The organism is Ornithinibacillus massiliensis (assembly GCF_018310345.1).
GTDB classification, from domain to species: Bacteria; Bacillota; Bacilli; order Bacillales; family Amphibacillaceae; genus Ornithinibacillus; species Ornithinibacillus massiliensis.
The window spans coordinates 1-57,165 of the sequence record NZ_JAGXBY010000010.1; the positions used below are offsets into that span (position 1 = coordinate 1).

Below are 57,165 nucleotides of genomic sequence, written 5' to 3' on the forward strand. Positions count from 1 at the left end.
GTAACCCTGTCTGGTAATGATGGCGAGAAGGTCACACCTGTTCCCATACCGAACACAGAAGTTAAGCTTCTCAGCGCCGATGGTAGTTGGGGCATTGCCCCTGCGAGAGTAGGACGTTGCCAGGCAAGATTTAAGCCAAGAGATTGTATTGTCTCTTGGCTTTTTTGTAGTGTGCCAGGCATGCACACATTCTCTAGGGTTGAAGTCCTGAATCACGAAGGCAGTAGTAGTGATTAGCTTAAGACAAGGGTGTCTAGGGTGACCTAGAATCTGAAGGAAGTCAGCGGCAAATCTCCGCCTCGAGGAACACAAACTTCATATAAGGCTAGATGTTCTTGGATGAGACTGCTATACAAGTTGAAGTCCTTACTGCCAAAGGGAGCATAGAGTAAATGGAGCGAGGACATGGAGAGGAAGAATGTGTGCTTACCCTGGGAGGTCTGATAGAAATGCGGTACACCTGCCGTAACCGAACATGAGAATGTTCGCTGAACTATCAGAAGTCAGCCGAAGCCATAGTACCGAATGCTCCTAGGGTATTCGGGAAGGGCTGAATCATCTAAGGAGAATTGCCACTTTGCATACGCAACACTTGATGACGCAGAAACATAAGAACCTTCCTAATGGAGGAAACGATGAATCTCGTGGGGGACATTAGAAGGGCTGAAAGTAGTTGCCACATAAGAAGGACGGACAATTCGCGTAGGAGTTCGATATCATGTTGGAAAGAATACTATCACGGGAAAACTTAATACAAGCACTAAAACGTGTAGAAAGAAACAAAGGAAGTCATGGTGTGGATGATATGCCTGTACAAAACCTACGAGCACATATCATGAAACAGTGGACTACCATTCGGGAACAACTCGAAAAGGGAACCTACTACCCTCAACCTGTTCGTCGTGTCGAAATCCCGAAACCAAACGGTGGGAAGAGAAAGTTAGGTATCCCTACCGTGACAGACCGATTCCTCCAACAAGCAATCGCACAAGTCCTAACGGAAGTTTACGACCCTACATTTTCGCGATACAGTTATGGATTCCGTCCAAACAAGCGCGGACATGATGCGGTGAGACAAGCTAGAAATTATATCAAGCAGGGTTACCGTTGGGTAATCGATATGGATTTAGAGAAATTCTTCGATAAAGTAAATCATGACAGACTGATGCGAACATTAAGTAAAAGAATTCAAGACCCAATGGTCTTGAAATTAATCAGAAGATATTTACAGGCAGGAATTATGGAAGATGGGTTAGCTTGTCCTAATACAGAAGGTACTCCCCAAGGAGGCCCCCTAAGTCCACTACTTTCCAATATTGTCCTCGATGAACTGGATAAAGAACTGGAGAAAAGAGGACTTCACTTCGTCCGTTATGCAGACGACTGTAATATCTATGTTCGCTCCAAACGTGCGGGTTTACGAATCATGAATACTATCACTAAATTCATAGAAGAGAAACTGAAACTCAAAGTAAATGGAGACAAAAGTGCGGTAGACCGCCCATGGAGACGCAAATTCCTTGGATTTTCTTTTACCATCCAGAAGGAAACCCCGAAAATCCGGGTTTCAAAAGAAAGTGTAAAACGCTTTAAACAGCGAGTTCGTGAACTGACTTCTAGAAGGAAATCGGTGGCGATGGATAGAAGGATGGAGAAACTAAATCGATTCCTAATAGGTTGGTTAGGCTACTACCAACTGGCAGAAACGCCTTCTTTATTCAAGAAACTAGATGCCTGGATAAGAAGAAGGTTACGAATGATTCGTTGGAAGGAATGGAAGAAAGTCCAAACAAGGTACCATAACTTAATTCGATACGGAATTAAGAAAGGAAAAGCGTGGGAATGGGCTAACACAAGAAAGGGATACTGGCGAATAGCTAAAAGCCCAATCTTGCATAAAGCCCTTGACGACCAATATTGGTCAGGCCAAGGGCTAAAGAGTCTATTTAGTAGATATCAAACGTTACGTTGGACTTAGATGGAACCGCCGTATACGGAACCGTACGTACGGTGGTGTGAGAGGTCGGAGGTTAATCGCCTCCTCCTACTCGATTATAATATAATTCAATTATCATATTTTCAATTGGAATGACTAAACTGATAAGAGAGAAATAGTTAAGAGAAGGGGGAACTAACATGAATGCGGTCTTTGAAAACTTAATCGATGATAACTTCCTTCTAATAATAGCACGTGTACTAATTGCTTTAGTATTATCTGGTTTGATTGGTTTTGAGCGTGAATTGAAAAATCATTCAGCTGGCTTTCGTACTCATATTCTAGTTGGTGTTGGTGCTTGTTTAATGATGCTCCTATCTTTATTTGGCTTTGAGGCATATATTGAAAAATATAATAATGTTCAATTTGATCCAGCACGTATTCCCTCTTATGTAATTAGTGGGATTGGCTTTTTAGGAGCGGGAACAATTATGGTGTATGGAGGCACGATAAGAGGCTTAACTACTGCAGCTTCCATTTGGGCAGTAGCAGGTCTAGGCCTTGTTGTAGGAGCAGGAATGTATGCTGTCGCTGTATTTACCACCTTGATTATCTTGTTAAGCCTAGTTTTTCTTAATAACTTTGAAAAGCTATTCACTAGAGGCAAAACGTCCCTAGTATTAGAGATTATTTCGTATAGTGGGCTACCAATTAATAAAGTTGTTTCTGTGTTAGAGGATAGTGAGCTAAAAGTAAGACAGGTGGAAGTTATTAAAGTTGAAAATGATCTAAAAAGTATTTTTATAAAGGTTGAACGAAAGGCTAATCTAAATAAAATTGAGTTGTTTGAACGTTTATCTAGTATAGATGCTGTAAAAAGTGTTTCAGAAAGATAATAAGTAACTTTTTAGTCCCCTACACATCATGAACAGCTGTGTAGGTTTTTTTATATAATTATAAGGGTGGAAGATCTTCTTTAGATAAATGGTTTTGATTGTTATGAATTTGTCTACAATAGTTATTGTAAGATAGTTGCATCTGATAAAATTTGAAGTATAATAAAAGTAAAGTCAAAGATAGTCAAAGTCAATATGGTGGACGAACCTGAGATTACTCTGGAATCTAGGAGGGAACCAAATGAGCAATATTTCAGATGTAATTGAGCAATATTTAAAACAAGTCTTACAAGCAAAAGGGCAAGATGCTATTGAAATAAAACGTAGCGAGATTGCAGATCGATTTCAATGTGTTCCATCACAAATAAACTATGTGATTAATACTCGTTTTACTGTGGAAAAAGGATATATTGTTGAAAGTAAGCGTGGTGGAGGAGGATATATTCGAATAATTCGAATTAGACACCGCGATAAATCAGAATTAATTGATGAGATTATTGAGCTAATTAACCCTACGGTAACACAGCAAGCCGCTGTAAATGTATTAGAACGCCTTATGGAAGAGGGAATCTTAACGGAACGAGAAGCTAAGATAATGGCTAATGGAATCAGTAGGGAGACATTAGCATTTAAATTGCCTCTACGAGATGAGATTAGAGCAAGAATTTTAACCTCTATGCTCACAACATTAAAGTACTTATAAGTTAATCGGTTCAGATTTTAGATAAGGGGGAAACAAGGTGGAGTGTCAAGAATGTCATCAACGGCCAGCTACTTTGCATTATACACAGGTGATTAACGGACATAAGACTGAAATTCAAATTTGTGAGGTCTGTGCAAAAGAAAAAGGATATATGACGTATCCGGAAGATGGATATTCGCTTCACAATCTATTAACGGGACTATTTAACTTTGAGTCTGGAACCGTCGGGTCACCTGGAGCACACTTACAAAAGGAAAAAGATGTTCAATGTCCAAAATGTGGTTTGACCTTTACGGAATTTAAACAAATCGGTAAGTTTGGATGTGGGGAGTGTTACCATACCTTTTCTTCCAATCTAAATCCAATTTTCCGTCGTGTTCATAGTGGGAATACAGAACATAGGGGTAAGATACCGAAGCGAAAAGGTGGCAATTTACATCTTAAGAAACAGCTAGCAAATTATAAGACGGAGTTAAAAGAATTAATTATTAATGAAGAATTTGAACAAGCTGCTGTAATTCGAGATAAGATTAAGGAATTAGAAGCAAAGATTAATCGTAAGGAAACAGGTGATAGTAATGACACTTCAACATTTCATGAATGAAGCAATCAGTCCTTGGATGCGTGAACAAGGTCCAGATCATGATATTGTACTAAGTAGTCGCATTCGTTTGGCGCGTAACTTTGCAGACATGCCATTTCCTATTATTGCCGATCAAAAAGACTTAGAGCAAATCCGTAAATTCTTTAAACAGGAATACGAGCATACGTCATTTGGAGAATATAAGAACTTTGAATTTATCTCGATCCGAGACATAACCGCAATTGAGAAAAGTGTATTAGTAGAGAAGCACCTAATTAGCCCATTACTTGCGAAAAGAGAAGGTGCAGCTGCTACGCTAATTTCACAAAACGAACAAGTCTCTGTCATGATAAATGAAGAGGATCATATTCGAATTCAACTATACTTTCCTGGTTTACAATTAACGAAGGCATTAAACAAAGCCTTGGAGTTTGATGATTGGATTGAAGAAAAGGTAAATTATGCTTTTGATGAAAAGCGTGGCTTCTTAACCAGTTGTCCGACTAATGTAGGGACAGGGATGAGAGCATCGGTAATGATGCATTTACCAGCGCTTGCTATGACGAAGCAAATCAATCGAATGATGCCAGCTATAAACCAGCTAGGACTAGTAGTAAGAGGGATTTATGGAGAAGGTAGCGAAGCATTAGGAAATATCTTTCAAATTTCTAATCAGATTACACTTGGAAAGACAGAAGAGCACATCATAGAAGATTTGGAGAGTGTTGTACAACAGTTAATTGAACATGAGCGAAAGGCTCGTACTAGAATTTTAGAACAATCCGGAATTGAACTAGAGAACCGTATTTTCCGTTCTTTAGGTGTTTTGGAATATAGTAGAATTATTGAATCAAAAGAGGCTGCAAGATGTTTATCAAATGTTAGACTGGGAATTGATTTAGGAATCATTAAAAATGTTTCTCGTAATATACTTAATGAACTGATGGTTTTAACACAACCAGGTTTCTTGCAGCATTATGCAAAAAAGACGCTAACCGCTTCAGAGAGAGATGTACTAAGAGCGTCTTTAATCCGGGAACGATTACAATTTGAGGAATAGGTAGGAGGAAATCTTATATGATGTTTGGACGTTTCACTGAGAGAGCACAGAAAGTTTTAGCCTTATCACAAGAAGAAGCCGTACGTCTTGGTCATAATAATATAGGTACAGAGCATATTCTTCTTGGATTAGTGCGTGAAGGGGAAGGTATAGCTGCGAAAGCATTAGAATCTCTTGGATTAGAAGTATCAAAAATTCAAGAAGAAGTGGAAAAGCTAATTGGAACTGGTAAGCAACCAATGCAAACCATTCACTATACACCTAGAGCAAAAAAGGTAGTTGAGCTATCCCAAGATGAGGCAAGAAAATTAGGTCATTCCTATGTAGGAACAGAACACATCCTATTAGGCTTAATCCGAGAAGGTGAGGGCGTTGCTGCTCGTGTTTTAAATAACCTTGGGGTTAGTTTAAATAAGGCAAGACAACAAGTGCTTCAATTATTAGGTAGTAATGAATCTCAAGCTGGTAGACAAGGGCGAGGCCAAGCTTCTAATGCTAATACACCGACATTGGATTCACTAGCGAGAGATTTAACACAAAGTGCAAAAGAGGGGAATATTGACCCGGTCATTGGAAGAAGTAAAGAAATAGAACGTGTTATCCAAGTGTTAAGTCGCCGTACGAAAAACAATCCAGTCCTGATCGGAGAGCCTGGTGTTGGTAAGACAGCTGTAGCAGAAGGATTAGCACAGCAAATCATTCAAAATGAAGTACCAGAAACATTACGAGATAAGCGTGTCATGACATTGGATATGGGTACTGTTGTAGCAGGTACGAAATATCGTGGGGAATTCGAGGACCGCTTGAAAAAGGTAATGGAGGAAATCCGCCAAGCAGGCAATATTATCTTATTTATTGATGAATTGCATACGTTAATTGGTGCTGGAGGTGCAGAAGGGGCAATTGATGCTTCCAATATTTTAAAGCCATCATTAGCGCGTGGAGAATTACAATGCATCGGTGCTACTACATTGGAAGAGTATCGTAAATATATTGAAAAGGATGCAGCTTTAGAGAGACGTTTCCAACCAATTCAAGTGGATGAGCCAACATTAGAAGAAACGATTCAGATTTTAAAAGGACTACGTGACCGCTATGAGGCGCATCACCGTGTAACGATTACCGATGAAGCGATAGAAGCGGCTGCTAAATTATCGGATCGATATATTACCGATCGTTTCTTGCCAGATAAAGCAATCGACTTAATTGATGAGGCCGGTTCTAAAGTAAGATTACGTTCCTACACTGTTCCACCAAATCTAAAGGACTTGGAGCAAAAGCTTGAAGAGGTACGGAAAGAAAAAGATGCTGCAGTACAGAGTCAAGAGTTTGAAAAAGCAGCTTCACTTAGAGATACAGAGCAGCGTTTACGTGAGCAACTAGAGATGACAAAGAATGAATGGAAAGAAAAACAAGGACAAGAGGATTCTCAAGTAACAGTTGAAGATATTGCTAGTATTGTGTCGATTTGGACTGGTGTACCGGTTTCTAAATTAACAAAAGATGAAAGTGAGCGTCTGCTACATTTAGAAGAGGTATTACACGATCGTGTTATCGGCCAAGAAGAAGCCGTTAAAGCTGTTGCAAAAGCAATAAGAAGAGCAAGAGCAGGACTTAAAGATCCGAAACGTCCAATTGGTTCCTTTATTTTCTTAGGACCAACGGGAGTAGGGAAAACAGAATTGGCTCGTGCACTTGCTGAAGCGATGTTTGCCGATGAGGATGCGATGATTCGTATTGATATGTCCGAATACATGGAAAAACATTCGACCTCACGACTTGTTGGATCTCCTCCGGGATATGTTGGATACGAGGAGGGTGGCCAACTAACTGAAAAAGTTCGTAGAAAACCATACTCTGTTGTATTATTAGATGAAATAGAAAAAGCACATCCTGAGGTGTTTAATATCCTTCTACAAGTGCTAGAAGATGGACGCCTAACTGATTCAAAAGGTCGTGTCGTAGACTTCCGTAATACGGTAGTAATCATGACATCAAATGTTGGAGCAAGTGAGCTGAAGCGTAACAAATATGTCGGATTTAACTTAGATGATGAAAACAAGGACTATGCGAATATGAAATCAAAAGTCATGGACGAATTGAAAAAAGCTTTCCGTCCAGAATTCTTGAATAGAATCGACGAAACGATTGTATTCCATTCCTTAGAGAAGAAACATATGAAATCAATTGTTACGTTAATGGTTAAAGACGTACAAAAGCGTTTAATCGAACAGGAAATTGATTTCACACTTACCGATAAAGCACTTGAAAAAATTGCTAATGAGGGCTTTGATCCTGAATATGGTGCAAGACCATTAAGAAGATCCATACAAAAGAATATTGAAGACCTATTATCAGAGGAGCTACTAAAAGGTTCGATTAAAATCGGAGAAAAGGTTAAAATTGGGTTAAATAATAAAGGTGAATTTATTATTTTACCGTAAAAAAACTTTTATTTTCTTGAAGAAAAAGCTAGGAGGATTTCACCTTCTAGCTTTTTTCTTCCTCAGAAAAGTATGGTACGATGCAAGTTATAATTGTAGGGCGTCTATAAATTGGCAGTTTTATAGCGGATATAGTATATAGAGCGATGTGTTCTGTTAGTAAAATAATGTTAATGAAACCCTAACTTATGAAGAATATGTGGCAAACTTAAGGAAAAATAATACTAAATTGATAGATTTTTGTAACCTTAATACCACGTAAAACGTATATAATAGAGGTATCCGAAAGGAATGATATGATTGGCAAAAAGAAAGACTAAATTTGTTTGCCAGGAATGTGGATATGAAACTGCAAAATGGTTGGGCAAATGCCCAGGTTGTAATAATTGGAATAGCTTTGTAGAGGAAACCGAAATTACAGGTAAACAATCAAGACATACATTTAGTGGCATTTCTAGCTCTGGTAGTAAACCAGAAAAAATAACATCCATTGAGTCACAGGATGAGCCACGAATTACAACAAACTTAAACGAGTTAAACCGTGTGCTTGGCGGGGGTGTTGTACCTGGATCATTAGTACTAATCGGTGGTGACCCGGGTATTGGGAAGTCAACGCTCCTATTACAAGTCTCATCACAGCTTGCCAAGAAGCAGCTACCAGTTTTATATATATCTGGTGAAGAATCTACTAGACAAACGAAACTTCGTGCAGATCGGTTAGGTGTAAGCTCAGACTTACTTTATGTACTCTCTGAAACGAATTTACTAACGATAACGAACCATATCGATCAATTAAAACCATCTCTCGTCATTATTGATTCAATACAAACCATCTATCGTGAAGAGGTAACTAGTGCACCTGGAAGTGTATCCCAGGTTAGAGAATGTACAAGTGAATTAATGCGAATTGCTAAAACGAGTGGTATACCTATTTTTATCGTAGGGCATGTAACGAAAGAAGGAGCAATTGCTGGTCCGAGGTTATTAGAGCATATGGTAGATACCGTGCTTTATTTTGAAGGAGAAAGACATCACACATACCGAATTTTACGTGGTGTAAAGAATCGCTTCGGTAGCACGAATGAAATGGGTATTTTTGAAATGAAGGAAGAGGGTTTACGAGAAGTGTTGAACCCTTCTGAGATATTCCTCGAGGAGCGGTCACAAGGTACTGCCGGTTCGACAGTTGTAGCGTCGATGGAAGGGACAAGACCTGTATTAGTGGAAATTCAGGCCTTAGTATCCCCATCTAGCTTCGGTAATCCAAGAAGAATGGCAACTGGTATCGATCACAATCGCGTATCATTACTAATGGCGGTTTTAGAGAAGCGAGTCGGATTAATGCTACAAAATCAGGATGCCTATATAAAGGTAGCGGGTGGAGTGAAGTTAGACGAACCAGCGATAGATTTGGCAACGGCGGTTAGTATTGCATCTAGTTTTAGAGATATTTCGACTAGGCCGGATGATATCTTCATAGGCGAAGTTGGATTAACTGGAGAAATTAGAAGGGTATCTAGAATAGAGCAACGCGTTCAAGAGGCAGCAAAGCTTGGTTTTAAACGTGTCATTTGTCCACAAAATAATCTAGAAGGATGGACTATTCCAAAGGATATTCAAGTTATTGGTGTCAGAACGATTCAAGAAGCGCTAGATCTAGGGGTACCAAGATAATAGATTTAAAAAATCAGTAGAATTTTGTCGAATTTTGATTGACTTGGTTAATTTAGTGTGATAAAATTTAATGTTTTGCCAATTTGATTGTTTTTTGAAGCTATGCTATTATGGTGAAGTACTACTCTAAATTGGTAGATGGTAATGTTTTGGATTTTTCCATATCCGTAACGAAATAATTCGTCTTAAATAACTAAAGAAAGCGAAGTTTATTAAAAATTAATGGTTATTATTTTAGGTTAATAGGTAATAATAATGGTTAGGAGGTGACGGTGGTGCTGAAAAAGATTGTTCATTTGTTCTTTATCATTTCAGGGGGTACCATTGGGTATTTATATATACCATATGTTATTAGGCTATTAGATTTTAACAGTTTAGCATGGTTGGAATCACCGTATTTAGGTGCTGTATTAGGCGCAATTATATTATTTGTTATTTCCTATCTGGTTACGGATTATATTGTAGATTTCTTAAGGTGGATTGAAGAGGGATTAGTAAAGATACCAATTGGTGATTTACTATTTGGTAGTCTTGGACTAATTATTGGTTTAGTAACGGCATTTTTAATCAATTTGCCAATTCAGGAAATCAACATTGAATTTGTATCGAAGGTCATCCCGTTATTTATTACCATACTTCTAGGTTATTTTGGATTTCAGGTCGGTTTCCGTAGACGTGATGAATTAATTAATCTGTTAAGTATTAATCGCAAGGATAAGAAGAAGGGTTCTACTGATCTAGATCAACTAGATAGTAATGAACCGAGACCGAAGATATTAGATACAAGTGTGATTATTGATGGGCGTATTGCAGATATTTGCCAAACAAGCTTTATCGAAGGGACAATTGTTATCCCACAATTTGTGTTAGGTGAACTGCAACATATTGCAGATTCTTCAGATGTCCTGAAAAGAAATCGCGGTCGAAGAGGCCTAGACGTCTTGAATCGTATTCAAAAGGAATTACCTATTAAAGTAGAAATCTACGAGGGTGATTTTGAAGAGATACAGGAAGTAGATAGTAAATTAATTAAATTAGCCAAAGTAATGGATGGTATTGTAGTTACCAATGATTTTAATCTAAATAAAGTATGTGATTTGCAAGGTGTATCGGTGTTGAATATTAATGACCTTGCGAACGCTGTAAAACCAGTCGTATTGCCTGGAGAAGAATTAATGGTTCAAGTGATTAAGGATGGTAAAGAGCAAAATCAAGGAATTGCATATTTAGACGACGGTACGATGATTGTTGTGGAAGAAGGTAGAAATTACATCGGTAAAACGATTGAAGTACTAATAACTAGTGTCTTACAAACCTCTGCCGGACGCATGATTTTTGCAAAGCCAAAATTACTTGAAAAAGCATTATAAAAAAGGTATAACTTATATTGAAGATTGACAATAAATTAAAAGTGATAACAGTCAGTGTTATCACTTTTTGTTATAATGTTATAGGAATGATTATTATATAAATATAGAAAAGAAGGTAGAGACTATTATGACAAAAGAAGTTCGTGTGCGTTATGCGCCAAGTCCAACTGGCCATTTACATATCGGAAATGCTCGTACAGCTTTATTTAACTATTTATATGCGAAGCATTTCGATGGGAAGTTTATCATTCGGATTGAGGATACCGATGAAAAGCGTAACGTAGAAGGTGGAGAAGAAAGCCAACTTAAATTCCTTAAGTGGTTAGGCGTGGAATGGGATGAAGGTGCGGATGTCGGTGGAAATTACGGACCTTACCGCCAAATGGAACGCCTTGATATTTATAATCAGTATGTTAATGAATTGCTAGAAAGAGGACTAGCATATAAATGCTACATGACAGAAGAAGAACTGGAGCAAGAACGTGAAGAGCAAATCGCCAATAGCCAAGCACCTAAATATGGCGGAAAGCATCGTAACTTAACACCAGAACAAATAGCTGCATATGAAGCAGAAGGTAGAAAACCAAGTATTCGTTTCCGAGTTCCTGATAATGTAACCTATACATTTGAGGACATGGTACGTGGTACAATTAAGTTTGAATCTAGTGATTTCGGTGACTGGGTTATCGTGAAGAAAAATGGTGTTCCAACGTATAACTTTGCAGTTGCAATTGATGACCACCTAATGAATATTACACATGTACTTCGTGGTGAAGAGCATATTTCGAACACACCAAAACAATTGATGATCTATCAGGCATTTGGTTGGGAAGCACCAACATTTGGTCATATGACATTAATTTTAAATGAGGACCGTAAGAAGTTAAGTAAACGTGATTCACATATTATTCAGTTCATTGAACAGTATAAAAATCTTGGTTACTTACCAGAAGCTTTGTTTAACTTTATTACACTATTAGGATGGTCTCCTGTTGGGGAAGAAGAGATTTTCGCAAAAGAAAAGCTTATTGAAATCTTTAATCCAGAAAGACTATCCACTTCTCCAGCTATCTTTGATGTACAAAAATTAAAGTGGATGAACAACGAATATATTAAAGCATCAGATCTAGATAAAGTAATTGAACTAGCCATGCCTCATTTGATTGAAGCGGGAAGACTTTCAGCTGATATGGATGAGGAAACAAAAGAATGGGCAGAAAAAGTGATTGGATTATACCGGGAACAATTGCGGTACGGTCAAGAAATCGTAGAACTTACAGAGATGTTCTTCAATAAAGAAATAGCTTACGATGAAGAAGCGAAGAATGTATTAGCAGAAGAACAAGTACCAGAAGTATTACAAGTGTTTACGGATAAACTAATCCATTTAGAAGAATTCAATAAAGATACAATTAAAGATCAAATTAAAGCAACGCAAAAAGAAACCGGACACCGTGGTAAAAAACTATTCATGCCAATCCGTGTTGCGACAACAGGACAAACCCATGGCCCAGAGCTACCGCTCGCAATTGAATTATTAGGTAAAGAATTAATCGTTGAACGCTTAGATAAATTGTTAAAAGATATAGGAGCTTAATGAACGGGGTTTGGATTATGTAGCTTAGGATGTCGGTACTTATTATTCTTATAGCTTCTGACCAGTTCTTATTAGAAGAGCTTGGTCCGCTTCCGAAGCTTTAGTCGTCGTAGCAAGAGGCGTGCACTAGCATACTTTAGAAAAGGAAGTATATTCGGGACCCGATGATCGTCATTCGCTTTTTCAAAATACTGGAGCGAAGTGATTCACATTTTTACTAATCTATAATATAGTATTAATACAATAAATAAAGAACGTTGATAAGGGAAAGTAATAGCTAGTAGATTACACAGAGAGAATCACCATGGCTGGGAGTGATTTTAATCGCTATCTATGAAGTGCTCCTTTGAGTCCGTTATGGAAGGAATTAGTACATAACGGCGGTACTCTACCGTTATAAGAGTATGAGTTGGGGGGGTATAAACAAACACCTCCAAACAGAGTGGAACCGCGCTAAAAGCGTCTCTGTGTTTTTACACAGGGACGCTTTTTATTTTGAAAAAACATGTATCCTTTTCAAGGGGGATTTTTTATGGGGTTATTTAGGCGAATGAAGGAAGATATGGATGTTGTATTCGAACAAGATCCAGCAGCTCGAACATATTTTGAAGTATTTTTAACTTATTCTGGTTTACATGCTGTTTGGTCCCATCGTATTGCACATGCGTTCTATAAACGAAAGCTATACTTTATTGCACGTACTATATCACAGATTAGTCGCTTTTTTACCGGGATAGAAATACATCCAGGGGCTAAAATTGGGCGCAGGCTTTTCATTGATCACGGAATGGGTGTTGTAATTGGAGAAACCTGTGAAATTGGCGACAATGTAACCATCTTTCAAGGTGTAACGTTAGGTGGTACAGGGAAAGAAAAAGGGAAGAGGCATCCAACGATTAAAGATAATGCATTAATTGCATCTGGGGCTAAGGTATTAGGGTCAATTACGATTGGAGAGAATGCCAAAATAGGCGCAGGGTCTGTTGTGCTCAAGGATGTTCCTGATAATTCAACGGTAGTAGGGATTCCGGGTAAAGTAGTCATTCAAGACGGGAAGAAGCTTAGGCGCTTAGACCATCATAAATTACCTGATCCGGTTGAGGAACAATGTTCAAGTCTTCAAAAGGAAATTGAATTATTAAAAGCCGAAATTGCTAAACTAAAGGAAGGGAAATAGGATATGTCAATTTCAATCTATAATACACTAACGCGTGAAAAACAAGAGTTTAAGCCAATAGAGGAAGGCAAGGTCCGTATGTATGTATGTGGACCTACTGTATACAACTACATTCATATTGGAAACGCAAGACCAGCAATTGTATTTGATACCGTAAGAAGATATTTCGAATATAAGGGCTATCATGTTGACTATGTTCTCAATTTTACCGATGTGGACGATAAGATTATTAAAAGGGCAAATGAGCTAGGGGACGATGTGTTTGCGGTTTCTAATAAGTATATCGATGCTTATTTAGAAGACGTAAGTAAATTAGGTGTTAAAAAGGCAACACATAATCCGAGGGTTACCGATACGATGCAAGAGATAATTGATTTTATTAAAGACCTAGTAGATAAAGGCTTTGCTTATGAAGCGGAGGGGGATGTTTATTTTAAACCGAGGGCTTTTGAAGGCTATGGGAAGCTTTCTCATCAATCAATCGATGAATTACGATCTGGAGCTAGGATCCAAATCGGTGAGAAAAAAGAGGACCCTCTTGACTTTGCTTTGTGGAAAGGTGCTAAGGAGGGGGAAATTTCTTGGGATTCTCCATGGGGCAAAGGCCGTCCAGGCTGGCATATTGAATGCTCAGCGATGGCAAAGAAATACCTTGGCGAGACGATTGATATTCATGCTGGAGGACAGGATCTAACATTCCCACACCACGAAAACGAAATTGCCCAATCAGAGGCAAATAACGGGAAAACATTTGCAAACTATTGGATGCATAATGGGTATATTAATATTAATAACGAGAAAATGTCTAAATCACTAGGTAACTTTGTATTAACAAGAGACTTATTAGAACAGCATGATGCTAATGTGATTCGTTTCTTTATGTTAAGTGTTCACTATAGAAATCCTATCAATTTCTCAAGTGAACTATTAGAATCAGCCAAAAATAGTTTGGAACGCGTTATCACCTCGTATCATAATTTGGAGCACCGGAAACCATCAAGTACTAATCTTGATACAAACCAGCAAGAATGGGTAGATAAAATCGCTGTTTTAACATCGCGGTTTGAAGCAGAGATGGATGATGACTTTAACACAGCAAATGCAATTTCTGTTCTATTTGATTTAACAAAAGAAGCAAATGTTTATTTAAATCAAGACCATACATCACCACATGTAATCGACCTATTTCAAGAGAGAATAAAAGCGTTCTTAGAAATTTTAGGAGTAACCGTTGAAAGTGAGACAGCTTTATTGGATGAGGAAATTGAAGCGCTGATTGAGGAGAGAAATGAAGCAAGAAAAACGCGTAATTTCGCTCGAGCAGATGAAATTCGTGATTTATTAAAAGAAAAAAATATTATTTTAGAAGATACACCACAAGGGGTTCGTTGGAAAAGGGGCTAGTGAATGGGAACTGACATTAAACAGATGAAAAGCTTAGCCCTTGCCTATATGGGCGATGCAATCTATGAAGTATTTGTTCGCGAGCATTTATTAGCAAAAGGAACCGTGAAGCCTAATCAACTACATCAGAAGGCCATTACCTTTGTATCGGCCAAAGCGCAAAGCTTTGTTTTACGGGATTGGTTAGAGCAAGGGATTTTAACGAGTGAGGAGGAGCGGATTGTTGCAAGAGGGAGAAATGCAAAATCCGGCTCCGTTCCTAAAAACACCGATGTTGTCACCTATCGTTATTCTACGGCGTTTGAGGCGTTAATTGGGTTTCATTACTTATCTAAAAATGAGACAAGGTTACAGGATTTAATAAATTTAGCGATTGAACAAATAGAAAGGAGGAATGGCTAAATGGATCAAGAAATGATTATTGGTAAAAACCCAGTAATAGAAGCACTAAATTCAGGAAGATCCGTGAATAAAGTGCTTATTTCAGATCAATTAAATGCTAATACACAAGGAAAGATTATTCAGCTCGGCAAACAAGCGGGGACTATTGTACAAAAGGTTCCCAAATCGAAGCTAGATCACATAACAGATGGAAACCACCAGGGGGTTGTCGCTTATGTAGCTTCCTATCAGTATGCATCACTGGATGAATTGTTTAGAAAGGCCAAGGAAAGAAACGAAGAGCCGTTTTTTATTATTTTAGATGAATTAGAAGACCCTCATAATTTAGGATCCATATTGCGAACAGCAGATGCTACTGGAGCACACGGTGTCATCATTCCGAAGCGACGGTCTGTTGGTTTAACCGCAACAGTAGCGAAGACAGCAGCAGGTGCTCTAGAGCATATCCCTGTAGTCCGTGTGACCAATATTGCGAACACAATTGAAGAATTGAAGCGAGAAAATGTGTGGGTTGTTGGTACAGAAGCGGAAGCAACGGAGGATTATCGAAAATTGGACGGGACGCTTCCGATTGCATTAGTGATAGGGAACGAAGGAAAAGGGATGAGTCGACTAGTACGTGAAAAGTGTGATTGGACAGTAAGTCTCCCGATGAAGGGAAACGTTTCTTCTCTTAATGCTTCTGTCGCGTGTAGCTTATTGTTATATGAGGTGTACCGTAAAAGGTATCCTGTCGGTGAGTAGTTCATGGTTGTATTAATAGTAGACGGCTATAACATTATCGGTGATTGGGATGAGCTAAAGCAGTTAAAACAGAAAGACCTAAGCCAAGCTCGAGATCGGTTAATTGAGTTAATGGCAGAATACCAAGCTTATTCTGGATCCCGTGTGATTATTGTATTTGATGCCTACTATGTTCGTGGAATTGAGAGTAAGCTTAAGCAATACAAGGTAGAAATCATTTATACAAAAGAGAAGGAAACAGCTGACGAATGTATCGAGCGGTTAGTTAAAAAAGTAAAAAATGTAAGAACACAAATCTATGTTGCAACATCTGATTATGAGGAACAGCGAATGATTTTCGGACAAGGTGCACTTAGGAAATCAGCTAGAGAATTAAAGGTAGAGCTCGAGAATATGAATCGGGAAATCTCGCATAGTGTGTCAGAGCATATGAAGGCAAGACCAAAGTCGAAGATCCCATTAAATGATGACATATTAGAGAAGTTTGAAAAATGGAGAAGAGGGAAAATGTAACTGTGCATTTCCCTCTTTTTCGTTATAAGAGAGTAGTAAGTAAACGAAGCGGTTCTAGCTATTGGGATAGGATTGTTTAATCGAGGGGTTAGCTATATTTTTCATTTGTCGCATAACTAATCGGAGCAAACATTAAAGCGGTAAAACGTTTGAAAATTATAGCTATTGAGTTATTAAATCGCTTACTGTATAATATTTTTAATGATTGACAATTTGTCAAGGGGGCTTTCCGGATGAACATCAAGCAATTAATCAAAGACAACGACAAATTAGTTACGCTTGATGATGATGAAATTTTAGAGTTAATTCATCAAGGAGACAATCAGGCATTAGATTATTTAATACATAAATATAAGAACTTTGTCCGGGCAAAAGCTAGAACGTATTTTCTAATTGGAGCGGATAAAGAGGATATTATCCAAGAAGGGATGATTGGCCTTTATAAAGCAATTCGCGATTATAATGAGGATAAATTAACGTCATTTAAAGCGTTTGCTGAATTGTGTATTACTAGGCAAATAATTACCGCGATCAAAACAGCCACTCGACAAAAGCATATTCCACTTAATTCATATGTGTCATTGGACAAGCCTATATACGATGAAGAGTCGGACAGGACATTACTTGATGTAATAGCAGGATCAACGGCGATAGACCCACAGGAGTTACTCGTTAACCAAGAGAAGTTTGGTGATATGGAAGTAAAGCTTTCCGAATTACTTAGTGAATTTGAGAGAGGGGTTCTTCAATTGTACTTGGAAGGACGGACCTATCAGGAAATATCAGCCGATCTTAACCGACATGTTAAATCAATTGATAATGCACTACAACGAGTTAAGCGTAAACTGGAGCAGCTGATGGAAGCAAACGAAGTGGGTCAATAGGGCGACGTTGACACAGCCTGTCAACCATGCTACATTTAAGTGAGGAAATATCCCGAAATACGGGGTGAAATCATGACGAAAAAAATTACTTTAGCGTGTGCAATTTGTTCTAGCAGAAACTATACTACTAGTAAGAATGTATCCACACAAGCTTCACGCATGGAAGTGCGCAAATATTGTAAAACATGTGGGCAACATACATTGCATCGCGAAACAAAATAAATTTATAAATTCATTTTTACGCATCTTCAAGGCCTAAGTTTGGGGAGGGTACAAGCATGTTTAAGTTTCTAGGTAACGTATCTAAAGAAATGAAAAAGGTTAGTTGGCCAAAAGGTAAGGAATTAACAAGCTATACGATCGTTGTTATCACTACGGTTATCTTTATGGCACTATTCTTTGGTGTTGTTGATTTAGGTATTTCACAAGTATTGAACTTATTTTTTGAATAATTTTCCTACAAATATGCTATAATGAAAAATAGATTAAGGAAGTTTCTAAAAAAACCCGAAATTTGCGGGTTTTTTTAATATGTTGTTTTTTGATATAAATTCACCTATAAAGGGAGGGAAGGGCAACGTAATTGTCCTAAATAAATGGAGAAAAATTGGTATGTTGTTCATACGTACTCAGGATATGAAAACAAAGTAAAGGCTAACTTAGAAAAGCGTGTCGAAACGATGGGAATGGAAGATAAAATCTTTCGTGTCATTGTTCCAGAAGAGGAAGAAACGGAAATAAAAAATGGCAAAAAGAAAGTCTTGAAAAAGAAGGTATTTCCAGGTTATGTATTAGCTGAAATGATAATGACGGATGATTCTTGGTATGTGGTACGTAACACGCCAGGTGTGACAGGCTTTATCGGATCAAGTGGTGGAGGTACGAAGCCAACCCCACTCATGCCAGGAGAAGCAGAAGCAATTCTAAAAAGAATGGGCATGGCAGAGCCGGTTGTTCAAGTTGACTTTGAGCTGAAAGAAAACGTTCGCGTAACAGATGGACCGTTCTCGAACTTCACTGGTTCTATTGAACACATCGACATGGACAAGCAAAAAATAAAAGTACATGTTAACATGTTCGGAAGAGAAACCCCGGTTGAGCTAGATTTCTCGCAAATTGAGAAAATATAAGTTTTATATAGAAACGTAATAGAAATCGCAAAAAAAATAGTAATAAATACTTGCGGTATATGGTGTGTATCAGGAATTTTACCTGTCTATAGATCGTGGTCATGGTCATGATTCGAACCAAAGGAATATGCTAAACTTTTCAGAAGGCACTTGCATTTTTTCGGAATACATGCTAAAATTCTTTTGTTATTCATGCCCTAGGAGGGAATGAAAACCTGAGTGGGAGGGGAAAATCCCCAATTACCACATCACGGACTTTAAGGAGGTGTGTCTCGTGGCTAAAAAAGTAATCAAATTAGTTAAATTGCAAATTCCAGCTGGTAAAGCGAATCCAGCTCCACCGGTGGGACCTGCACTAGGTCAAGCTGGTGTAAATATCATGGGATTCTGTAAGGAATTCAACGCACGTACGCAAGATCAAGCTGGTTTAATTATTCCGGTTGAAATCACTGTATTTGAAGACCGTTCATTTACATTTATTACGAAAACTCCACCTGCTGCAGTATTACTTAAAAAAGCAGCTGGTTTAGAGTCAGGATCTGGTGAACCTAACAAAACAAAGGTCGCTACTTTAAAACGTGATAAAGTAAGAGAAATTGCAGAAACTAAAATGCCTGATTTAAACGCAGCTGACGTTGAAGCGGCTATGCGTATGGTTGAAGGAACTGCACGTAGCATGGGTATTGTAATCGAAGACTAATACTCTATAAATGTTACTACTAGAGGTTGCGGTAATGGTCTTCCGTTTCGCGCAACCCTTTTTCATGAAATCAATCTATAACTAATAGATTGTATCGCAAGCTTTATAGAAGCAAGCGCTGCTTCTATAAGTGGGAGGTACTACCGCTATTACCACATTAGAGGAGGAAATAAATAATGGCTAAAAGAGGTAAAAGATATCAAGAAGCTGCAAAGCTAATTGATCGTTCTAAATCTTATGATATAAACGAAGCTGTTGCTTTATTAAAAGAAACAGCAAAAGCTAAATTTGATGAAACTGTAGAAGTGGCTTTCCGTCTAGGGGTTGACCCTAAGAAAGCTGACCAACAAATCCGTGGTGCTATGGTGTTACCAAACGGTACTGGTAAAACACAACGTGTACTAGTATTCGCTAAAGGTGACAAAGTGAAAGAAGCAGAAGCGGCTGGAGCAGATTATGTTGGAGACCAAGATCTTATCAACAAAATCAACCAAGGTTGGTTTGAGTTTGATGTGATCGTTGCAACTCCAGACATGATGGCTGAAGTTGGTAAATTAGGTAGAGTTCTAGGACCTAAAGGCTTAATGCCAAACCCTAAAACTGGTACTGTTACTTTCGAAGTAGAAAAAGCAATCAAAGAAATTAAAGCTGGTAAGGTTGAATATCGTGTAGATAAGCAATCTAATATCCACGTTCCTATCGGAAAAATTTCTTTCGACAACCAAAAGCTTGTTGAAAACTTCGAGGCTCTTGTTGAAACAATTGTAAAAGTAAAACCTCAAGCTGCTAAAGGGGTTTACATGAAGAATGTTGCAATTACTTCAACAATGGGACCTGGAATCAGAGTAGACGTTTCCAACTACCGTTAATTGGTAATTGACTTTTATTCCTCGATTCGGTATACTGTAATTTGTGATGAATTGAATACGTTGTACCGTAGACAGTAGGTGCTGAATAGCTTAATATCCTGCCGAGGTGTTTGAAACAAGTTAAACTTTGTTTATTCGAGCCTCCATGTCTATATGGGGGCTCTTTTAATAGTGAAACCTAAAACGGTATGATGGACGAAACTAACGGGAGGTGGAACAATGTCAAAAGTAATGGAAAAGAAACAACAAATCGTACAAGAAATCGCTGATAAATTCCGTGAAAGCCAATCAACAGTTTTAGTTGATTATCGTGGTCTTGACGTTGCAGAGGTTACTGAACTTCGTAAGCAACTTCGTGATGCTGGTGTTGAGTTCAAAGTGTACAAAAACACAATGTCTCGTCGTGCAGCTGAAGCAGCTGAATTAGCTGAATTAAATGAAGTTTTAGTTGGACCAACTGCTATTGCTTTCAGTAAAGATGATGTAGTTGCTCCAGCGAAGATCCTTAGCAATTTTGCTAAAGAGCACGAAGCTTTAGAAATTAAAGCAGGTGTCTTAGATGGCAAAATCGTAACGCTTGATCAAATCAAGGAGCTTGCAGATCTACCGAACTACGAAGGTATGGTATCTATGCTACTCAGCGTACTACAAGCACCTATGCGCAACTTTGCTTATGTTACAAAAGCTGTTGCAGAACAAAAAGAAGAACAAGGCGCGTAAGTTGATTGTGAATCAACCAATTGTCTTAGGATATTAAAAAAACATTAAAAATCAGGAGGAAATAAAAATGACTAAAGAGCAAATTATCGATGCTATTAAAGAAATGTCTGTACTAGATCTTAACGATCTTGTAAAAGCTATTGAAGAAGAATTTGGAGTAACTGCTGCTGCACCTGTTGCTGTAGCTGGTGGAGCTGCTGCTGGTGGAGCTGCTGAAGAAAAAACTGAATTTGACGTAGTACTTGCTGATGCTGGTGCTTCTAAAATTAAAGTTGTTAAAGCGGTTCGTGAAATCACTGGTCTTGGCTTAAAAGATGCTAAAGATTTAGTAGATAACGCTCCTAAAGCTGTTAAAGAAGGCGTTTCTAAAGATGAAGCTGAAGAAGTTAAAGCTAAACTTGAAGAAGCAGGCGCTTCTGTAGAAGTTAAATAATTATAATTCAATGAACATGAGCTCGTCGTAACTATTCGACGGGCTCTACATTTACACAGAATCTTCCTTATATTACATAAAAGTAAAGTAGGTGCCCAAATGTCTGAGCATTACTTTTCACAAAAACCCCAATCAAAAAGTTCACCCAAACATTGGAATTACAGACTGAGAGGAAAAGAATATAAATTTACAAGTGATGTCGGTGTGTTTTCTAAGAATGAAGTAGATTTTGGATCGAGGTTATTAATAGAAACATTTACTCCTCCTGAAATTCCCGGGGATTTACTGGATTTAGGGTGTGGTTATGGGCCGATAGGGATTTCTATTGCAAACGAATTGCTAGAGCGTAAGGTTGTTATGGCCGATGTTAATGAACGCGCGTTAACATTAGCTGCATCCAATGCGGAGCAAAATGGAGTATCGAATGTAGAATTTGTTCTCAGTGATAGATTTTTGGGATTAGAGAATCGAAAGTTTGCTGCTATATTAACTAATCCACCTATTCGAGCCGGGAAATCGGTTGTCCATGGGATGTTTGAAGGTAGTAAAGAAAGTTTGCTTGAAGGTGGCGAACTTTGGGTTGTGATTCAGAAAAAGCAAGGTGCTCCTTCTGCTATACAAAAATTAGAATCTTTATTCGGAAATTGTGAAACGATAGCAAAGAGTAAAGGTTATTTTATTTTGCGGTCAATAAATGATTGACTTCGATAGAAGGACTATGATAATATAATAAAATGCTAATATGGGATTATTTTGTCAAGAGAATTTTTTTGAAAGAGGAAAGTGTATAATTCATCAAGTTTAGGAAACAATGATAGAATCGAATTATGAGCGTTCTATCTATTTTTCGCTTTTGTGGAATTGTTTCAGATGAATGTACAACTTATTATGCTTTTCTATTTTAAAATCATACCCCATATTTTTAGGGATGGCAAGTAATAGTTTTACCTTATAAGTAGAATCAACGTCCGCTGTTGATTCACTTTGGTTTGTTACTTGTACATAAATCCTATTAGTAGTTTTTTCCGTTTTTAAGCAATTGTTTCTCTAACTAAGAAAGCATTAACATGAAACAATTGTTTTCTAACAATATAGTTGTTATTTACATGTGAGCTCTGCTCGCAAATAAAATATGCATGATTTGAGAGGTGAAGCAGTTGACAGGTCAACTAGTTCAGTATGGACGGCACCGCCAACGTAGAAGTTATGCGCGCATCAGTGAAGTATTAGAATTGCCGAATCTAATCGAAATCCAAACCGCTTCATATCAATGGTTTATGGAAGAAGGTTTGAGAGAAATGTTCCAGGACATTTCTCCGATTGAGGATTTTACAGGTAACCTATCACTTGAGTTTGTTGATTATAGCTTAGGTGAGCCGAAATACCCTGTAGATGAATCAAAAGAAAGAGATGTTACTTATAATGCTCCACTTCGTGTAAAGGTTCGATTGATTAATAACGAAACCGGCGAAGTGAAAGAGCAAGAAGTCTTTATGGGAGACTTCCCTCTCATGACAGATACTGGTACGTTCATTATCAATGGAGCTGAACGTGTAATTGTTTCGCAGCTTGTACGTTCACCTAGTGTCTATTTTAATGAAAAAATCGATAAAAACGGTAAGCGTGGTGTTGCGGCAACTGTTATTCCAAACCGCGGTGCATGGTTAGAATTTGAAACAGATGCTAAAGACGTCGCTTATGTACGTATTGATCGTACACGTAAATTGCCAATTACCGTACTATTACGTGCGCTTGGTTTTGGTTCTGATCAAGAGATTATCGATTTAATCGGTGAAAACGAGTATCTGATCAATACGCTAGAAAAGGATAATACCGAAACGACTGAAAAAGCGCTATTAGAAATTTACGAGCGCCTGCGTCCGGGTGAACCACCTACTGTAGAAAATGCGAAAAGCTTATTAATTTCACGTTTCTTTGATCCTAAACGTTATGACCTTGCGCATGTTGGACGTTACAAGATCAACAAGAAACTTCATCTGAAAAATCGTTTATTCAATCAAGTATTGGCTGAGCCTATTGTTGATATGGATACTGGTGAAGTTCTTGCAGAAGCAGGAGATAAGGTCGAACGTAGATTGTTAGATAAAATTATTCCATATATCGAGAAAAAAGATGTTGTTCTTGGTGAACAAATTCTAGAGCCACATGATGGTGTATTAGAGGATCCGATTCGAATTCAATCTATTAAGATTGTTGATCCAACAGACCCAAGTGGTGAAAGAGTGCTTAATCTAATTGGTAATGCAAATATCGATACGAGTGTGAAACATATTACACCGGCTGATATATTAGCATCGATTAGCTATTTCTTTAACTTACTACACCAAGTTGGTGACACAGATGATATTGACCATTTAGGTAACCGTAGACTTCGTTCTGTTGGTGAATTACTACAAAACCAGTTCCGTATTGGTTTATCCCGTATGGAGCGTGTGGTTCGTGAACGTATGTCTATTCAAGATACATCTAGTGTAACACCACAACAATTAATCAACATCCGTCCGGTTATTGCGTCTATTAAAGAGTTCTTCGGAAGCTCACAGTTATCACAGTTTATGGATCAGACTAACCCGTTAGCTGAATTAACACATAAACGTCGTCTGTCAGCTCTAGGACCTGGTGGTTTAACTCGTGAACGTGCTGGTTTTGAAGTGCGTGACGTTCACTATTCCCATTATGGTCGTATGTGTCCGATTGAAACTCCAGAGGGGCCGAACATTGGGTTAATTAACTCATTATCTTCCTATGCGAAAGTGAATAAATTTGGATTTATTGAAACGCCATATCGTCGGGTTGATCCGGATACTGGTAGAGTTACAAGCCAAATTGATTATTTAACAGCAGATGAAGAGGATAATTATGTAGTTGCCCAAGCAAATGCTAGATTAAATGAAGATGGAACATTCGCTGATGAAGAAGTAGTAGCACGTTTCCGTGGTGAAAATACAGTTGTTGCTCGTGAAAAGATAGATTACATGGACGTTTCACCGAAGCAGGTAGTATCGGCTGCGACAGCATGTATTCCATTCTTAGAAAACGATGACTCCAACCGTGCACTAATGGGAGCGAACATGCAACGTCAGGCGGTTCCATTATTAAATCCAGAAGCTCCAATTGTAGGTACTGGAATGGAGTATGTATCTGGTAAAGACTCTGGAGCAGCAATCATCTGTAAGAATGATGGTATTGTAGAACGAGTAGAAGCAAAAGAAATTTTAGTACGTCGTGTATCTGTGGTGGATGGTAAAGAAGTAAAAGGTGATTTAGATCGCTATAAGCTTCAGAAGTTTATTCGTTCTAACCAAGGTACTTGTATAAATCAACGCCCGAATGTAACAGAGGGTGATCGTGTTACAAAAGGTGAGGTACTTGCGGATGGACCTTCCATGGAAAAAGGTGAGCTTGCACTTGGACGTAACGTATTAGTAGCGTTCATGACATGGGAAGGTTACAACTACGAGGATGCAATCATCATGAGTGAGCGTCTTGTAAAAGATGATGTATATACTTCGATCCATATTGAAGAGTATGAATCTGAAGCGCGTGACACGAAGCTAGGACCAGAAGAAATCACTCGCGATATCCCGAATGTAGGGGAAGAAGCACTGAAGAATCTTAACGAACAAGGAATTATCCGTATCGGTGCAGAGGTTTCAGACGGTGATATTCTAGTAGGTAAAGTAACGCCAAAAGGGGTTACTGAACTTTCAGCGGAAGAGCGTTTATTACACGCAATCTTCGGTGAAAAGGCTCGTGAAGTACGTGATACATCCTTACGTGTACCACATGGTGCTGGCGGTATTGTATTAGACGTCAAAGTCTTCAATCGTGAAGATGGTGATGAACTACCACCAGGCGTTAATGAATTAGTACGTGTTTACATCGTACAAAAACGTAAAATCCATGAAGGAGATAAAATGGCAGGACGTCACGGTAATAAAGGGGTTATTTCCCGTATTTTACCAGAAGAAGATATGCCATTCCTACCTGATGGTACACCGGTTGATATCATGCTTAACCCATTAGGGGTACCATCGCGTATGAATATCGGACAGGTGTTTGAATTACATCTAGGTATGGCAGCTAGACAGCTAGGTATCCATGTTGCTACACCAGTATTTGATGGGGCGACAGAGCAAGACGTTTGGGATACATTAGAAGAAGCTGGTATGCCACGTGATGCGAAAACGATTCTTTATGATGGAAGAACTGGGGTACCATTTGATAACCGTGTATCTGTTGGTGTCATGTATATGATTAAACTAGCGCACATGGTTGATGATAAATTACACGCTCGTTCAACTGGTCCATACTCACTTGTTACACAGCAGCCGCTTGGTGGTAAAGCACAGTTCGGTGGACAACGTTTCGGTGAGATGGAGGTATGGGCACTAGAAGCATATGGTGCTGCATACACGTTACAAGAAATTCTAACCGTGAAATCGGATGACGTTGTTGGACGTGTGAAAACGTATGAAGCAATCGTTAAAGGCGATAACGTACCTGAACCAGGAGTTCCAGAATCATTTAAAGTATTAATTAAAGAGCTACAGAGTCTTGGTTTAGACGTAAAAATCTTAGCTGGAGACGAATCTGAAATAGAAATGCGTGACTTAGAAGAAGAAGAAACACAAGCAGCTAGTAAGCTTAATTTAGAAGTTGAAGAAAATTAATGTTGGTGGGGAATTGACTTTATTGTCTTTCCCCCATAGCTCATTCGTAAGTAAATCCATTGGAAAACGGACATTAAAAAGGGAGGTATACCCTTGTTAGATGTAAATAATTTTGAATTTATGAAGATAGGTTTAGCTTCACCAGAAAAGATTCGTTCTTGGTCGTATGGTGAGGTTAAAAAGCCAGAGACAATTAACTACCGTACACTAAAGCCAGAAAAAGATGGTTTATTCTGTGAACGTATCTTTGGACCACAAAAGGACTGGGAATGTCATTGTGGAAAATATAAAAGAGTGCGTTACAAAGGTGTTGTATGTGATCGGTGTGGTGTTGAAGTAACCAAATCAAAAGTACGCCGTGAACGCATGGGGCATATTGAATTAGCAGCTCCTGTTTCACACATTTGGTATTTCAAAGGAATCCCTAGTCGTATGGGTCTTGTATTAGATATGTCACCACGTGCATTAGAAGAAGTAATTTATTTTGCTGCATATATTGTGACAGATCCAGGTAATACACCTTTAGAAAAGAAACAACTTCTTTCAGAAAAAGAGTTTCGTGCATATTACGAAAAATACGGTAGTGCCTTTAAAGCACAAATGGGCGCTGAAGCAATCCGTAAACTTCTTCAAGATATTGACCTTGATAAAGAAGTAGATGCGCTAAAAGAGGAACTAAAAACAGCTCAAGGTCAACGTAGAACGAGAGCAATTAAACGTTTAGAAGTGCTAGAGGCATTTCGTAATTCTGGTAATGAGACTTCTTGGATGATTTTAGATGTTCTTCCAGTTATCCCACCAGAAATTAGACCAATGGTACAGTTAGATGGTGGTCGTTTTGCTACATCTGACTTAAACGATTTATATCGTCGTGTAATTAACCGTAACAATCGTTTAAAACGTCTATTAGATTTAGGTGCGCCTAGCATTATCGTTCAAAACGAAAAGCGTATGTTACAAGAGGCAGTAGATGCTTTAATTGATAACGGTCGTCGTGGTCGTCCGGTTACAGGACCAGGAAACCGTCCATTGAAATCTCTATCACATATGCTTAAAGGTAAGCAAGGTCGTTTCCGTCAAAACTTACTAGGTAAACGTGTAGACTACTCGGGACGTTCTGTTATCGTAGTAGGTCCAAACTTAAAAATGTACCAATGTGGATTACCAAAAGAAATGGCTTTAGAGTTATTCAAGCCATTCATTATGAAGGAACTTGTTGAGCGTGGAATTGCGCATAACATCAAATCTGCAAAACGTAAAATTGAGCGCGTTCACCCAGATGTTTGGGGAGTTTTAGAAGATGTGATTAAGGAGCATCCGGTATTACTTAACCGTGCCCCTACACTTCACAGACTAGGTATTCAAGCATTCGAACCTACATTAGTAGAAGGTCGTGCTATCCGCCTACACCCATTAGTATGTACAGCATATAACGCTGATTTTGACGGGGACCAAATGGCTGTTCACGTACCGCTATCTGCAGAAGCACAAGCAGAAGCACGTCTTCTAATGCTAGCAGCGCAGAATATTCTTAACCCGAAAGATGGTAAACCAGTTGTAACACCATCACAGGATATGGTATTAGGTAACTATTATCTAACGTTAGAGCGTGAAGGTGCAGTTGGAGAAGGTACTGTATTTACGGGTGTAGATGAAGCTAGAATCGCATATCAAAATGGTTATGTTCATTTGCATACTCGTGTTGCTGTTCAAGCATCTAGTTTAAACAACAAAACATTTACAGAAGAACAAAATAACCAACTATTACTTACAACAGTAGGTAAGTTGATTTTCAACGAAATATTACCAGACTCGTTCCCGTATATTAATGAACCAACTAAGACAAATCTTGAGGAACGTACTCCGGAAATGTACTTTGTTGATAAAGGAACAAATATTAAAGAAGAGATTCAAAAACGCGAAATCATCAAGCCGTTTAAGAAAGGCTTCTTAGGTGATATTATTGCGGAAGTGTTCAAGCGATTTAAGATTACAGAAACATCTAAAATGCTTGACCGTATGAAGGATCTTGGATTTAGTATGTCTACCACTGCAGGTATGACAGTTGGTATTTCTGATATCGTCGTATTACCTGAAAAAGAAGAAATCTTAATTGAAGCGCAGAAGAAAGTAGATAACGTCATGAAGCAATTCCGTCGTGGTTTAATCACAGAAGAAGAGCGTTATGATCGTGTTATCGCTGTTTGGACGCAAGCAAAAGATACGATTCAAAATAAACTAATGCAGTCTCTAGATAATCGTAACCCGATCTTCATGATGAGTGACTCTGGTGCCCGTGGTAACGCATCTAACTTTACACAGTTAGCAGGTATGCGTGGACTAATGGCTAACCCAGCAGGACGAATCATCGAGTTACCAATCAAATCTAGTTTCCGTGAAGGTTTAACGGTATTAGAGTACTTTATTTCTACGCACGGTGCGCGTAAAGGTCTAGCCGATACAGCACTGAAGACAGCGGACTCTGGTTACCTAACACGTCGTCTTGTTGATGTGGCACAGGACGTTATCGTTCGTGAAACAGATTGTGGAACCGACCGTGGATTACCAGTAACAGCATTAATGGATGGAAATGAAGTAATCGAGCCATTATTTGACCGTTTAGTAGGACGTACTGCGTTCGAAGAAGTGGTTCATCCTGAAACAAAAGAAGTCATTGTGAAATACGATACAGTGATTTCTGAAGATCAGGCGAAACAAATCGTTGAAGCAGGAATTGAACAAGTAACAATCCGTACCGTGTTTACATGTAATACAAAACACGGCGTATGTAAGAAATGTTATGGTCGCAACTTAGCGACTGGTTCAGAAGTAGAAGTTGGCGAAGCAGTTGGTATTATTGCAGCACAATCTATTGGTGAGCCAGGAACACAGTTAACGATGCGTACTTTCCATACAGGTGGGGTAGCAGGAGACGATATCACTCAAGGTCTACCTCGTATCCAAGAGTTGTTTGAAGCGCGTAATCCGAAAGGGCAAGCGATCATCAGTGAAGTTCACGGTACTGTACTAGAAATTCACGAAGTGAAAGACAAACAAGAAATTGTGATACAAGGTGATGTGGAACAACGTTCTTATGCTGTACCATACAATGCGCGCTTAAAAGTATCTGTTGGAGACCAAGTGATTGCTGGTCAAGAACTAACAGAAGGTTCAGTGGATCCTAAAGAACTGATTCGTGTTCAAGGAGTAGCTGGCGTTCAAGACTACTTACTACGTGAAGTGCAGCGTGTATACCGTATGCAAGGTGTAGAAATTGGCGACAAGCACGTTGAGGTAATGGTACGTCAAATGCTACGTAAAGTTCGTGTACTTGATGCTGGAGATACTGATGTATTACCTGGATCGTTACTTGAGTTACATCAATTCAAAGAAGCGAACCGCAGAGTATTACTTGAAGGTAACCAGCCTGCTGTAGGTAGACCGGTATTACTAGGTATTACAAAAGCTTCCCTAGAAACGGATTCATTCTTATCAGCTGCATCATTCCAAGAAACAACTAGAGTACTTACTGACGCAGCAATTAAGGGTAAACGTGATGAATTACTAGGACTTAAAGAAAACGTCATTATCGGTAAGCTAGTACCGGCTGGAACAGGTATGCAACGCTATCGCAAAATTCAACTACCAGCAGTAGAACAAGAAGAAACAGAAGAAGAATTAGAACAACCAGTTCAATAACTTAATTGACTATGTAACTGTAAAAGTGCTAGTTATCAGTCAAATTAATTAGTCGCACTAAACGGTCCGAATTCATGGAATCTACTATGGGAATTCTCACAAGATAAAGCCACGTAGAAAGAAAGTGTATTCGGACCACAGGTGTGACTTCACATCTTATTTGATCTAATAAAGAAAAAAATATCAAGGAAGCAACAAAAAATATTAGAATTCTAGTTGACATTAAAAAACGAGAATGATACTATATTCAAGGTGCTTCCGATTTATACTTGTAACTTTGGAGGATATACCATGTCTTATGAAAAAGTACTGCAAGTAAAGTCACAAACGATTATTGGTGTGAAGCAAACACTTAAAGCTATGAAAAATGGCCAAGTGAAACAAGTGTATATAGCCGAAGATGCTGATCGGTTCGTTACACAAAAAGTAGAAGAATTAGCAAAAACACTAGACATTCCATGTCAACGTGTTGATTCCAAGAAAAAGCTAGGAACCGCATGTGGAATAGATGTCGGCGCATCAGCGATTGCAATTAAAAAGTAGAAAGTGGTTTTGGCAAGAGGCACTCTTGCGAAAGCTTTGTTTTTTACCTTAAGATGAACCGCCTGGATGTGTGGAATTACAAAACGGTATAAACTAGCTAATTACTAACCAAAGAAAAGAAGGGAGGACAACATAATGCCTACAATTAACCAACTTGTCCGCAAAGGTCGCGTAAGCAAACCTAAGAAATCTAACTCACCAGCACTTAACAAAGGGTACAACAGTTTCAAAAAGTCTCTAACTGATGAAAACTCTCCACAAAAACGTGGCGTATGTACTCGTGTTGGTACACTAACTCCTAAAAAACCGAACTCAGCTTTACGTAAATATGCTCGTGTTCGTTTATCAAACAACATGGAGGTAACTGCATACATTCCTGGTATTGGTCATAACCTACAGGAGCACAGTGTAGTTTTAATCCGTGGTGGACGTGTAAAAGACTTACCGGGGGTACGTTATCACATCGTTCGTGGAGCACTTGATACTGCTGGAGTAGACGGTCGTATGCAAGGTCGTTCTAAATACGGTACAAAACGCCCTAAAGAGAAAAAATAACTCTTTTTAACAACATGATACAGGAAAGGAGGGGGACATATGCCACGTAAAGGACCAGTACCTAAGCGCGATGTCTTGCCAGATCCAATTTATAATTCAAAACTAGTAACTCGTTTAATCAACCAAATCATGGAGGATGGAAAACGAGGCATTGCTCAAAAGATTCTTTATAACGCTTTTGAACTAGTTGAACAACGCAGCGGACAAAATCCGATGGAAGTGTTTGAGCAAGCTATGAAAAACGTTATGCCAGTACTTGAAGTACGTGCACGCCGTGTTGGTGGTTCTAACTACCAAGTACCGGTTGAAGTTCGTCCGGAACGCCGTCAAACTTTAGGTTTACGTTACATTGTTAACTACGCACGTTTACGCGGAGAAAAAACAATGGAAGAGCGTTTAGCGAATGAAATTCTAGATGCTTCAAATAATACAGGTGCATCTGTTAAAAAACGCGAAGATATGCACAAAATGGCAGAAGCAAACAAAGCGTTTGCTCACTATCGTTGGTAATATAAATAAAAATAAAGGTTTTAACAGGAAGGAGAAGAATACATGGCAAGAGAGTTCTCCTTGGAAAAGACGCGCAATATTGGTATTATGGCTCACATTGATGCAGGTAAAACCACTACAACTGAGCGTATTCTTTTCTATACAGGACGCATTCACAAGATTGGTGAAACACACGAAGGTGCTTCACAAATGGACTGGATGGAGCAAGAGCAAGAGCGCGGAATTACAATCACTTCTGCTGCTACAACTGCTCAATGGAAAGGTCACCGTATCAACATCATCGATACACCTGGGCACGTAGACTTCACAGTAGAAGTTGAACGTTCATTACGTGTACTTGATGGTGCGGTTACAGTACTTGATGCTCAATCAGGGGTTGAGCCTCAAACTGAAACAGTTTGGCGCCAAGCAACAACTTATGGAGTACCACGTATTGTATTTATCAACAAAATGGATAAAACAGGTGCAGATTTCCTATACTCTGTAGGTACATTAAAAGAACGTCTAGGTGCTAATGCACACCCAGTACAATTCCCAATCGGTGCAGAAGATGAATTCCAAGGAATCATCGACTTAATCGAAATGGAAGCTTACTTCTATGAGGATGATTTAGGAACTCGTTCTGAAGCACGTGAAATCCCAGCTGATTTAAAAGATCAAGCGGAGGAATTACGTACTAGCTTAGTAGAAGCTGTATCTGAATTAGACGAAGAGCTAATGATGAAATACCTTGATGGAGAAGAAATCTCTAATGAGGAATTAAAAGCAGTTATTCGTAAAGCTACAGTAAACGTTGAGTTCTATCCAGTATTCTGTGGATCAGCGTTCAAAAACAAAGGTGTTCAATTAATGCTAGATGGTGTTATTGATTACCTACCATCTCCAGTAGATGTACCAGCAATTGAAGGTACACTTCCTGGTTCAGATGAGAAAGTAACTCGTCCATCTTCTGATGACGAACCTTTCGCAGCGTTAGCTTTCAAAGTTATGACAGATCCTTTCGTGGGTAAATTAACATTCTTCCGTGTTTACTCAGGAACATTAGATTCTGGATCATATGTACGTAACTCTGTAAAAGATAAGCGTGAGCGTGTAGGTCGTATCCTGCAAATGCACGCAAACACTCGTGAAGAAATTTCTAGAGTATATGCAGGTGAAATCGCTGCAGCTGTAGGTCTGAAAGATACTTCAACAGGTGATACTCTATGTGACGAGAAGAATCTTGTAATCTTAGAGTCCATGGAATTCCCAGAACCAGTTATTGATGTTGCTATCGAACCAAAAACGAAAGCAGACCAAGATAAAATGGGTATTGCACTTGGTAAACTTGCAGAAGAAGATCCAACTTTCAGAACGGAAACAAATCCAGAAACTGGTCAAACAATCATCTCTGGTATGGGTGAGCTTCACCTAGACATCATTGTTGACCGTCTAAAACGTGAATTCAAAGTTGAAGCAAACGTTGGTGCACCACAGGTTGCATACCGTGAAACATTCCGTGCTGCTGCTGAAGTCGAAGGTAAATTCGTACGTCAGTCTGGTGGACGTGGACAATACGGTCACGTTTGGGTCAAATTTGAACCAAACGAAGAGGGCGCAGGATTTGAATTCCAAAACAACATCGTTGGTGGTGTAGTACCACGTGAATACATCCCTGCTGTTGAACAAGGTATTAAAGAAGCAATGGAAAACGGTGTATTAGCTGGGTTCCCTGTAATCGACATTAAAGCTTCTTTATTTGATGGTAGCTACCATGATGTCGACTCTAACGAAATGGCGTTTAAAGTTGCTGCATCAATGGCACTTAAAGCTGCTAAAAGTAAGTGTAACCCTGTAATTCTTGAACCAATGATGAAAGTGGAAGTTGTAATCCCTGAAGAATATCTTGGAGATATTATGGGTGACATCACTTCTCGTCGTGGACGTGTAGAAGGAATGGAAGCACGCGGTAACCAACAGGTTGTTAAAGCGTTTGTTCCTCTATCAGAAATGTTTGGATATGCAACAGCATTACGTTCAAACACTCAAGGACGTGGAACTTACACAATGCACTTCGATCATTATGAAGAAGTACCGAAGAGCATCTCTGAAGAAATTATTAAGAAAAATGCTGGAGAATAATTGATTTTTTTATCATTCTCAAGTATAACTTTTATTGTAAGCTAAGAAATAACACAAGCTGCTATTTCTTAGCTCCAACATATACTTACAATCTTTCATTTATTTAAGGAGGAAATATAAATGGCTAAAGAAAAATTCGACCGCTCTAAAAGTCACGTTAACATTGGAACAATTGGACACGTTGACCATGGTAAAACTACATTAACAGCTGCTATTACAACTGTAATGGCTAAGAAAAGTGGTAAAGGTACTGCGATGGCATATGACCAAATCGACGGTGCACCTGAAGAAAAAGAACGTGGAATCACTATCGCGACTTCTCACGTTGAGTATGAAACTGAAACTCGTCACTATGCACACGTAGACTGCCCAGGACACGCTGACTATGTTAAAAACATGATCACTGGTGCTGCACAAATGGACGGAGCTATCCTAGTAGTATCTGCTGCTGATGGTCCAATGCCACAAACTCGTGAGCACATCCTACTTTCTAAAAACGTTGGTGTACCTACAATCGTAGTATTCCTAAACAAAGTAGATATGGTTGACGATGAAGAATTATTAGAACTAGTTGAAATGGAAGTTCGTGATCTATTATCTGAATATGACTTCCCTGGTGATGATGTACCAGTAATCAAGGGTTCTGCTCTTAAAGCTCTTGAAGGAGACGCTCAATACGAAGAAGCAATCGTTGAATTAATGAACGCTGTAGATGAGTATGTTCCAACTCCAGAACGTGACACTGATAAGCCATTCATGATGCCAGTTGAGGACGTATTCTCAATCACTGGTCGTGGTACAGTTGCAACTGGTCGTGTAGAACGCGGTCAAGTTAAAGTTGGAGACGAAGTTGAAATCATCGGTCTTCAAGAAGAATCAAGCAAAACTACTGTAACTGGTGTTGAAATGTTCCGTAAGCTTCTTGATTATGCTGAAGCTGGAGATAACATTGGTGCACTTCTACGTGGTGTTTCTCGTGAAGATATCAACCGTGGTCAAGTACTTGCAAAACCAGGTACAATTACTCCACACACGAACTTCAAAGCTGAAGTTTACGTATTATCTAAAGAAGAAGGTGGACGTCATACTCCATTCTTCTCAAACTACCGTCCACAGTTCTACTTCCGTACAACTGACGTAACTGGTGTTATCAACTTACCAGAAGGAGTAGAAATGGTTATGCCTGGAGACAACATCGAAATGGATGTTGAACTAATTTCTCCAATCGCTATCGAAGAAGGAACTCGTTTCTCTATTCGTGAAGGTGGACGTACTGTAGGATCAGGCGTAGTATCTTCTATCCAAAAATAATTAAATGAATCATATATAAAGACAGCCGATTGTTCGGTTGTCTTTTTTGTATAAAGGATTAGTGCAATCATTTCAGGCATAAGGGATACAGTAAATAAGTGGCCGGGAGCTTAGAATGCTTCATGGTGTACTGAAATTTGTTTCGAAAAATAAGTCAGTAGGATTAGTAGCTTATAAGCTATCTGAAGGTATTGCTCTATTCTTTCGGCAAATTCTATCACTATCAATAATCTCACATAGAACGTCACCATAATGTCTTCGGAAAACATATAGTAATGGTGGAATGATGATAAGGGACGATGAATCGATTAACTTTATCGTTAAAACCAAACTTTCCCAACAAAAAACTCCCAAGAATCCTTGCAATCACTAAGATTACTAAGTATAATACATAGATGTGCAACAAATTAGTTTTATAACTAAAAAAGGGTTGCAATGACCAGGTATATTCTATATAATAAGAATGTTGGTCGTTTCAGGCGATGATGTGGAAGGTTGTTGGCACACCCGGCCCCTTTGCCATGGGCGGTGGTTAAGAAATTTTCACGGAGTATGTCTATAATAATATGGGCGATAAAGGAGGGAAAATAATGGCAAAAGATAAAATTAGAATTCGTTTAAAAGCATATGATCATCGTATTTTAGATCAGTCTGCTGAAAAAATCGTAGATACTGCGAAGCGTTCTGGTGCGAAAGTGTCTGGTCCGATTCCATTACCTACAGAGAAGGCTGTCTACACAATCTTACGTGCGGTTCATAAATACAAAGACTCACGTGAGCAATTCGAGATGCGTACACATAAACGTCTAATCGATATCGTAAACCCAACACCGCAAACAGTAGATTCGCTAATGCGTTTAGACTTACCATCTGGTGTTGATATTGAAATTAAACTATAAAATTTGTTTTTAAATAGGAGGTGTAACGGATGACGAAAGGAATCTTAGGTCGAAAAATCGGCATGACTCAATTGTTTAATGAAAACGGAGAATTAATCCCGGTAACAGTTGTTCAGGCTGAGCCTAACGTAGTATTACAAAAAAGAACTCTTGAAAACGATGGATACGAAGCGATTCAAATCGGTTTCCAAGATCTTAAGGAATCACGTACTAACAAAGCGGAGAAAGGTCATGCTGAAAAAGCAAACACAACCCCTAAGCGCTACGTTCGTGAAATCCGTAACGCTAATCTTGATGAATATGAAGTAGGTCAAGAAGTTAGCGTTGAAATTTTCCAAGCTGGTGAAAAAGTTGATGTAACTGGAACTTCTAAAGGTAAAGGTTTCCAGGGTTCAATTAAACGTCATGGTCAATCACGTGGACCTATGTCTCACGGTTCTCACTACCATAGAGCTCCAGGTTCAATGGGTGCAATTGATGCAATGCGCGTATTCCCAGGCAAAAACTTACCAGGTCACATGGGTCAAGAGCAAGTAACAATCCAAAACCTTGAAGTAGTAAGTGTTGACGTTGATCGCAACCTGCTATTAATCAAAGGTAATGTGCCAGGTGCTAAAAAATCATTCGTAAAAATCACGAGTGCAGTTAAGGCTAACTAATCATATATACGAAGGGAGGATATGTCATGCCTAAAGTAGCACTATTTAAACAAGATGGTTCACAAGCAGGTGAAATCGAATTAAACGCGTCTGTATTTGGTATTGAGCCTAATACACACGTTTTACACGAAGCGGTAGTTATGCAACGTGCGTCTATGCGTCAAGGTACACACGCTGTTAAAAATCGTTCTGATGTTCGCGGTGGTGGACGCAAACCATGGCGTCAAAAAGGTACAGGTCGCGCGCGTCAAGGTTCTATTCGCTCACCACAATGGGTAGGCGGTGGAGTTGTTTTCGGACCTACACCTCGTAGCTACAGCTACAAACTACCAAAGAAAGTTCGTCGTTTAGCTCTTAAATCAGCATTATCTTCTAAAGTACAAGAAGAAAACTTAGTTGTTTTAGAAAGTCTTGCACTAGATGCTCCTAAAACAAAAGAAGTTGTAAAAATGCTAGGTGCTTTAAACGTAAATGAAAAAGCTCTTATCGTTACTGCTGACACTGACGAGAACGTAGTACGTTCTGCTAATAACCTTCAAGGGGTTAAAGTTCTTACAGTTACAGAAGTAAACGTTCTTGATTTATTAATGCATGACAAGTTGATCTTAACGAAAGATGCAGCTGAAAAAGCAGGGGAGGTGCTTGCATAATGACTGATGCACGTGATATTATTAAGCGCCCTGTCATCACTGAACACTCTGCAGATCTAATGGCAGAGAAGAAATATACGTTCGAAGTTAGTACGAAAGCTAACAGAACACAAATCAAAGATGCTGTTGAAGAAATCTTTGGTGTGAAAGTTGAAAAAGTTAACACTATGAACTTAAAAGGTAAATTCAAGCGAATGGGTCGTTACGGTGGTTTCCGCCCAAATCGCAAAAAAGCTATCGTTCAGCTATCTGCTGACAGCAAAGATCTAGACTTCTTTGAAGGTTAAAAAGTAAATAAGTGAAGGAGGGAAAACAAGATGGCGATTAAAAAATTCAAACCTACCACTAATGGTAGACGTAACATGTCTGTATCTGATTTTGCAGAAATCACTACAGATCAACCGGAAAAATCCCTATTAGCACCTCTACCAAAACGTGGTGGACGTAACAACCAAGGGAAATTAACCGTTCGTCATCAAGGTGGCGGTCACAAGCGTCAATATCGTATCATCGATTTCAAACGTGACAAAGATGGTATTCCAGGTAAAGTTGCTACTATCGAATACGATCCAAACCGTACCGCTAACATTGCATTAATCAACTACGCTGATGGTGAGAAGCGTTATATTCTTGCACCAAAAGGCTTACAAGTAGGTCAAGTAATTGAATCTGGTGAAAGCGCGGATATTAAAGTGGGTAACGCTCTTCCGTTAGCAAATATTCCAGTAGGTACAGTAATCCACAATATCGAACTAAAACCAGGAAATGGCGGACAGTTAGCTCGTTCTGCGGGTGCTGAAGCTCAAATCCTTGGTCGTGAAGAAAAATACACATTAGTGCGTTTAGCTTCTGGTGAAGTTCGTTTAATTTTATCAACTTGCCGCGCAACAGTAGGTCAAGTAGGTAACTTAGAACATGAATTAATTCGTGTCGGTAAAGCAGGACGTTCTCGTTGGAAAGGTATTCGCCCAACTGTACGTGGATCTGTTATGAACCCGAACGATCACCCACACGGTGGTGGTGAAGGACGTGCACCTATCGGACGTAAATCACCAATGTCACCTTGGGGCAAACCAACTCTTGGTTATAAGACACGTAAACGTAATAAAGCTTCAGATAAGTATATTGTGCGTAAACGTAAAAAATAATCGTAATTTAAGGTGGGAATAACTCCCATCTTGGAACTTCGAAAGGAGGTTTATCCATGGGTCGTAGTTTAAAAAAGGGACCTTTTGCAGATGACCATCTATTGAAAAAAATTGATGAACTAAATGAATCTGACAAAAAACAAGTTATTAAAACTTGGTCACGTCGTTCTACTATTTTCCCGACATTCATCGGGCACACTATTGCTGTTTATGATGGACGTAAACATGTTCCTGTATTTGTTACAGAGGACATGGTTGGACATAAATTAGGTGAATTTGCTCCAACTCGTACGTACAAAGGACATGCAAGTGACGATAAGAAAACAAAACGCTAATGAGAGGAGGCGCTCTAAATGCAAGCTAAAGCCGTAGCTAAATCAGTTCGTATTGCTCCTCGTAAAGTGCGATTAGTCGTTGATTTAATTCGAGGAAAACAAGTTGGCGAAGCAATTGCTATTTTACGCCACACACAACGCGGTGCTTCTCCAGTTGTAGAGAAAGTGTTAAAATCTGCAATCGCAAACGCAGAACACAACTACGAAATGGATCCAGATAATCTAGTGATTTCTGAAGCATTCGTTAATGAAGGTGTTACTTTAAAACGTTTCCGTCCACGCGCTCAAGGACGTGCAAGCAAGATTAATAAGCGCACTAGCCACATTACAGTGGTTGTAACAGAAAAGAAGGAGGGATAGTTAGTGGGTCAAAAAGTGAATCCAACAGGTCTTCGCGTTGGTATCATTAAAGACTGGGAGTCTAAATGGTATGCTGGCAAAGACTATGCAGACTTACTACATGAAGATATTAAAATCAGAGAATATCTTGAAAACCGTCTAAAAACTGCAGCTGTTTCCCATGTTGAAATTGAACGTGCAGCTAATCGCGTAAACGTAACAATTCACACTGGTAAACCAGGTATGGTTATTGGTAAAGGCGGATCTGAAGTAGAAGCTCTACGTAACTCATTAAACAGTTTAACTGGCAAACGTGTTCACATCAATATTGTTGAAATCAAGAAAGTTGATGTTAATGCTAAGCTAGTTGCAGAAAATATTGCTCGTCAATTAGAAAATCGTATTTCATTCCGTCGTGCACAAAAGCAAGCTATCCAACGTGCTATGCGTGCTGGTGCAAAAGGAATTAAAACACAGGTATCTGGTCGTCTAGGTGGCGCAGATATTGCTCGTGCTGAACATTACAGTGAAGGAACTGTTCCACTACACACATTACGTGCTGATATCGACTATGCAACAGCAGAAGCTGATACTACGTACGGTAAACTTGGTATTAAAGTGTGGATCTATCGTGGTGAAGTCCTTCCAACTAAATCGAACAAATAAGGAAGGGGGCTATATACATGTTAATGCCTAAACGTGTTAAATATCGTAGACAACATCGTGGTAAAATGAGAGGCCAAGCAAAAGGTGGTACTCAAGTTACTTTTGGTGAATATGGAATACAAGCTCTTGAGGCTTCTTGGATTACAAGTCGTCAAATAGAAGCTGCTCGTATCGCTATGACTCGTTACATGAAACGTGGCGGTAAAGTATGGATCAAAATTTTCCCAGATAAGCCGTATACAGCGAAGCCTCTAGAAGTCCGAATGGGTTCTGGTAAAGGTGCTCCTGAAGGATGGGTTGCTGTAGTTAAGCCTGGAAAAGTTATGTTTGAAATTGCTGGAGTTTCTGAAGAGGTTGCTCGTGAAGCATTACGTCTTGCTTCTCATAAACTTCCAATCAAAACTAAATTCGTAAAACGTGAAGAAATTGGTGGTGAAATCAATGAAGGCTAATGATATCAGAGAACTAACCACTGCCGAAATTGAACAAAAACTTAAATCTTTAAAAGAAGAGTTATTTAATTTACGCTTCCAACTAGCAACTGGTCAACTTGAGAACACTGCACGTATCCGTGAAGTAAGAAAAACCATTGCTCGTATGAAAACTGTTGTCCGTCAACGCGAACTAAGCGTAAACAACTGATAATGAGAGGAGGTTAGCCTCAAAATGACTGAACGTAATAATCGTAAAGTATATACAGGCCGTGTAGTTTCAGATAAAATGGATAAAACAATCACAGTTTTAGTTGAAACTTACAAAAACCATAAATTATATGGTAAACGTGTTAAGTATTCTAAGAAATTTAAAGCACATGATGAGAACAATCAAGCAAAAACTGGTGATATCGTTCGTATTATGGAAACTCGTCCGTTATCATCAACTAAACGCTTCCGTCTAGTTGAAATCGTTGAAGAAGCGGTAATTATATAATAAAGTTTCGCTCGGAAGGTATCCGAAGGGAGGTTTAAAGCGTATGATTCAACAGGAAACACGCTTAAAAGTTGCAGATAACTCTGGTGCACGTGAGTTACTTACGATTAAAGTACTAGGTGGCTCAGGTCGCAAAACTGCTAATATCGGTGATGTTATTGTTTGTTCCGTAAAACAAGCAACACCAGGAGGCGTTGTCAAAAAGGGTGACGTTGTAAAAGCAGTAATTGTACGTACTAAATCTGGTGTACGTCGTAAAGACGGCTCATATATTCGTTTTGATGAAAATGCTGCAGTAATCATTCGTGATGACAAAAGTCCAAGAGGAACTCGTATCTTCGGACCAGTTGCACGTGAATTACGTGATGCACAATTCATGAAAATCGTATCTCTAGCTCCAGAAGTTCTATAAGAAGAGAATTACCTTGTAAGGAGGTGCGTAAAGCATGCATGTAAAAAAAGGTGATAAAGTAATTGTTATTTCCGGTAAAGACCGTGGTAAAACAGGCACAATTTTAGAAGCATATCCGAAAAAGGATCGCGTTCTTGTTGAAGGTGTTAACATGATCAAAAAACACGCTAAGCCTTCTCAAGAGAATCCACAAGGTGGAATTCTTAACCAAGAAGCTCCAATTCATGTTTCTAACGTGATGCCAGTAGATCCAAAGACCGGCAAACCGACACGTGTTGGTTACGAAGTGCGTGATGGAAAGAAAGTCCGCATCGCTAAAAGTTCCGGTGAAGCATTAGATAAATAGTATGTGCTGTGAAAGGAGGGCAACATGGTGAATCAATTAAGACAAAAATACCAAGATGAAATTGTACCATCTTTAATGAATAAATTTAATTACAAGTCTGTTATGGAAGTGCCTGGAATCGAAAAAATCGTTATCAACATGGGTGTTGGTGATGCAGTTCAAAACTCTAAGGCACTAGATAGCGCAGTTGAAGAACTAGCATTAATTTCTGGTCAAAAACCAATGATTACACGTGCTAAAAAATCAATCGCAGGATTCCGTTTACGTGAAGGAATGCCGATTGGTGCGAAAGTTACTCTTCGCGGTGAGCGCATGTATGAATTCCTACAAAAGCTAATCGCGGTATCTCTACCACGTGTACGTGACTTCCGTGGTATTTCTAAAAAAGCTTTTGATGGCCGTGGTAACTACACGCTAGGTGTTAAAGAACAATTAATTTTCCCAGAAATTAATTACGATAAAGTAAGTAAAGTGCGCGGTATGGATATTGTTATCGTAACAACATCTAATACTGATGAAGAAGCACGTGAACTTTTAGCTCAGCTTGGCATGCCTTTCCAAAAATAGACATGAGCTAATACAAGGAGGGAAAATTGTGGCTAAAAAATCAATGATTGCGAAACAAAAACGCACACAAAAGTATCAAGTACAAGAGTATACTCGTTGTGAACGTTGTGGACGTCCGCATTCAGTAATGCGTAAATTTAAACTTTGCCGTATTTGTTTCCGCGAACTTGCCTATAAAGGTCAAATTCCTGGTGTCAAAAAAGCAAGCTGGTAAACCCCGATTCGGGAAGGAGGTAATGATTAATGGTTATGACAGATCCAATCGCAGATATGCTAACTCGCATTCGTAATGCGAACATGGTTAAACATGAAAAGTTAGAACTTCCTGCTTCTAAAATTAAAACTGAAATTGCTGATATTCTAAAAAGAGAAGGCTTTGTACGTGATTATGAAGTTATTGAAGATAACAAACAAGGCGTTCTGCGTATTTTCCTTAAGTACGGTGTGAATGAGGAACGAGTAATTACAGGTATTAAACGTATTAGTAAGCCAGGATTACGTGTTTATGCTAAAGCTGGTGAAGTACCTCGTGTACTAAACGGTTTAGGTATTGCAATCGTATCAACATCTAAAGGTGTACTTTCTGATAAAGAAGCACGCGCTCAAGCTGTTGGTGGCGAAGTACTTGCATATGTTTGGTAATTAATTTTTTATGATGAGGAGGTGCATGGAATGTCTCGTATAGGACTTAAGCCAATTGAGATTCCGAGTGGTGTAGAAGTAAAACTTAATGAAAATACAGTAACAGTTAAGGGCCCTAAAGGTGAATTAACTAGAGAATTTCATCCTGATATGAAGATTGTTGTTGCAGATAACGTGATCACAGTGGAACGCCCTAGTGATCAAAAAACACATCGTTCATTACACGGAACAACTCGTAGCCTACTAGCTAACATGGTTGAAGGTGTATCGAAAGGTTTTGAAAAACATCTTCAAATTATCGGTGTTGGTTATCGTGCACAAAAGCAAGGTAATAAAATCGTAGTAAACGCTGGATATTCACATCCAGTTGAAATAGATCCAATCGACGGTATTGAAATCGATGTTCCAAACAACACTTCTGTGATTGTTAAAGGTATCGATAAAGAAAAAGTTGGCGCTGTTGCAGCTAACATTAGAGCTATTAGAAAACCAGAACCTTACAAAGGTAAAGGTATTCGTTACGTTGATGAATATGTACGTCGTAAAGAAGGTAAAACTGCTAAGTAAGGTTAGTTAGGCGAGAAAGGAGTGACCCAGATGATCACAAAACCTGACAAAAATGTTGCACGTAAAAGAAGACATAACCGTGTTCGTAAGAATCTTTTCGGAACACCTGAGCGTCCTCGTTTAAACGTGTATCGTTCAAATAAACACATTTATGCACAGTTAATTGATGATACTAACGGTGTAACATTAGTTAGCGCGTCTACTGTAGATAAAGAATTAAGCGTTGATTCAACTAGCAGTGTTGATGCTGCAACTAAAGTTGGAGAATTGATTGCAAAACGTGCCCAAGATAAAGGTCATAAATCAGTTGTATTTGATCGTGGAGGCTACCTTTATCATGGACGTGTAAAAGCATTAGCAGATGCTGCTCGTGAGGCAGGTCTTGAATTTTAATTGTAAAAGGAGGGACACAGATGAAAACAGTAATCGATCCTAATAAATTAGATCTTGAAGAACGTGTTGTTGCGGTAAACCGCGTAGCAAAAGTTGTAAAAGGTGGACGTCGTTTCCGTTTTGCTGCATTAGTAGTTGTAGGAGATAAGAACGGCCATGTTGGATTTGGTACTGGTAAAGCACAAGAAGTACCAGATGCAATTAGAAAAGCAGTTGATGATGCGAAGAAAAACTTAATCACTGTACCGATCGTTGGAACAACAATTCCACATGAAATTCATGGAGAATTCGGTTCTGGACGTGTATTAATGAAACCAGCTTCTGAAGGTACTGGAGTTATCTCTGGTGGTCCGGTTCGTGCGGTACTTGAGCTTGCTGGTGTTGGTGATATTTTAACTAAGTCACTTGGTTCTAACACACCAATTAATATGATTCGCGCTACTATGAATGGTTTAACTAACCTTAAGCGCGCGGAAGATGTAGCAAAACTACGAGGAAAGTCTGTAGAAGAACTGTTAGGATAAGGAGGGAAACACTATGTCTAAAAAATTAGAAATCACCCTCACACGCAGTGTAATAGGTGCAAAAGAAAAACAAATGAAAACTGTTGAAGCACTAGGTCTTAAAAAAATTCGTCAAACCGTAGTTCTTGATGATACTCCGGCTGTTCGTGGAATGGTTAACAGAGTATCTCATCTTGTAACGGTTAAAGAAGGTTAATAAACAGAAGCGTAAAGAGGAGGTGCTCGTATGAAACTTCATGAATTGAAACCAGCAGAAGGCTCACGTAAAGAGAGAAACCGTGTAGGTCGCGGAACATCATCTGGAAACGGAAAAACTTCCGGTCGTGGTCACAAAGGACAAAACGCTCGTTCTGGCGGTGGTGTACGTCCTGGATTTGAAGGTGGACAAATGCCTTTATTCCAACGTTTACCAAAACGTGGATTTACGAACATAAACCGTAAAGAATATGCTATAGTGAACTTAGACGTTTTAAACCGATTTGAAGACGGCACAGAAATCACTCCTGAGTTATTATTAGAATCAGGTGTCGTAAAGAACGTAAAATCAGGTATTAAAGTACTTGGTAATGGTTCCGTCGAAAACAAATATACCGTTAAAGCTCATAAGTTCTCTGCTTCAGCAAAGGCAGCAATCGAAGAAGCGGGCGGTAAAACAGAGGTGATCTAATGTTCCGTACATTCTCCAATTTTATGCGCGTGGCTGACATTAGACGGAAAATATTTTTTACACTTGCTTTGTTAATTGTATTCCGTCTAGGCACATTTATTCCTGTGCCATTCACAGATAAAACTGCAATTGAACATTTGAACTCGCAAAATAATGTGTTTGGATTTCTAGATACATTTGGCGGTGGGGCATTGATGAATTTCTCCATTTTCGCAATGGGGATAATGCCTTATATTACAGCTTCAATCATTATGCAATTACTACAAATGGATGTTGTACCGAAGTTTACTGAATGGAAAAAGCAGGGTGAAGTGGGTAGAAAGAAACTTGCCCAAGTTACCCGTTATGGAACAGTGGTCCTTGCATTCGTTCAAGCAATAGCCATGTCTATTGGCTTCAATGCAATGGCTGGTGGTTTCTTAATTGCCAATCCAGATCCAATGAAGTTCCTTATCATCGCATTAGTATTAACTGCTGGAACAACATTCCTAATGTGGTTAGGTGAACAGATCACTGCAAATGGAGTTGGGAATGGAATTTCGATACTCATTTTTGCAGGTATCGTAGCTGCTATACCGAACGCTGTTGAACAGTTATATGCCCAGTACTTTACAAATCCTGGAGATGAACTGTTTATCAATATCGTTATTGTAGCTTTAATAGCTTTAGTTGCGATAGCAATCACGGCTGGTGTTGTTTTCGTACAACAAGCGTTACGTAAGATCCCAATTCAATATGCAAAGAAACTTGTAAATCGTTCTCCAGTTGGTGGTCATTCTACACATTTACCTCTAAAAGTAAATGCTGCGGGAGTTATCCCAGTAATCTTCGCGATTGCCTTTATTATGGCTCCAAGAACTGTTGCAGGATTCTTTGATGGTAATGTTGCTAATACAATTGAATCGATCTTTGATTATACAACAACAACAGGTATGCTTATCTATGTGGCGCTAATTATTGCGTTTACGTATTTCTATACATTTGTTCAAGTTAATCCTGAGCAAATGGCTGAGAACTTACAAAAGCAGGGTGGATATATTCCAGGAATTCGTCCAGGTAAAAATACTGAAACGTATCTTACTCGTGTTATCAATCGTTTAACATTTGTAGGAGCAATATTCTTGGCTGCAGTTTCCGTACTACCTATTGTATTCGGTAAACTTGCAGGTCTTCCACAATCAATTCAAATCGGCGGCACAAGTCTACTAATCGTTGTAGGTGTAGCAATTCAAACAATGAAGCAATTAGAAGGTCAGTTAGTGAAGCGACACTACAAAGGATTTATTAAGTAAGAATTTGCCAATGAAGCGAGGGGAAAGTTTTGAATCTATTGTTAATGGGTCTTCCTGGTGCAGGCAAAGGTACACAGGCAGATAAAATAAGCGAGAAATATAACATCCCTCATATTTCAACAGGAGATATGTTCCGATCCGCTATTAAAGAAGGAACAGAACTTGGTGTGAAAGCTAAAAGCTTCATGGACCAAGGCGCACTTGTTCCGGATGAAGTAACAATTGGAATCGTAAAAGAGCGTTTGAGTAAAGCTGACTGTGAGAAAGGGTTCTTGTTAGATGGTTTCCCAAGAACCATTGCACAAGCAGAAGCTTTACAAGCACTTTTATCGGAAATGAATCAAGCGATTGACCATGTATTACATGTAGAAGTACCAGAAGATAAATTAGTGGAGCGTTTATCCGGTCGTAGAATTTGTCCAACATGTGGTAGAGCTTATCATGTGATATATAATCCTCCCAAAAAAGAGGGTATCTGTGATATTGATGGTTCAGCGTTAATTCAACGTGATGATGACAAACCAGAAACGGTTAAAAATCGTTTGGCGATCAACATCGAACAATCGAAGCCGTTACTAGACTTTTATGAAGATAGAGGATATCTTGTAACCGTTGATGGTGATCAAGATATCAATAAGGTTTTTCAAGACATTCAATCGATTATTGAAAATTAATTCATTGTAGGCCCTGCACGAATAGACAATTCTATTTGTTTCATAGTAATAAGAGTCGTTTAGCTTTAATGCTTACTATGTGGATAATGACACCCTGTGTTTAACATTCCACCCTCATTTAGGTGAACGTCATGAAGCGAAACTGATTCGATGCCACGAATAGGTCTTGTTTGTCGAATTTGCAAGAGGCGACAAGGCATTATCGGTTTGAGTGATTGATGATCGTTGTGTCTTGGTAGCAGATGGGGAACACGTAAATATGATCTCGACCAAAGAGAATGAGTAAACATCATATTGAACATGGATTATACGTCTCCAGAAGTCCAAAACAGCCTTCTAGAAACTGGTCGTGTCACAAATGAAAATTTATCGTTTATATGTTGTTTTAGAACAATATTGTGACTGATTTAAAAGAAGGGAGTAAGGCGCGATGGCGAAAGATGATGTAATTGAAGTGGAAGGAACCGTAACAGAAACATTGCCAAATGCAATGTTCAACGTAGAGCTTGAAAACGGTCATACGGTCTTGGCACATGTGTCTGGAAAAATCCGTATGCACTTCATCCGTATCTTACCAGGTGATAAAGTAACGGTAGAACTCTCTCCATATGATTTAACAAGAGGACGAATTACGTACCGTTATAAATAAGCGAGCTCCGATATAAAAGGAGGTAAAGATGATGAAAGTAAGAGCATCTGTAAAGCCAATTTGTGAAAAATGCAAAGTCATTAAACGAAAAGGCAAAGTAATGGTGATTTGTGAAAATCCGAAACACAAGCAAAAACAAGGATAATTGAAGGAGGTGCGCATTTTTTATGGCACGTATTGGAGGTATAGATATTCCACGTGATAAACGTGTAGTAATCTCTTTAACATACATTTATGGTATTGGTAAGAAAACTGCACAAGATATCCTTAAAGAAGCAGGCGTTTCTGAAGATACTCGTGTTCGTGATCTAACTGAAGATGAGTTAGGACGTATTCGTCAAGCGGTGGATGGTTACACAACTGAAGGGGATCTTCGTCGTGAAGTATCGCTTAACATTAAACGTCTAATCGAAATCGGCTCATATCGTGGTCTAAGACATCGTCGTGGTTTACCGGTTCGCGGTCAAAATACGAAGAACAACTCTCGTACTCGTAAAGGCCCACGTCGTACAATCGCTAACAAGAAAAAATAATGTAAGGAGGTAAACTAATAGATGGCTCGTAAAACTAATACACGTAAACGTCGTGTGAAAAAGAATGTTGAGACTGGTGTAGCACATATCCGTTCTACTTTCAACAACACTATTGTAACTATCACTGATGTTCAAGGTAATGTTGTTGGATGGAGTTCTGCAGGTGCACTAGGTTTCAAAGGTTCTCGTAAATCTACTCCATTTGCTGCACAAATGGCTGCTGAAACAGCTGCTAAAACTGCAGTTGATAATGGAATGAAAACTCTAGAAGTATCAGTTAAAGGTCCAGGAGCTGGACGTGAAGCTGCTATTCGTTCTCTACAAGCAGCTGGACTAGAAGTTACAGCTATTAAAGATGTAACTCCAGTACCTCATAACGGTTGCCGTCCACCAAAACGTCGTCGTGTATAATTTAAACGTATATTATTTGTCACCCTGTCTATAATGGGTTATGATGACTAAAAGTATAGATGGTAATAGAGATAAATTTAAGTACACCAAGGTAAATGATGAGAAGATGGTATAGCAACACGCCTTAGGGGCGAGGAGATATATTTCTTATTAAGACCTTACTATACAGCATCGCAAAGACAAACGTACGATAAATTACACAGGTAGTGCAGAAACGCCAACTGCCGATCCCGAGGAATTTCGGTTAGATCACTTTCTAGCCGGGGTTTCGACGTTTTAAAGGAGGGTATTATGGAATGATTGAAATAGAAAAGCCAAAGATTGAAACGGTTGAGATTAGTGATGATGCTACATTTGGAAAATTTGTGGTAGAACCGCTCGAACGTGGTTATGGTACAACTCTTGGAAACTCCTTGCGTCGTATCCTACTATCCTCACTTCCAGGTGCTGCTGTTACGTCAGTTCAAATTGATGGAGCATTACATGAATTTTCAACTATTGATGGAGTAGTTGAAGATGTTACGACAATCATTTTGAATTTGAAAAAGCTAGCCCTTAAAATCTATTCAGACGAACCAAAAACATTAGAAATCGATGTGCAAGGTGAAGGAGTCGTTACTGCGGCAGATCTAACATACGATAGTGATGTAGAAGTATTGAATCCTGAACTTCCAATTGCAACATTAAATGCAAAAGGAAACTTGCGTATGAAATTAACTGCACAACGTGGTCGTGGTTATGTTCCAGCAGATGCAAACAAACATGAAGATCAACCAATTGGTGTTATTCCAGTTGATTCCATTTTCACACCAGTATCACGTGTCACTTACCAAGTTGAGAATACTCGTGTAGGTCAAAGTGCGAACTACGATAAATTAACTTTAGATGTTACGACTGATGGAAGCATTCGTCCAGAAGAAGCAATTTCTTTAGGGGCAAAGATTCTTTCTGAGCATTTAAATATTTTCGTAGGCTTAACAGACGAAGCACAGAATGTTGAAATAATGGTTGAGAAAGAAGAAGACCAAAAAGAAAAAGTAATGGAAATGACAATTGAAGAATTAGACCTATCGGTTCGTTCTTACAATTGTTTAAAACGTGCTGGCATTAATACAGTTCAAGAGCTTTCAAATAAATCTGAAGAAGATATGATGAAAGTGCGTAATCTAGGTCGTAAATCATTAGAGGAAGTTAAAGTTAAACTTGCTGATTTAGGTTTAGGTTTACGTAAAGAAGATTAATATCGGACATCTTTAGAGTTTCAAGAAAGGGAGGGATAGTCCATGGCAAGAAAACTAGGACGTACAACAGATCAACGACTAGCACTACTTCGCAACCTTGCTTCTGATTTAATTATTCATGAGCGGATTGAAACAACAGAAGCTAAGGCTAAAGAACTTAGATCTGTAGTAGACAAAATGATTACATTAGGTAAACGTGGTGATCTACACGCTCGTCGTCAAGCAGCTGCATTCTTATACAACAAAGAGGCTAATGAAGAAGATACAGTTCTTCAAAAGCTATTCAATGATGTAGCGAAGCGCTATGAAGACAGACAAGGTGGATATACACGCGTTCTTAAGTTAGGCGAACGCCAAGGTGATGGAGCGAAAATGGCAATTATTGAGCTAGTTTAATCAATCCATACGCGTTAAGGGCAGGACTTGATCTCTTCCACGAGGTGAAATCCAAGCCCTTTTTTTGTATAGAAAAGGGCTTGGATTTCAGGTTAAGTGGATCACGTGTTTCGATTGAATGGGCAATATACATGTAATATAAGCGGTATGAAGTGGTTAACTAGGGTTAGTTATAGAGGAAATTAGGCATCCGAACCTTTAGATGGTCGCTAGAACTGTAATAGGGAAATATACCATATAATGGGCAGATTTTTCGGATACACGGTTATGCTATACAAGCATAGTTGAAAGCTAATTATCCTGCTTTAGGTTCACTAAGCTAAGTAAGGTCAGCCCCAACCACTTTCCCCAGACACCCTTCGCTAAATTAAACACCTATCTATTAACATTCAACAACAGAAGTAGTAAAATACATACATGGATGTAACCTAAAGGCTACGTAGAGAATAGGAGGAATAAAGATGAGAGAGAAGTTTATAGAGTTTAGGAATGTATCGTTTCGATACGGAGAAGAGCAGCCTTGGGTATTAGAGAACGTTTCATTTGAAATATATCAAGATGAATGGGTAGCGATTATTGGGCATAATGGATCTGGTAAATCGACAATCGCTAAGTTAATGAATGGACTATTGTATCCCCAAGAAGGGGAAATTTTAATAAATGGGATGCCAGTTAACGACGAGCACGTCTGGGAAATTCGTAAGCAAGTAGGAATGGTCTTCCAGAACCCTGATAACCAGTTTGTCGGGACAACTGTTCAGGATGATGTAGCCTTTGGAATGGAGAATAGAGGTGTCCCAAGAGAAGAAATGGTCACTAGAATTGATGAGGTATTAAAGGCTGTACGGATGGAAGATTATCGCCTTACAGAACCACATCGACTATCAGGCGGACAAAAGCAACGAGTGGCGATAGCTAGTGTGCTAGCCATTCAACCAGCTGTTCTAATCCTAGATGAGGCGACAGCAATGTTAGATCCAAAGGGTCGTAAAGAAATTATGCGAACCGTTTCAGAGATTCAAGCAAAGAATGAGATTTCACTTATTACGATAACACATGATTTACAGGAAGTAGTACAAGCAGAGCGCGTTATCGTGATGAATAGCGGTAAGGTATGGGAAGAGGCGACACCGCGAGAGGTTTTTGCTAAAAAGGATGAGTTACGGAAAATCGGCTTAGATGTTCCCTATATTGCGTTACTGGCAGATGAATTAAAACGAAATGGGCTAGAGATCTCGACGGAACCTTTAAATCATGAAGAATTATTGGAGGAATTATGGACATTACATTCAAAGATGTAAGTTACATCTACCAAGCAAACTCACCTTTTGCTCATTCTGCGTTAAAGGACCTATCCTTTCATATTCCATCTGGATCCTTTGTCGCGATAGTTGGTCATACTGGATCTGGTAAGTCAACATTACTCCAGCACTTAAATGGACTGTTAACACCAACTAAAGGTGAAGTTCGAATTGGTGACTTTCATATTAATTCGGATAAAAAAACGGAGAATTTAAAGGAACTTCGTAGTCGAGTAGGAGTCGTCTTTCAGTATCCTGAACACCAATTATTTGATGAAACCGTCGAAAAGGACATCGCGTTTGGACCGAAGAACTTTGGGGTTTCCGATACAGAAATAGCGGAACGAATACGAGATATTATTCCTGCAGTTGGAATGGATGAGTCTTTACTAGAAAGATCCCCTTTTGATCTAAGTGGTGGACAAATGAGACGGGTTGCGATAGCTGGAGTTCTTGCTATAAAGCCAGAGATTCTTGTTTTAGATGAGCCAACTGCAGGGCTAGATCCAAGAGGTCAATTGGAAATAATGGACATGTTCTATACGCTTCACCAAGAGCGCAACTTAACTACGATACTAGTAACACATAGTATGGAGGATGCCGTCAAATACGCTGACCATGTCATTATCATGAACAAAGGAACAAAATATATGGAGGGATCGCCAGAAGAAGTATTTACGCAACGAGAAGCGCTTCATCAGGTGCAATTAGAAGTCCCTGAAGCTATTCAATTTATTACCTCATTTCAGGAGAAATTTGGGTTAACCATCCCCTTCAAGCGTCAAACCGTTGAAGAGCTTGCGGTTGAGATTCAGCAATTACTAAAGGGGGCTGAATCGGATGAATAACATGATGATTATCGGACAATATGTCCCAGGAAATTCTTTAGTGCATCGGTTAGACCCAAGAATGAAGATTACGATCATCTTCTTATTCGTTATTATTGTGTTCTTTGCTAATAATGTCGTTAGCTATAGTATTTTGACAGCATTTGCGATTATTACGATTGTTATCACGAGAATCCCGTTTCGTTTTATATTGAAGGGATTAACACCAGTATGGTTCTTAATTATTTTTACCTTTATCCTGCATTTGATTGTAACAAAGGAAGGTTCCGTAGTTTTTGATTTATTTGGGTTTAAAATATACTCAGGAGCCATTATACAGGGGTTTGCAATCTCGCTACGATTCTTCCTATTAATCTTGATTACATCGCTATTAACGTTAACGACAACACCAATAGAGATCACAGATGCGATTGAAGATATGTTACATCCATTGAAGAAAATCAAGTTCCCAGTACATGAACTAGCTCTCATGATGTCGATATCCTTACGTTTTATCCCAACCCTTTTACAAGAGACGGATAAGATATCAAAGGCACAAGCATCAAGGGGAGTGGATTTTCGTACTGGACCAATGAAGGAACGGTTAAAAGCCATTGTTCCTCTATTAGTACCGCTATTTGTTAGTGCGTTTAAGCGTGCGGAAGAGCTTGCGATGGCGATGGAAGCTAGAGGCTACCAGGGAGGAGAGGGAAGAACGAAGCTAAGGCAATTAAAAATTGATAAGATCGATATCTTTGTTTTGCTTTTCTTCTTATTGGTAATTGCTGGGCTATTCTTAACGAGAAATTATTCATAGTTTGGAGGTTGGACAGTTTTGCCGAAAATTAAATGTACGATTAGCTATGATGGAACTAATTTCCATGGCTATCAGGTCCAGCCCGATAAACGAACCGTTCAACTAGAATTAGAGCATGCATTGGAAAAAATCCACAAAGGTGAAAAAATCCATATTCATGCATCCGGCAGAACCGATACAGGGGTTCATGCTAAGGGACAAACCATTCACTTTGAAACGAATCTAGATATCCCGGGGAATAGTTGGAGGAAGGCACTCAATGCCTTATTACCGAGTGATGTATATGTGACACATGCAGAAGTAGTTTCTAATGATTTTCACGCTAGATACAATGTAGTGGAGAAGGAATATCGTTATTTTTTATTAAATACAACGAATCCTGATGTTTTTAGACGAAATCATGTGTATCATTTTCCATATAAGCTTGATATAGAAGCAATACAAGAAGCTTGTCGTTATTTAGAAGGAACCCATGACTTTACCACCTTTTCTTCAGCAAAGGCAACTGTCAAAGGGAACAAGGTAAGAACGTTGTATGAGGTTTCATGTAATCAAGATAACGGGCAAATAGAATTTATTTTCCGAGGAAGTGGATTTTTATATAATATGGTTCGAATCTTAGTAGGAACGTTAATCGATGTTGGGCAAGGGAAAATTAGCCCTTCTGATATTGGCACGTTGTTAGAGGCAAAGGACCGGAAATATGCCGGGAAAACAGCTCCAGCTCAAGGTTTATTCCTGTGGAGAGTAAGCTATTAAGGAATCATTATTTCTGACAAAACACTACATTTCCTGGGAAATATCGACACCTTTCTTTTTAGATAGAAATGCTGTATAATAGAAAGAGTGTTTTTGCAATGAATTATAAAAAAATATCAATAAATAAATCTGCCAGACTCTTGACAATTTACCCTATTTTGATATATTATGGTCTATGGCATTTTATTTCTAAAACCGCGATTAGCCCCGGAACTAATTGTGTTGAAAATATAGGAATAACGAACTTTAAACATTTAAAAATTAATGAATGAAAAATATGGAGGGAACCAATCATGCGCACAACTTTCATGGCGAATGAAAACAATATCGAACGCAAATGGCTTGTTGTGGATGCTGAAGGCCAACGCCTTGGTCGTCTAGCAAGTGAAGTTGCTGCAATCCTTCGTGGAAAGCATAAGGCAACTTATACACCACACGTTGATACTGGTGATTATGTAATCATCGTTAACGCTGACAAAATTGAACTAACTGGAAACAAATTAAGTGACAAGAAGTACTACCGTCACTCTGGACATCCAGGTGGATTAAAAGAACGTACTGCTGATGAAATGCGTACAAAATATCCTGAGCAAATGCTTGAGATTGCAATCAAAGGCATGCTTCCAAAAGGATCTTTAGGACGTAAAATGGCTAAGAAATTACATGTATACAGAGGTGCTGAGCACAATCATGCAGCACAAAAACCTGAAGTTTACGAACTTCGCGGATAATAAAAGGAGGTAAATCAATTGGCACAAGTACAATACTACGGCACAGGTCGTCGTAAAAGCTCAACTGCACGTGTACGTTTAGTACCGGGTACTGGTAATGTAACCATAAATGGTCGTGATGCAAAAGACTATTTCCCATATGAAACTCAAATTCTAATTCTTAACCAACCACTACAAGCTACTGAAACTCAAGGAACATATGATGTAATCGTTAATGTTCATGGTGGTGGATTTACTGGTCAAGCTGGTGCTATCCGTCATGGTATCGCACGTGCTTTACTAGAAGCAGATCCAGGTTATCGTTCAGCGCTTAAGAGTGCAGGGTTCCTAACTCGTGACCCTCGTATGAAAGAACGTAAGAAATACGGTCTTAAAGGCGCTCGTCGTGCACCTCAGTTCTCAAAACGTTAAAAACCTTATACAAATGGTTTGCCCTCTATGCTCTTATAAAGCAGAGAGGGTTTTTTTATGTCCAAATTTGGATTTGAATACCCCTAGCTAAAATGTCATGTATTACTAGACGAGGCAAACAGTGACAATAACGAACTACTAAATAATGAGTGTTAATATCACAGTAAATGAATATAGCACCTTATAAAACGTCGTTCCTATTTTGGAATGACGTTTTTCAGTTTCGCCCAGCATGGGCGAAACTGAAAAAGCGGAGCTGGTATGCTCCGCTTGATCCACCACGTTAAGGGGCGAGATAGGTCTGAAATTAATCATAAGTGATATTGAAAGATTATTTTTATATGTGTATTATGAACAAGAGAAAAGCAATCAAATGCGTAGACCTCAACTATCATTTATTACCGAATAAGGGAGATTTTATTGTGGGCGCTTTGTTTTTTGTTTTTAATATGTTTATAGCTGTTTTCGTTCTTATCCTGCTTATATTTACTGCCATAATCGTCTATATAAAATTATTAAAAAATAGGCACTACCTTTATTCCTTGCTGCTCTTGTTATATCCATTTTCATTCACAGCCGCAGGCGTTTTACTTATAGCTCGTGGTTCAGCAATAAACCGTGAGGACTTAAATTCTCGTTTGGGAGCTGGTGAAGATGTCCATATTCTTTCCGCTGATGCTGGATTTGAATTTACTTTTTGGGGTTATGCTTTCTTGGCGGCAGCATTAATTTTATTGCTCATAGTCGTAATCTTAATTATAGCTAGATTAGTGCAAAGCTATAAGAGCAATTAGGTTCGACAGCCTGAGCCTACATTTGAATGTAGGCTCAGGCTGTCGAGACTAGCAGAAAGAACGTAAGAAATACGGTCTTAAAGGAGCTCGCCGTGCACCTCAGTTCTCAAAACGTTAATAGAAACATTGATACATCAATGTTTACAGAGCTTTTTAAGTTGCTTCACTTGAACCTTATAAAGCACTTAACAGATTTAAAGCATCAGCATCTTGCTGGTGCTTTTTTTCTGGTATTAATTCCAGATAATAATTCTGTGTGATTTAACATTAATGTGACCTAATCGCTTTGATACATAAGCAATATCTATGTTATTAGCAAATAAAATGATGCATGTGATCTCTTAATCCGTGAAACGTTGTTTTCTCATCTTCATGTATTAATCTAGTCTCATAGCATACAGTTCTCTTTCAAAAGAAACCTCAATTAAAAAATCGTTATTATATATAACTGGTATTTTATGTCCAAATGTTCTGCCTTCTGGTATCTTAGTTCCACAGGCGTTTATTATTCGGATGGCAACAGAAACATAGGCAAAATAAAAGAGCAAGCCTGAGCTTGCTCACAATTAGTTTCTATTACTAATAGTATTGATGGTTCCCCAAAATATAAATCGATACAGAATAATTATAAGGAATATTTAGTTGGAGAGGATGGTCCAACATATGAATCAATCGAACAATTAGCTAGCTTACGTGCTATGCCAAATGTTCATGTCATTCGTTCGGCCTATGAAATTGAAACTCACGCAGTATGGAAAACTGCGATTATTTCAAGAGAACCACCAACAGTTACTTTCTTTTATCCCCATTATAGTTTAAGCTCCCATAGTTAGTTGAGCTACTCTTCTCTCTAAAACAGATCACTCCCCAACAAGGTTAATTATCCACCATTACCTCAAACGACGTGATTCGACAAAATATAACATTTTATCGGTTAATCCGACTATTTTCCTATGCCCTTCTGCACAAGATATTTCATTTTATTAGTGCTAGGGTTATTAATGTATGTCAAAATACTAATTTATGCTGGTTACACAGCCATGGGCAGAAGGGGTGAATTCGACAGTTTGATGTAGGAGAATAAACCTGCAATCGACAGAAAATTATTAAAAGGATGGTTAGATGAAGAAAAGATTTTTAATTTTGTTAATGCTATCATTTTTGGTCGCTTGTTCCAATTCTGGCGAGGAAACAAAAGGGAAGCAATCAGAAAATGATGATCAAGCTAATGAAGAAACAGGAGAAACTTCGTTAGCTATTGAAGTACTTTATTCTTATGATCATGAAGAATCTAGAGATTATTCTCTGCAAGGCATAAAGACTGATTCAGAAGGTTCTGCAGTAGTATTTACCGCCAAAGAAGACATTGACAGAAAAAAAGATTATTATACATATTTTATCGATCGAAATGATCAAGTTATTGAGGCTCTTGAGTTAGCGAATGACCCAGATCAAGAGAGAAGATGTGTAGATTTGAATCTATCTCCGGATGGGAAGTATTTACTGTATGACTGTCATGATGATGGCATCCATTTTTCCATCTATGACTTAGAGGAAGAAGAAACGACACATCAAATCCCAGAGGATGATAGTTTAAACAGAGACGATATTCTTGGAGTTTCGAATGACTTAACGGTTTACTTCGAGACAGAAAATGACGACTGGGAAAAACAATTGACATTTTATGATGTGCAAACTAAAACAACACAAGATTATGTTCTCGACGATTTACTTGGAACTGAGCATGCCTCAATTAGTAAAATCATTCCAACAGACGATGGTAAACAAATACTAATTGATACTGTAGTAGAGCTATATCTTTTTGACACAGAAACCGGAGATGTCCGTAAAATAGAAGATGTGGAACCTTATCAAGAAGAATTTGATAATAACAATTTATTCATATACAATGC

At 38.8% G+C, this 57,165-nt stretch carries 67 protein-coding genes, 1 rRNA gene, 2 pseudogenes and 2 other annotated features (1 of these 72 only partly in view); all 70 genes and pseudogenes read left to right on the forward strand.

From position 1 onward, the window contains the following. Positions 1-9 precede the first annotated feature (9 nt). Positions 10-125, forward strand: a 5S ribosomal RNA gene (gene rrf / locus KGF86_RS18655). Positions 126-715: 590 nt separating this feature from the next. After that, positions 716-1,978, forward strand: a complete 1,263-nt coding sequence (gene ltrA, locus KGF86_RS18660; RefSeq protein WP_188384654.1) for a group II intron reverse transcriptase/maturase — start codon at positions 716-718, stop codon at positions 1,976-1,978. Positions 1,979-2,136: 158 nt separating this feature from the next. After that, the gene (locus KGF86_RS18665; protein ID WP_186871229.1) at positions 2,137-2,832 is read left to right on the forward strand and encodes an MgtC/SapB family protein; all 696 of its coding nucleotides are present in this window, start codon (positions 2,137-2,139) and stop codon (positions 2,830-2,832) included. Between the two features lie 241 nt (positions 2,833-3,073). After that, positions 3,074-3,535: a CtsR family transcriptional regulator gene (locus KGF86_RS18670; RefSeq protein WP_186871230.1), complete on the forward strand. Its 462-nt coding sequence runs from the start codon at positions 3,074-3,076 to the stop codon at positions 3,533-3,535. A 37-nt stretch (positions 3,536-3,572) separates the two neighbouring features. Beyond that, on the forward strand, positions 3,573-4,139 hold the full coding sequence (gene mcsA / locus KGF86_RS18675) for a protein-arginine kinase activator protein McsA (RefSeq protein ID WP_186871231.1): 567 nt from the start codon (positions 3,573-3,575) through the stop codon (positions 4,137-4,139). Beyond that, positions 4,114-5,178: a protein-arginine kinase McsB gene (gene mcsB / locus KGF86_RS18680; RefSeq protein ID WP_186871232.1), complete on the forward strand. Its 1,065-nt coding sequence runs from the start codon at positions 4,114-4,116 to the stop codon at positions 5,176-5,178. The genes mcsA and mcsB overlap by 26 nt, the downstream gene beginning before the upstream one ends. Before the next feature lie 17 nt (positions 5,179-5,195). Then, the gene (gene clpC, locus KGF86_RS18685; RefSeq protein ID WP_211742682.1) at positions 5,196-7,622 is read left to right on the forward strand and encodes an ATP-dependent protease ATP-binding subunit ClpC; all 2,427 of its coding nucleotides are present in this window, start codon (positions 5,196-5,198) and stop codon (positions 7,620-7,622) included. Positions 7,623-7,922: 300 nt separating this feature from the next. Further along, on the forward strand, positions 7,923-9,296 hold the full coding sequence (gene radA, locus KGF86_RS18690) for a DNA repair protein RadA (protein WP_211742683.1): 1,374 nt from the start codon (positions 7,923-7,925) through the stop codon (positions 9,294-9,296). Positions 9,297-9,571: 275 nt separating this feature from the next. After that, a complete protein-coding gene (locus KGF86_RS18695; RefSeq protein WP_186871235.1) occupies positions 9,572-10,666 on the forward strand; it encodes a PIN domain-containing protein in 1,095 nt (364 codons plus the stop codon). Between the two features lie 127 nt (positions 10,667-10,793). Next, positions 10,794-12,263: a glutamate--tRNA ligase gene (gene gltX / locus KGF86_RS18700; protein WP_211742684.1), complete on the forward strand. Its 1,470-nt coding sequence runs from the start codon at positions 10,794-10,796 to the stop codon at positions 12,261-12,263. A 248-nt stretch (positions 12,264-12,511) separates the two neighbouring features. Beyond that, positions 12,512-12,733 (forward strand) — a binding site (T-box leader). Positions 12,734-12,795: 62 nt separating this feature from the next. Then, positions 12,796-13,440, forward strand: a complete 645-nt coding sequence (cysE, locus tag KGF86_RS18705; protein ID WP_186871237.1) for a serine O-acetyltransferase — start codon at positions 12,796-12,798, stop codon at positions 13,438-13,440. Positions 13,441-13,443: 3 nt separating this feature from the next. Further along, positions 13,444-14,844: a cysteine--tRNA ligase gene (gene cysS, locus KGF86_RS18710; RefSeq protein ID WP_186871238.1), complete on the forward strand. Its 1,401-nt coding sequence runs from the start codon at positions 13,444-13,446 to the stop codon at positions 14,842-14,844. 3 nt (positions 14,845-14,847) lie between these two features. Beyond that, complete coding sequence (locus KGF86_RS18715; RefSeq protein ID WP_186871239.1) at positions 14,848-15,246, forward strand: Mini-ribonuclease 3; 399 nt, start codon at positions 14,848-14,850, stop codon at positions 15,244-15,246. Further along, positions 15,247-15,990: a 23S rRNA (guanosine(2251)-2'-O)-methyltransferase RlmB gene (gene rlmB / locus KGF86_RS18720; protein WP_186871240.1), complete on the forward strand. Its 744-nt coding sequence runs from the start codon at positions 15,247-15,249 to the stop codon at positions 15,988-15,990. It begins immediately after the preceding gene. 3 nt (positions 15,991-15,993) lie between these two features. Beyond that, a complete protein-coding gene (locus KGF86_RS18725; RefSeq protein ID WP_186871241.1) occupies positions 15,994-16,503 on the forward strand; it encodes an NYN domain-containing protein in 510 nt (169 codons plus the stop codon). Positions 16,504-16,736: 233 nt separating this feature from the next. After that, positions 16,737-17,387 carry an RNA polymerase sporulation sigma factor SigH gene (sigH, locus tag KGF86_RS18730; protein ID WP_186871242.1) on the forward strand — a complete coding sequence of 217 codons (651 nt, stop codon included), beginning with the start codon at positions 16,737-16,739 and terminating at the stop codon, positions 17,385-17,387. A gap of 72 nt (positions 17,388-17,459) precedes the next feature. Beyond that, a complete protein-coding gene (gene rpmG / locus KGF86_RS18735) occupies positions 17,460-17,609 on the forward strand; it encodes a 50S ribosomal protein L33 (protein WP_186871243.1) in 150 nt (49 codons plus the stop codon). 56 nt (positions 17,610-17,665) lie between these two features. Beyond that, positions 17,666-17,839: a preprotein translocase subunit SecE gene (gene secE, locus KGF86_RS18740; protein ID WP_186871244.1), complete on the forward strand. Its 174-nt coding sequence runs from the start codon at positions 17,666-17,668 to the stop codon at positions 17,837-17,839. Between the two features lie 144 nt (positions 17,840-17,983). Beyond that, a complete protein-coding gene (gene nusG / locus KGF86_RS18745) occupies positions 17,984-18,517 on the forward strand; it encodes a transcription termination/antitermination protein NusG (RefSeq protein WP_186871245.1) in 534 nt (177 codons plus the stop codon). A gap of 274 nt (positions 18,518-18,791) precedes the next feature. Further along, on the forward strand, positions 18,792-19,217 hold the full coding sequence (rplK, locus tag KGF86_RS18750) for a 50S ribosomal protein L11 (RefSeq protein WP_010095790.1): 426 nt from the start codon (positions 18,792-18,794) through the stop codon (positions 19,215-19,217). A gap of 176 nt (positions 19,218-19,393) precedes the next feature. Further along, entirely contained in the window at positions 19,394-20,086 is a 693-nt protein-coding gene (gene rplA, locus KGF86_RS18755; protein WP_186871246.1) for a 50S ribosomal protein L1, read from the forward strand. 47 nt (positions 20,087-20,133) lie between these two features. Beyond that, positions 20,134-20,262 (forward strand) — a sequence feature (ribosomal protein L10 leader region). 43 nt (positions 20,263-20,305) lie between these two features. Next, entirely contained in the window at positions 20,306-20,806 is a 501-nt protein-coding gene (gene rplJ, locus KGF86_RS18760; protein ID WP_186871247.1) for a 50S ribosomal protein L10, read from the forward strand. A 67-nt stretch (positions 20,807-20,873) separates the two neighbouring features. Beyond that, the gene (gene rplL, locus KGF86_RS18765) at positions 20,874-21,239 is read left to right on the forward strand and encodes a 50S ribosomal protein L7/L12 (protein WP_186871248.1); all 366 of its coding nucleotides are present in this window, start codon (positions 20,874-20,876) and stop codon (positions 21,237-21,239) included. A 99-nt stretch (positions 21,240-21,338) separates the two neighbouring features. Further along, complete coding sequence (locus tag KGF86_RS18770) at positions 21,339-21,941, forward strand: class I SAM-dependent methyltransferase (RefSeq protein ID WP_211742685.1); 603 nt, start codon at positions 21,339-21,341, stop codon at positions 21,939-21,941. A gap of 455 nt (positions 21,942-22,396) precedes the next feature. Beyond that, positions 22,397-25,933 carry a DNA-directed RNA polymerase subunit beta gene (gene rpoB, locus KGF86_RS18775; RefSeq protein WP_211742686.1) on the forward strand — a complete coding sequence of 1,179 codons (3,537 nt, stop codon included), beginning with the start codon at positions 22,397-22,399 and terminating at the stop codon, positions 25,931-25,933. A 93-nt stretch (positions 25,934-26,026) separates the two neighbouring features. After that, on the forward strand, positions 26,027-29,632 hold the full coding sequence (gene rpoC, locus KGF86_RS18780; RefSeq protein ID WP_281413803.1) for a DNA-directed RNA polymerase subunit beta': 3,606 nt from the start codon (positions 26,027-26,029) through the stop codon (positions 29,630-29,632). Between the two features lie 291 nt (positions 29,633-29,923). Continuing rightward, positions 29,924-30,175, forward strand: coding sequence for a ribosomal L7Ae/L30e/S12e/Gadd45 family protein (locus KGF86_RS18785; RefSeq protein WP_211742687.1), 252 nt, complete (start codon positions 29,924-29,926; stop codon positions 30,173-30,175). 135 nt (positions 30,176-30,310) lie between these two features. Continuing rightward, a complete protein-coding gene (gene rpsL / locus KGF86_RS18790; protein WP_186871253.1) occupies positions 30,311-30,730 on the forward strand; it encodes a 30S ribosomal protein S12 in 420 nt (139 codons plus the stop codon). Between the two features lie 39 nt (positions 30,731-30,769). Continuing rightward, complete coding sequence (gene rpsG / locus KGF86_RS18795; protein ID WP_186871254.1) at positions 30,770-31,240, forward strand: 30S ribosomal protein S7; 471 nt, start codon at positions 30,770-30,772, stop codon at positions 31,238-31,240. 42 nt (positions 31,241-31,282) lie between these two features. Beyond that, positions 31,283-33,361, forward strand: a complete 2,079-nt coding sequence (gene fusA, locus KGF86_RS18800) for an elongation factor G (RefSeq protein WP_186871255.1) — start codon at positions 31,283-31,285, stop codon at positions 33,359-33,361. Between the two features lie 120 nt (positions 33,362-33,481). Beyond that, positions 33,482-34,672 (forward strand): elongation factor Tu, encoded by a 1,191-nt coding sequence (tuf, locus tag KGF86_RS18805; protein WP_186871256.1) that lies wholly within the window; start codon positions 33,482-33,484, stop codon positions 34,670-34,672. A 590-nt stretch (positions 34,673-35,262) separates the two neighbouring features. Continuing rightward, a complete protein-coding gene (gene rpsJ / locus KGF86_RS18810) occupies positions 35,263-35,571 on the forward strand; it encodes a 30S ribosomal protein S10 (protein WP_186871257.1) in 309 nt (102 codons plus the stop codon). Positions 35,572-35,600: 29 nt separating this feature from the next. Then, positions 35,601-36,230: a 50S ribosomal protein L3 gene (rplC, locus tag KGF86_RS18815; protein ID WP_186871258.1), complete on the forward strand. Its 630-nt coding sequence runs from the start codon at positions 35,601-35,603 to the stop codon at positions 36,228-36,230. Positions 36,231-36,256: 26 nt separating this feature from the next. Beyond that, entirely contained in the window at positions 36,257-36,880 is a 624-nt protein-coding gene (rplD, locus tag KGF86_RS18820; protein ID WP_186871259.1) for a 50S ribosomal protein L4, read from the forward strand. Continuing rightward, entirely contained in the window at positions 36,880-37,167 is a 288-nt protein-coding gene (rplW, locus tag KGF86_RS18825; protein ID WP_186871260.1) for a 50S ribosomal protein L23, read from the forward strand. The genes rplD and rplW overlap by 1 nt, the downstream gene beginning before the upstream one ends. Before the next feature lie 30 nt (positions 37,168-37,197). Continuing rightward, complete coding sequence (gene rplB / locus KGF86_RS18830) at positions 37,198-38,028, forward strand: 50S ribosomal protein L2 (protein ID WP_186871261.1); 831 nt, start codon at positions 37,198-37,200, stop codon at positions 38,026-38,028. Between the two features lie 56 nt (positions 38,029-38,084). Further along, positions 38,085-38,363, forward strand: coding sequence for a 30S ribosomal protein S19 (gene rpsS, locus KGF86_RS18835; RefSeq protein WP_186871262.1), 279 nt, complete (start codon positions 38,085-38,087; stop codon positions 38,361-38,363). An 18-nt stretch (positions 38,364-38,381) separates the two neighbouring features. Further along, on the forward strand, positions 38,382-38,723 hold the full coding sequence (gene rplV / locus KGF86_RS18840; protein ID WP_186871263.1) for a 50S ribosomal protein L22: 342 nt from the start codon (positions 38,382-38,384) through the stop codon (positions 38,721-38,723). Between the two features lie 3 nt (positions 38,724-38,726). Further along, entirely contained in the window at positions 38,727-39,368 is a 642-nt protein-coding gene (gene rpsC / locus KGF86_RS18845; RefSeq protein WP_186871264.1) for a 30S ribosomal protein S3, read from the forward strand. A 17-nt stretch (positions 39,369-39,385) separates the two neighbouring features. Next, positions 39,386-39,820, forward strand: a complete 435-nt coding sequence (gene rplP, locus KGF86_RS18850) for a 50S ribosomal protein L16 (protein ID WP_010095762.1) — start codon at positions 39,386-39,388, stop codon at positions 39,818-39,820. Beyond that, entirely contained in the window at positions 39,810-40,010 is a 201-nt protein-coding gene (gene rpmC, locus KGF86_RS18855; protein WP_047983280.1) for a 50S ribosomal protein L29, read from the forward strand. The genes rplP and rpmC overlap by 11 nt, the downstream gene beginning before the upstream one ends. Positions 40,011-40,034: 24 nt before the next feature. Further along, positions 40,035-40,298, forward strand: a complete 264-nt coding sequence (rpsQ, locus tag KGF86_RS18860) for a 30S ribosomal protein S17 (protein WP_186871265.1) — start codon at positions 40,035-40,037, stop codon at positions 40,296-40,298. 43 nt (positions 40,299-40,341) lie between these two features. Next, entirely contained in the window at positions 40,342-40,710 is a 369-nt protein-coding gene (gene rplN / locus KGF86_RS18865) for a 50S ribosomal protein L14 (RefSeq protein ID WP_010095756.1), read from the forward strand. Between the two features lie 34 nt (positions 40,711-40,744). Further along, complete coding sequence (gene rplX / locus KGF86_RS18870) at positions 40,745-41,056, forward strand: 50S ribosomal protein L24 (protein WP_186871266.1); 312 nt, start codon at positions 40,745-40,747, stop codon at positions 41,054-41,056. A 27-nt stretch (positions 41,057-41,083) separates the two neighbouring features. Next, on the forward strand, positions 41,084-41,623 hold the full coding sequence (rplE, locus tag KGF86_RS18875; protein WP_186871298.1) for a 50S ribosomal protein L5: 540 nt from the start codon (positions 41,084-41,086) through the stop codon (positions 41,621-41,623). A gap of 28 nt (positions 41,624-41,651) precedes the next feature. After that, positions 41,652-41,837 carry a type Z 30S ribosomal protein S14 gene (locus KGF86_RS18880; protein WP_186871267.1) on the forward strand — a complete coding sequence of 62 codons (186 nt, stop codon included), beginning with the start codon at positions 41,652-41,654 and terminating at the stop codon, positions 41,835-41,837. A 29-nt stretch (positions 41,838-41,866) separates the two neighbouring features. Next, positions 41,867-42,265: a 30S ribosomal protein S8 gene (rpsH, locus tag KGF86_RS18885; protein ID WP_186871268.1), complete on the forward strand. Its 399-nt coding sequence runs from the start codon at positions 41,867-41,869 to the stop codon at positions 42,263-42,265. A 30-nt stretch (positions 42,266-42,295) separates the two neighbouring features. Further along, positions 42,296-42,832 (forward strand): 50S ribosomal protein L6, encoded by a 537-nt coding sequence (rplF, locus tag KGF86_RS18890; protein WP_186871269.1) that lies wholly within the window; start codon positions 42,296-42,298, stop codon positions 42,830-42,832. A gap of 30 nt (positions 42,833-42,862) precedes the next feature. Beyond that, positions 42,863-43,225, forward strand: a complete 363-nt coding sequence (gene rplR / locus KGF86_RS18895; RefSeq protein ID WP_186871270.1) for a 50S ribosomal protein L18 — start codon at positions 42,863-42,865, stop codon at positions 43,223-43,225. A 20-nt stretch (positions 43,226-43,245) separates the two neighbouring features. Next, entirely contained in the window at positions 43,246-43,749 is a 504-nt protein-coding gene (rpsE, locus tag KGF86_RS18900; RefSeq protein ID WP_186871271.1) for a 30S ribosomal protein S5, read from the forward strand. 13 nt (positions 43,750-43,762) lie between these two features. Then, positions 43,763-43,945, forward strand: a complete 183-nt coding sequence (gene rpmD, locus KGF86_RS18905) for a 50S ribosomal protein L30 (RefSeq protein WP_186871272.1) — start codon at positions 43,763-43,765, stop codon at positions 43,943-43,945. Between the two features lie 30 nt (positions 43,946-43,975). Next, a complete protein-coding gene (gene rplO, locus KGF86_RS18910) occupies positions 43,976-44,416 on the forward strand; it encodes a 50S ribosomal protein L15 (protein WP_186871273.1) in 441 nt (146 codons plus the stop codon). After that, positions 44,416-45,708, forward strand: a complete 1,293-nt coding sequence (gene secY / locus KGF86_RS18915; RefSeq protein WP_186871274.1) for a preprotein translocase subunit SecY — start codon at positions 44,416-44,418, stop codon at positions 45,706-45,708. Before rplO ends, secY begins: the two co-directional genes overlap by 1 nt. 29 nt (positions 45,709-45,737) lie before the next feature. Then, positions 45,738-46,382: an adenylate kinase gene (locus tag KGF86_RS18920; RefSeq protein ID WP_211742688.1), complete on the forward strand. Its 645-nt coding sequence runs from the start codon at positions 45,738-45,740 to the stop codon at positions 46,380-46,382. Between the two features lie 430 nt (positions 46,383-46,812). Then, positions 46,813-47,031, forward strand: a complete 219-nt coding sequence (infA, locus tag KGF86_RS18925; protein WP_010095735.1) for a translation initiation factor IF-1 — start codon at positions 46,813-46,815, stop codon at positions 47,029-47,031. A 31-nt stretch (positions 47,032-47,062) separates the two neighbouring features. Next, positions 47,063-47,176 carry a 50S ribosomal protein L36 gene (gene rpmJ, locus KGF86_RS18930; RefSeq protein ID WP_010095733.1) on the forward strand — a complete coding sequence of 38 codons (114 nt, stop codon included), beginning with the start codon at positions 47,063-47,065 and terminating at the stop codon, positions 47,174-47,176. Positions 47,177-47,198: 22 nt separating this feature from the next. Then, complete coding sequence (gene rpsM / locus KGF86_RS18935; protein WP_186871276.1) at positions 47,199-47,564, forward strand: 30S ribosomal protein S13; 366 nt, start codon at positions 47,199-47,201, stop codon at positions 47,562-47,564. Positions 47,565-47,585: 21 nt separating this feature from the next. Then, entirely contained in the window at positions 47,586-47,975 is a 390-nt protein-coding gene (gene rpsK / locus KGF86_RS18940; RefSeq protein WP_010095726.1) for a 30S ribosomal protein S11, read from the forward strand. A 296-nt stretch (positions 47,976-48,271) separates the two neighbouring features. Then, positions 48,272-49,216, forward strand: coding sequence for a DNA-directed RNA polymerase subunit alpha (locus KGF86_RS18945; protein ID WP_186871277.1), 945 nt, complete (start codon positions 48,272-48,274; stop codon positions 49,214-49,216). Positions 49,217-49,258: 42 nt separating this feature from the next. Further along, positions 49,259-49,612 carry a 50S ribosomal protein L17 gene (gene rplQ, locus KGF86_RS18950; protein WP_186871278.1) on the forward strand — a complete coding sequence of 118 codons (354 nt, stop codon included), beginning with the start codon at positions 49,259-49,261 and terminating at the stop codon, positions 49,610-49,612. Between the two features lie 461 nt (positions 49,613-50,073). Beyond that, a complete protein-coding gene (locus KGF86_RS18955) occupies positions 50,074-50,913 on the forward strand; it encodes an energy-coupling factor ABC transporter ATP-binding protein (protein WP_186871279.1) in 840 nt (279 codons plus the stop codon). Further along, positions 50,889-51,761 (forward strand): energy-coupling factor ABC transporter ATP-binding protein, encoded by an 873-nt coding sequence (locus KGF86_RS18960; protein ID WP_211742689.1) that lies wholly within the window; start codon positions 50,889-50,891, stop codon positions 51,759-51,761. The genes KGF86_RS18955 and KGF86_RS18960 overlap by 25 nt, the downstream gene beginning before the upstream one ends. After that, positions 51,754-52,557, forward strand: a complete 804-nt coding sequence (locus KGF86_RS18965) for an energy-coupling factor transporter transmembrane component T family protein (RefSeq protein WP_211742690.1) — start codon at positions 51,754-51,756, stop codon at positions 52,555-52,557. The genes KGF86_RS18960 and KGF86_RS18965 overlap by 8 nt, the downstream gene beginning before the upstream one ends. An 18-nt stretch (positions 52,558-52,575) precedes the next feature. Then, positions 52,576-53,316 (forward strand): tRNA pseudouridine(38-40) synthase TruA, encoded by a 741-nt coding sequence (gene truA / locus KGF86_RS18970; protein ID WP_211742691.1) that lies wholly within the window; start codon positions 52,576-52,578, stop codon positions 53,314-53,316. Between the two features lie 293 nt (positions 53,317-53,609). Then, the gene (gene rplM / locus KGF86_RS18975) at positions 53,610-54,047 is read left to right on the forward strand and encodes a 50S ribosomal protein L13 (RefSeq protein WP_186871283.1); all 438 of its coding nucleotides are present in this window, start codon (positions 53,610-53,612) and stop codon (positions 54,045-54,047) included. A gap of 18 nt (positions 54,048-54,065) precedes the next feature. Continuing rightward, the gene (gene rpsI, locus KGF86_RS18980) at positions 54,066-54,458 is read left to right on the forward strand and encodes a 30S ribosomal protein S9 (RefSeq protein ID WP_186871284.1); all 393 of its coding nucleotides are present in this window, start codon (positions 54,066-54,068) and stop codon (positions 54,456-54,458) included. A gap of 350 nt (positions 54,459-54,808) precedes the next feature. Beyond that, positions 54,809-55,252, forward strand: a complete 444-nt coding sequence (locus tag KGF86_RS18985) for a hypothetical protein (protein WP_211742692.1) — start codon at positions 54,809-54,811, stop codon at positions 55,250-55,252. Positions 55,253-55,307: 55 nt separating this feature from the next. Continuing rightward, positions 55,308-55,370, forward strand: a pseudogene (gene rpsI, locus KGF86_RS18990) (30S ribosomal protein S9); the annotation flags it as partial. 523 nt (positions 55,371-55,893) lie between these two features. Then, positions 55,894-56,085 (forward strand): annotated as a pseudogene (locus KGF86_RS19430) (hypothetical protein); the annotation flags it as partial. Between the two features lie 289 nt (positions 56,086-56,374). Beyond that, positions 56,375-57,165 carry the beginning of a TolB-like translocation protein gene (locus tag KGF86_RS19000; RefSeq protein WP_211742693.1) on the forward strand. 1,249 nt of this gene lie beyond the right edge of the window, so only the first 791 of its 2,040 coding nucleotides appear in the window; its start codon is at positions 56,375-56,377; the stop codon falls past the right edge of the window.

Excerpts from the sequence above, each read along its gene's own strand:
- fusA (WP_186871255.1), top strand. The coding sequence starts at position 31,283 with ATGGCAAGAGAGTTCTCCTTGGAAAAGACGCGCAATATTGGTATTATG.
- KGF86_RS18965 (WP_211742690.1), top strand. The coding sequence starts at position 51,754 with ATGAATAACATGATGATTATCGGACAATATGTCCCAGGAAATTCTTTA.
- rplJ (WP_186871247.1), top strand. The coding sequence starts at position 20,306 with ATGTCAAAAGTAATGGAAAAGAAACAACAAATCGTACAAGAAATCGCT.
- rpsG (WP_186871254.1), top strand. The coding sequence starts at position 30,770 with ATGCCACGTAAAGGACCAGTACCTAAGCGCGATGTCTTGCCAGATCCA.
- rpmC (WP_047983280.1), top strand. The coding sequence starts at position 39,810 with ATGAAGGCTAATGATATCAGAGAACTAACCACTGCCGAAATTGAACAA.
- secY (WP_186871274.1), top strand. The coding sequence starts at position 44,416 with ATGTTCCGTACATTCTCCAATTTTATGCGCGTGGCTGACATTAGACGG.
- KGF86_RS18715 (WP_186871239.1), top strand. The coding sequence starts at position 14,848 with ATGGGAACTGACATTAAACAGATGAAAAGCTTAGCCCTTGCCTATATG.
- rpsE (WP_186871271.1), top strand. The coding sequence starts at position 43,246 with ATGAAAACAGTAATCGATCCTAATAAATTAGATCTTGAAGAACGTGTT.
- rpsM (WP_186871276.1), top strand. The coding sequence starts at position 47,199 with ATGGCACGTATTGGAGGTATAGATATTCCACGTGATAAACGTGTAGTA.
- KGF86_RS18665 (WP_186871229.1), top strand. The coding sequence starts at position 2,137 with ATGAATGCGGTCTTTGAAAACTTAATCGATGATAACTTCCTTCTAATA.
- rpsH (WP_186871268.1), top strand. The coding sequence starts at position 41,867 with ATGGTTATGACAGATCCAATCGCAGATATGCTAACTCGCATTCGTAAT.
- rplD (WP_186871259.1), top strand. The coding sequence starts at position 36,257 with ATGCCTAAAGTAGCACTATTTAAACAAGATGGTTCACAAGCAGGTGAA.
- rplW (WP_186871260.1), top strand. The coding sequence starts at position 36,880 with ATGACTGATGCACGTGATATTATTAAGCGCCCTGTCATCACTGAACAC.
- cysE (WP_186871237.1), top strand. The coding sequence starts at position 12,796 with ATGGGGTTATTTAGGCGAATGAAGGAAGATATGGATGTTGTATTCGAA.
- rplC (WP_186871258.1), top strand. The coding sequence starts at position 35,601 with ATGACGAAAGGAATCTTAGGTCGAAAAATCGGCATGACTCAATTGTTT.
- rpsK (WP_010095726.1), top strand. The coding sequence starts at position 47,586 with ATGGCTCGTAAAACTAATACACGTAAACGTCGTGTGAAAAAGAATGTT.
- rplN (WP_010095756.1), top strand. The coding sequence starts at position 40,342 with ATGATTCAACAGGAAACACGCTTAAAAGTTGCAGATAACTCTGGTGCA.
- rplV (WP_186871263.1), top strand. The coding sequence starts at position 38,382 with ATGCAAGCTAAAGCCGTAGCTAAATCAGTTCGTATTGCTCCTCGTAAA.
- KGF86_RS18960 (WP_211742689.1), top strand. The coding sequence starts at position 50,889 with ATGGACATTACATTCAAAGATGTAAGTTACATCTACCAAGCAAACTCA.
- KGF86_RS18725 (WP_186871241.1), top strand. The coding sequence starts at position 15,994 with ATGGTTGTATTAATAGTAGACGGCTATAACATTATCGGTGATTGGGAT.
- rplX (WP_186871266.1), top strand. The coding sequence starts at position 40,745 with ATGCATGTAAAAAAAGGTGATAAAGTAATTGTTATTTCCGGTAAAGAC.
- rplM (WP_186871283.1), top strand. The coding sequence starts at position 53,610 with ATGCGCACAACTTTCATGGCGAATGAAAACAATATCGAACGCAAATGG.
- KGF86_RS18985 (WP_211742692.1), top strand. The coding sequence starts at position 54,809 with ATGAACAAGAGAAAAGCAATCAAATGCGTAGACCTCAACTATCATTTA.
- rpsQ (WP_186871265.1), top strand. The coding sequence starts at position 40,035 with ATGACTGAACGTAATAATCGTAAAGTATATACAGGCCGTGTAGTTTCA.
- nusG (WP_186871245.1), top strand. The coding sequence starts at position 17,984 with ATGGAGAAAAATTGGTATGTTGTTCATACGTACTCAGGATATGAAAAC.
- infA (WP_010095735.1), top strand. The coding sequence starts at position 46,813 with ATGGCGAAAGATGATGTAATTGAAGTGGAAGGAACCGTAACAGAAACA.
- KGF86_RS18785 (WP_211742687.1), top strand. The coding sequence starts at position 29,924 with ATGTCTTATGAAAAAGTACTGCAAGTAAAGTCACAAACGATTATTGGT.
- gltX (WP_211742684.1), top strand. The coding sequence starts at position 10,794 with ATGACAAAAGAAGTTCGTGTGCGTTATGCGCCAAGTCCAACTGGCCAT.
- KGF86_RS18955 (WP_186871279.1), top strand. The coding sequence starts at position 50,074 with ATGAGAGAGAAGTTTATAGAGTTTAGGAATGTATCGTTTCGATACGGA.
- mcsB (WP_186871232.1), top strand. The coding sequence starts at position 4,114 with ATGACACTTCAACATTTCATGAATGAAGCAATCAGTCCTTGGATGCGT.
- tuf (WP_186871256.1), top strand. The coding sequence starts at position 33,482 with ATGGCTAAAGAAAAATTCGACCGCTCTAAAAGTCACGTTAACATTGGA.
- KGF86_RS18770 (WP_211742685.1), top strand. The coding sequence starts at position 21,339 with ATGTCTGAGCATTACTTTTCACAAAAACCCCAATCAAAAAGTTCACCC.
- rpmG (WP_186871243.1), top strand. The coding sequence starts at position 17,460 with ATGACGAAAAAAATTACTTTAGCGTGTGCAATTTGTTCTAGCAGAAAC.
- rplP (WP_010095762.1), top strand. The coding sequence starts at position 39,386 with ATGTTAATGCCTAAACGTGTTAAATATCGTAGACAACATCGTGGTAAA.
- KGF86_RS18670 (WP_186871230.1), top strand. The coding sequence starts at position 3,074 with ATGAGCAATATTTCAGATGTAATTGAGCAATATTTAAAACAAGTCTTA.
- clpC (WP_211742682.1), top strand. The coding sequence starts at position 5,196 with ATGATGTTTGGACGTTTCACTGAGAGAGCACAGAAAGTTTTAGCCTTA.
- rpsJ (WP_186871257.1), top strand. The coding sequence starts at position 35,263 with ATGGCAAAAGATAAAATTAGAATTCGTTTAAAAGCATATGATCATCGT.
- KGF86_RS18945 (WP_186871277.1), top strand. The coding sequence starts at position 48,272 with ATGATTGAAATAGAAAAGCCAAAGATTGAAACGGTTGAGATTAGTGAT.
- rpmJ (WP_010095733.1), top strand. The coding sequence starts at position 47,063 with ATGAAAGTAAGAGCATCTGTAAAGCCAATTTGTGAAAAATGCAAAGTC.
- cysS (WP_186871238.1), top strand. The coding sequence starts at position 13,444 with ATGTCAATTTCAATCTATAATACACTAACGCGTGAAAAACAAGAGTTT.
- rplA (WP_186871246.1), top strand. The coding sequence starts at position 19,394 with ATGGCTAAAAGAGGTAAAAGATATCAAGAAGCTGCAAAGCTAATTGAT.
- rpmD (WP_186871272.1), top strand. The coding sequence starts at position 43,763 with ATGTCTAAAAAATTAGAAATCACCCTCACACGCAGTGTAATAGGTGCA.
- rplO (WP_186871273.1), top strand. The coding sequence starts at position 43,976 with ATGAAACTTCATGAATTGAAACCAGCAGAAGGCTCACGTAAAGAGAGA.
- rplL (WP_186871248.1), top strand. The coding sequence starts at position 20,874 with ATGACTAAAGAGCAAATTATCGATGCTATTAAAGAAATGTCTGTACTA.
- secE (WP_186871244.1), top strand. The coding sequence starts at position 17,666 with ATGTTTAAGTTTCTAGGTAACGTATCTAAAGAAATGAAAAAGGTTAGT.
- sigH (WP_186871242.1), top strand. The coding sequence starts at position 16,737 with ATGAACATCAAGCAATTAATCAAAGACAACGACAAATTAGTTACGCTT.
- rplF (WP_186871269.1), top strand. The coding sequence starts at position 42,296 with ATGTCTCGTATAGGACTTAAGCCAATTGAGATTCCGAGTGGTGTAGAA.
- rpsL (WP_186871253.1), top strand. The coding sequence starts at position 30,311 with ATGCCTACAATTAACCAACTTGTCCGCAAAGGTCGCGTAAGCAAACCT.
- rplQ (WP_186871278.1), top strand. The coding sequence starts at position 49,259 with ATGGCAAGAAAACTAGGACGTACAACAGATCAACGACTAGCACTACTT.
- rplR (WP_186871270.1), top strand. The coding sequence starts at position 42,863 with ATGATCACAAAACCTGACAAAAATGTTGCACGTAAAAGAAGACATAAC.
- rpsS (WP_186871262.1), top strand. The coding sequence starts at position 38,085 with ATGGGTCGTAGTTTAAAAAAGGGACCTTTTGCAGATGACCATCTATTG.
- rplB (WP_186871261.1), top strand. The coding sequence starts at position 37,198 with ATGGCGATTAAAAAATTCAAACCTACCACTAATGGTAGACGTAACATG.
- rlmB (WP_186871240.1), top strand. The coding sequence starts at position 15,247 with ATGGATCAAGAAATGATTATTGGTAAAAACCCAGTAATAGAAGCACTA.